This is a genomic window from Halomonas jincaotanensis (genome assembly GCF_018448785.1).
Lineage (GTDB): Bacteria > Pseudomonadota > Gammaproteobacteria > Pseudomonadales > Halomonadaceae > Halomonas > Halomonas jincaotanensis.
In genome coordinates, this window is sequence record NZ_JAHCLU010000021.1 from 1 (window position 1) to 57671 (window position 57671).

Genomic DNA, 57671 nt, shown 5'->3' on the forward strand with positions numbered 1-57671 from the left:
TGCATGGCGATCTCGGTGGCGGTGCCGGTGGGCGAGGAGACCGCCAACCGCCTGCGCGAGAAGCTGGTGGCCGAGCTCAAGCAGCTCACCGTGGGGCCCGGTCTGGTCGAGGGCCCCGACAATGACATGGGCCCACTGATCACCCGCGAGCACCTGGAGAAGGTCAAGGGCTATATCCAGGTCGGCGTGGACGAGGGCGCCGACCTGGTGGTCGATGGCCGCGACACCGCGGTCGAGGGGGCTGGCGACGGTTTCTTCCTGGGTGGCTCACTGTTCGATCACGTCACGCCGGCCATGCGTATCCACCGCGAGGAGATCTTCGGTCCGGTGCTGGCCATTGCGCGAGCGGCGAGCTTCGACGATGCCGTGGCGATGGTCAACGCCCACGAGTTCGGCAACGGCACCGCCATCTTCACCCGCGACGGTGACGCCGCGCGCCAGTACTGCGAGCAGATCCAGGTCGGCATGGTCGGCGTCAACGTGCCGATCCCGGTGCCGATGGCCTTCCACAGCTTCGGTGGCTGGAAGCGCTCGCTGTTCGGTCCGCTGCACATGCACGGCCCCGATGGCGTGCGCTTCAACACCCGCATGAAGACCATCACCCAACGCTGGCCCAGCGGCATCCGCGAGGAGACCAACCACTTCACCATGCCCACGCACTGAAGCGCTCTATACTTTCCCAACCATTGCGGCGTCGGGCCGAGAAGTCCGGCGCCGCCATGCCGTGTGAGGACAGCAAGATGACAGATCTCAAGTTTGGCCTGATCGGCACCGGCTTCATGGGCAAGGCCCACGCCATCGCTCTCAAGGCCGCTCCCACCGTCTTCTCACTCCCCGCCACACCGGTCTGTGAGCTGCTCGCCGACGTCGACGACGAGCTGGCTGCTCGCAAGGCTTGCGCACTCGGCTTCACTCGTTCCACCGGCGACTGGAAAGCCTTGGTCGAGGACCCTGACGTGGACGTGGTGGACATCTGTGCGCCCAACTTTCTGCACAAGGAAATGGCCTTGGCCGCCATCGCCGCGGGCAAGCACGTTTACACTGAGAAGCCGCTGGCGCTCTCTGCCGCGGATGCGCAGGAGATGGTCGAAGCGGCAGAAAAAGCTGGGGTGAAGACCCTGGTGGGGTTCAACTATATCCGCAACTCGGCCACCCAACTGGCCAGGGAGATTGTCCATAGTGGCGAGATCGGCGAGTTGATCCATTTCCGCGGTCGCCACAACGAGGACTACCTTGCCGACCCGGCCAAGCCTCAGGATTGGCACACGTGGCGGGCCACTGCCGGAGCAGGGGCCCTGGGCGATGTGGGCTCACATATTCTCAACATGGCGGAGTACCTGACCGGTCAGCGCATCGACGAGGTATTTGGTCAGCTTCAGACGGTGTTTCCCTCGCGCCCGCTATCTGATGGCAGTGGTGCCATGGGCGAGGTGGAGAACGACGATCAGGCGCAGGCGTTGCTGCGCTTCGATGGCGGCCTGATCGGCAATATCGAGACCTCCCGGGTAGCCAGCGGGCGCAAGATGGGCTTGGCCTACACCCTCACTGGCACCAAGGGCACGATTATTTTCGATCAAGAGCGAATGAGCGAGCTGCAGCTCTACAAGCATGAGGGGCATGAGGGGCGTCGAGGCTTCAGCACCCTGCTGATGGGACCCGAACATCCGGACTACGCGGCCTTCAGTCCTGCCCCTGGTCACGGCCTGGGCTACAACGACCAGAAGATCATCGAGATCCGCGACCTGGTGGAGGGCATCGTGTCCGACAAACCGCTCTACCCGGATTTCCGCGAGGCCTGGCGGGTCAATCGCATGATCGATGCCATCGAGACCTCGAATATCGAGGGTAGCTGGGTAGCAGTGTGATCGCCGTACAAAGCCATGAACAACGCCACGGCCTCCGATGTTTCAAGCGCAGGGCCGTGGCGTTTCCATTCAGGGGTGTTGCGGTGACTCAGCTCAGGCGCTGCTTGTAGTCCTCGTAGCCGAAGGTCTTCACCGTTCGCACCTTGCGGCTCGTCTCGTCGACCCGGCAGATCGATGGTAGGCGCATGCCATTGAAGGTGCTGGTCTTGACCATGGTGTAGTGGGCCATGTCGGTGAACATGAGTCGGTCGCCGATCTCAAGCGGGGCATCGAAGCTGTACTCGCCCACTACGTCGCCGGCAAGGCAGGTCAGGCCGCCCAGACGGTACGTGTAGGCCTTTTCGCCAGGCTTGCCCGCGCCGATGATATCGGGGCGATAAGGCATCTCCAGTACATCGGGCATATGCGCCGTGGCCGAGGTGTCGAGGATGGCGATGGTGCCGTCGTTCTCGACAATATCCAATACGCTGCAGACCAGAAAGCCGGTGTTGAGTGCGATCGCCTCGCCGGGTTCCAGATAGACCGTGAGGTGTGGATAGCGCGCCTTGAAGTTGCGGATCACTCGTAGCAGCCGTTCGACGTCGTAGTCGTCGCGGGTGATGTGATGGCCGCCACCAAAGTTCACCCATGTCATGCCGACCAGATGGTGGCCGAACTTTGCCTCGAATGCCTCCAGGGTGTGCTCCAGGGCGTCGCTGTTCTGCTCGCAGAGGGCGTGGAAATGCAGGCCCTCCAAACCCGCCAGGTCCGCTTGGGCGAGGTCAGCGGCGCGAGTGCCGAGGCGCGATCCTGGGGCGCAAGGATCATAGAGGGGCACCGCGCCGGTCGAATACTCCGGGTTGACGCGCAGGCCGCAGGAGATCGTGCGCGGCGATGCTGCGACAGCCTGACGGAAGCGCCGCCACTGGGCGGGAGAGTTGAAGCTGAGATGGTCTGCATAGCGCAGCACTACGTCCATCTCCGTTTCAGTGAAGGCCGGCGAGTAGGCGTGCACCTCGCCGCCGAAGGTCTCCGCTCCCAGGCGCGCCTCGTCCTGGCCGCTGGCGGTCGTGCCGACCAGGTACTGGCTGATCAGAGGGAAGGCGTCCCACATGGCGAAACCCTTCAGCGCCAGCAGGATGCGAGCACCGCTCAGCTCCTGGACTTGCGCGAGCAGGTCCAGGTTACGGCGCAGCAGCGCATCGTCCACGACATAGGCGGGAGAGGGGCAGGCCTGAATGTCGAAGGGGTAAGCTGAGTCGTTCATATCAGGCGATCAGGCCAGCGGGTCGGTGTCTGGGTCGAGCTCGACCATCTGCCACGGCAGGCCCATCTCGCCGATGCGCTCCATGAAGGGGTCCGGGTCGAGCTGCTCGACGTTGAACACGCCATCGCCCTTCCACAGGCCCTGAAGCATCAGCATGGCGCCGGTCACCGCCGGCACGCCGGTGGTATAGGAGATCGCCTGGGACTGCACTTCGCGGTAGCAAGCCTCGTGGTCGCAGATGTTGTAGATATGCACCTTGCGTCGCTTGCCGTCCTTGATGCCGTCGAGAATCACGCCGATGTTGGTCTTGCCCTTGGTGCGCGGGCCGAGCGTGGACGGATCGGGCAGGACGGCCTTGAGAAACTGCAGCGGGGTGATCTGGCGACCCTCGAACTCGATCGGCTCGATGCTGGTCATGCCGACGTTCTCGAGTACCTTCAAATGCGTGATGTACTTCTCGGAGAAGGTCATCCAGAAGCGGATGCGCTCGAGCCCGCGGATGTTCTGGGACAGCGACTCCATCTCTTCGTGGTAGAGCAGGTAGAGGTCCTTTTCGCCGATGCCCTCGAAGTTGAAGGTGCGCTTCTCCGCCAGCGGCGCGGTTTCCTTCCACTCGCCCTTTTCCCAGTAGCGACCGTTGGCGGTGATCTCGCGGATGTTGATCTCTGGGTTGAAGTTGGTAGCGAACGGATAGCCGTGGTCGCCGCCGTTGGCGTCCAGAATATCGATCCGGTGGATCTCGTCGAACAGGTTCTTCTGGCCCCAGGCACAGTAGATGTTGGTCATGCCGGGGTCGAAGCCGCAGCCCAGGGTGGCCATGAGGTTCGCCTTGGCATAGCGGTCCTGATAGGCCCACTGCTCCTTGTACTCGAACTTGGCCTCGTCGGGGTGCTCGTAGTTGGCGGTATCCAGGTAGGGCACGCCGGTCTGCAAACAGGCCTCCATGATGGTCAGGTCCTGATAGGGCAGGGCCACATGGATCAGCACATCCGGCTTGAAGGACTCGATCAGCTTGACCAGATCCTCGACGTTGTCGGCGTCAACCTGAGCGGTCTGGATCGGGCGATCCAGCTGGGCAGCGATCGCCTTGCATTTCGCTTCGTTGCGGCTCGCCAGGCAGATCTCCGAAAAGACTTCAGGGTGCTGGGCGCACTTGTGGGTGACTACGCCACCGACGCCACCGGCGCCGATAATCAGGACTTTGCTCATGGTGTCTCGATTCCAGATCGGGAAATGACAATAAGGATAGGGTCTTATCGAAATTTGGGCTGCCGCAGCATGCCCGGAGCCGACGCCACCCTGGTCTCGCGTGCTTCCTGGGCGCTGATGATGGCGCCCAGCGAGGCCGGTAGCAAGTGCTTTTCTTGCCAGGCTTTCGACTAAAGTGTAGGAGGAGACGCTTCAGGGGAAAGGGGTCGCGATGGCCGCACGCGTTGGCCAGCACTCGACTCCACTGCTATGGATGTTAACGACGTACCTAGACGCGAGGTAAGCACGGTGAATCCCCAAGAAAAGACTATCATGGCCTTCGATGATCAGGGCCGAGAGTACATCATCGACATGTTCGTCAGTGTCCGCGACCTCAGCGACCTGCAGCATGCCGGGGCTACCCATCATGGGCTACCGTCCTTCACGACACGGGAGGGCCATGCCGTCACGTATCTGGGCGGCGGTGAGTTCTCGATCATGGTATCGGAAGGGGATGACGCGGTGACCGTTAGGACCGACGATCCCGAGTTTGTCTAAGCCGACACCAGTCCCGCCCTTGTCCTGCCTCGCGTTACTGCTTGGGCGGCAAGGGCCACCTTGGCCTTGAAGTTGCTGTCATACTGCCGGCGTTTTCTGCTCATGAACAGATTCTCCTGTCGGAAGGATCGGAGCTTAGCGCCTGTTCCGAATTTCGGGGGCCACTTCACTTTACGTCACCTTATCCCCCAGCATGTGTTCCACCCAGAGCTTCTGTACCGCAACCATTGCCACGATCGTGAGCGGTGCGGCGAGGATCAGCCCAGCCGCCCCGAAAATGAGACCGAGAAGTACCTGCACGGTGATCAGGAGCGCTGGCGCAAGGTCGACCGCCTTGTGTTGGATCATAGGCATCAAGACGTTTCCCTCGATGTTCTGAATCACGAGGTAGCCGAACAGCACGATCAACCCCGTCTGCATACCCTCGGTAAATCCCACCGCCACGATCGGCACTGCCGCAATGAGCGGACCGATGAACGGGACGAAGGTAAGCAGCGCTGTTAGGAGTCCGAGCGCAAACCAGAGATCGATGCCGAGCAGGAAGAGCCCGAGCCCAACCGTGACCCCGAGGAACGCCATGGACACGAGTTGCCCGAGAAACCACCAGCGCAGCGCATGGGCGAGCGCGGATAGCGTGTCCTCCACCAGCAGCCGTCTGTCCGGCGGCACGAGGCGCACCGCCCCCCGCCGGTAGAGTGCCGGTTTCGCTGTAAGGAAAAGCGTGAGGACGACAAGGATGATAAGGCTCGTGACGGCGCCGACCGCCGTCATTACATGTCCCGCCATTTTGCCCACGGCTCCGGCGAGACCGCCGTTCTCGTCATTCATCTCCGCCATCATGTTTATTCCGGCTTCTTCCGTGAGCCAGGCCTGCATGCGCTCTGCGAAATAGACCAGCGTCTCGCTTACTTCCCGGAACTGCTGCACAAGGCCTGCCGCCGACATGCCCAACGAACCGACAATGATCGCCGTGATGCCGATCGTGACACCCACGAGCGCCCACCCGCGGGAGACAGGCAGCCGCCCCGCGATCGCCCGCGCGAGCCCGTCGAGCCCGACCGCAAGCAGCACGGCCGCGAACACGAGCAGGAGTAAATCCCCGAGGAGGTAGCCGATCAGCAGAAGCCCCGCCGTCAGTAGTATCGTGTCGGTCCTGATCCAGCGCTCTGATTCCATGAGACTCCTTCCCACTGTGGCAATTGCTCCGCGCCTCTACCCAAAATCCATCGACCTGTAGAGCCGCAACGACGATCGTGAAAGCGTCAGGAGCCCTCGTCGTGAACGTCAACGCCTTGTGTTGGGGGCAACGATTATTGTCCTGAAATGCCTGAATCAAGTCGAGCTATACGCCAAACTAGGATGATGCCAGCCAAGGGTAGGTGCGCTTGCGCACATACCGCGATCAGCCAACATGGACAGCCACATTTATGTTTGACACCGTACTGCTGCTAGGCTGACTTCGGCCTATTGTGGCGAACAGTCTGTCATGATAACGAGCACATCATGCAAAGAAACAAAAATTCAAAACGTCACGCTATCCATCGCCGTGCGCGCACCAGCGGGCGGCCATTCAGGGAGGCGGGAGGAAGCCGATGCGATTGAGGCTTGGATCGGCGCTTGAAGAGTCGCTCAGCAATTATTTGACCTTTGGGGTCATCATTGCCGCCATACTGACCGTACCGCTGACGATTGCTTACTGGTTAGAAGTGGAACACCCCCTGATCACAGTCGCCGACTGGCTGATCTGGGCAGTGTTCGCGGTCGAATATACTTTCTACATGGCCATCTCGCAAGACCGCTGGAAAACCACAAAAGATAACTGGCTATCGGTATTGATTATCCTGTTGTCCTTTCCGCTGCTTCACGAAATACTCAAGTCCACTCGGCTGATAAGGCTTCTTCGTCCACTGCCGCTGCTGAGACAATCGGCCCTGCTCCGACAGATTGAACTGTTCCGCCTGTCCAGCGTCCGCAACGCCGGAAGCAATGCAGCGATGACAGCGGCCAAGGACAAGCTGGGGAAGGAACACTGGGCTGTCCGCTTCATCATTCGCGTCGAGTACTATCGTTCACGCGTTGTTACGGCTCTGCTAAAACTCTTGCCATTCATAAAGACCAGTACCATTCGCAAGCGGCGTCGGGAGGAGCGCTCAAAGCGCCAAGACATGAGCGAATAGCCTGCCAACAGTCCGGTGGGTTGATACCGCGATCATCCTCATCCTGGAGTTTCTGCAATAGGCCGCCTGACTCGCCAAACAACTCCGGCTATCAGCAGCAAATAAGGGACACCCAACTACTCGAAAGGGGCGTGAGTAAGTAAGAGGCCCTACGGGTATGAGTAAGTTCATGGGTGTCCCGAACTTACGCATGATTTTGACGGTTAATTTGCGTTCTTATCCGTGGCTTGTAGTTGTAGTGCCACAAGGTAATCGATTGCGTCCTGCGCCCTGAATCCAGGGTTATACGTTTTCCGCTCGCTTCTCGATGATCTCGGTGGCATCCCAATGCGAAGGCTCGGCAACAGCTTAAACCGTTGTCCGAATATTGGAGTCCACTTTAGTCCACGTTGCGCTGCTCTTCCCTACCCAGGCTGGCTTGGAGGATCACCACTTGCGTCTCGCCGGTGGGGGGATCCTACACGGCGCCAGCACGCCCAACGCCGGCGGCGCCTGTCACCTACGCTGTGCGAACCGCAAGCCGCGCTGGACCAAGCGGCGGAGTGAGCCACTCAACGTTAAAGCCCGGTAGAAACCGGCGAGCCTGATAGAAAAAAGCCCAACCTTCACAGGTTGGGCTTTTACGTTCTCATCCTTGTCCGCTTATCGCGGCATCCTATCCGCGCATCCTTGTGTGCATCGAGCTTGCAGCTCGCTCTTCCTTATTGAGCCCTCCGTGTCTCTATACATCCAAATTAGCTGCTATCCAGCGACCAGACGTTGATGCGCGTCAAGTTAGCGTGTAGGAGATTGCCGATAGGAAGAATGGAAGCACATCCATAGCCAAGGCTCAGGCTGGATGATGCTCGGCGTACTGGGTGCCGCAACAGGTGGGCGTCGAAAAAAGCCGTCTTGGTAATTTCCGGAACAAGCGGGAATACTGTAGTCACGGTGCGTCGTCTGGCCGGAAGCCAGCTGTCTGGTCGCATTCAACACAAAAGTGCTGGGCTGGGGGACTGAACCGCAATGGCCGGGGTGCCATCCTGCCGAGCGTTTTGCGGGGGAAGGTCAACACCGCATCACGCGAGGTCTTGGAAGATAAAGGAGTGAACGAAGATGATGACACGGCGCATCTGGGGCGTTGTCGCAGTAGTGATAGCGATTGCCGCAGCTGTCGTATCATACTTTCTCGCCTCACCGCGGGGTTCCGAGCCGACCCAGTCTGCGCCGTTGCAGGAATCCGATTGGATCTCGGCTGCAGCGGACATCGCGGCAGAAGAATTCGACCGGCTGGCGGGTCCTTGGGAACTGGCGCTTCCGGCGGATCATGGCGTGCACTCCGAAGCCAGCACGGAGTTATGGCATGTGTCGGCGCACCTTGCGGATGAAGATGGCCAGCCCGTCGGGGTCCAGTTTCTGCTTTTTCGCATCGGTCTTGCCGGCCCCGAGGCGCCGCCGCCGACCTCGGCCTGGGAGGCGCGGGAACTCTTCCGCGGCCACGTCGTGCTGGTCGAGGCGGCTGACGCGACCGTCGTCGCTCAGGAGCAGTTCGCTCGCGGCATGGTGGGGCTTGCAGGATATGAGGCGAACCTCGGTGAGCTTCGTTTCGACAACTGGTTGCTGGCATTTCCGGCCCGGGCGGATCCGGACCAGTGGACCCTGAGCTCGGGTCCGGGCGATAACCGGGTCGAGCTGAACCTGACGCCTGAAAAGGCGCCCCTTCGGCTGGACGGCGAGGCGGTGCCCTTTCGCGGCTACGCTTTCAGCCGGCTGCACGCCGAAGGCACCGTCGAGACGCAATCGGGCCAGCGGTCGGTTTCCGGTACCGCCTGGTTCGAGCATCTGTGGGGCGAGCTGCCGATCCCTGGCGGCTCGCCCGTGGCATCGGACCGGCTGCAAGTGCAGCTCGACGACGGGTCGGAGCTTTCGGTCGTCCGGTCGCGCCGCCTCGACGGGGCAGGCACGCCGACGGTGGAAGCGCTCCTGATCGATACGGAAGGCAACGTCGTCGCCTTCGACGACGACGCAGCGCAGCTGGAACTGGCGCGCCGCTGGCAAGGCGCGGAGGCTGCCTGGCCCGTGCACTGGCGGCTGCGGCTTGGAGATCTGCAACTCGTCATAACCCCGGTGATGGATGCGCAGGAGCACGCCTTCATGGTCAGTGTCTGGTCGGGTCTGGTACGAGCGCAAGGGCAACATGGCGACCGTCCGGTTTCCGGGCTGGGGACGTTGCAGCTGACGGGATACGGGAACTGATGACAGGGAGAGCGCCATGAAACGGCGGATCGTGATCGGCGGCGCCGTCGTCACCCTGGCGGTCGCGGGGTTGGCGATTGCCTGGCTGGGCGGATTTCTGCCTTCCTCATCCGGTGCCAATCCGGAGCGGCACCGCTCGCCCACCGGGGAGGTCCCGGCGACCGAGCAGCGTCCGGGCGATCCGGTAGCGGGCTACCATGCGCTGGTCAACGAACCCTATGTCAGCTGCGGCATGCCGCACGAGGCCTGGCGCCGTCTGGCGCCCGAAACCGACCCGGCAGACCTGCTGCCGGGCCGTAAAGGCCATAATGCCGAGCTGCCCTATTTCCTCACCGCCCATGTTAATGCCGACGACGTCGAGATCGTCTCGAACAACTGCCTGGTCTGCCATGCGGCACGTATCGGCGACGAGGTGGTGGTCGGGCTGGGTGATGCATTCGCAGATTTCACTGTTGATCCGCGCAGCCTGGTCAATCAGGTCGGCCGCTACGTGCGCGGCCCGGCACAGACCGCCGCCTGGCAGCACTGGGCCGACCGGATCGAGGGCATCGCGGCCTATATCCAGACCGACACCATCGGCATGAATCCGGCCACCAACCTCAGCTGGGCGCTGATGGCGCACCGCGACCCCGAAACCATGGCCTGGTCAGACACCCCGCTGCTCGAGCCGCCGCCCGAGACGCCGGTGCCCCTTCGCACCCCGCCCTGGTGGTGGATGGGCAAGAAGAACGCCATGTTCTATACCACCATCGGCCGGGGCGACCATTCGCGCTACATGCTGTTTGCATCACTCCTGTGCGCCGACACGGTTGAGGAACTGCGCGAGATCGACGCATACGCTCCGGACATACGCGCCTATCTCGAAAGCCTCGCGCCACCCGTCTTTCCGGGGGAAATCGACACGGCGCTCGCCGCCGAGGGGCGGCCCGTATTCGAGGCGAATTGCGCGAGCTGCCACGGCACCTACGGCGAAGCCCCCAGCTATCCCAATCGGGTCATCCCGCTTGAGGAGATCGGGACCGACCCCCTCTATGCCGCGACCATGACCGACGGCAGCCTCGACCGCTTCTACGAATGGGTGGAGCGCTCTCCGCATGACGGCACCGTGCGGGCGGCGCCGGCGAAGGGATATATCGCCCCGCCGCTGGACGGAATCTGGGCGGTGGCGCCCTATCTGCACAACGGCTCGGTGCCGAGCCTCGCGGCCCTGCTCGACAGCCGGTTGCGACCCCGCTACTGGCGCCATGCCGAGACGCGGGAGCACGACGCGGAGGCGATGGGCTGGCGCCACGAGGTGCTGGAGGGCGGCAAGGATGCCGCCGACGACCCGGCCGAGCGGGTGCATATCTACGACACAACGCTGCCTGGCTACGACAACGGCGGCCATTACTTCGGTGATGACCTGAGCGAGGAGGAGCGCCGCGCGGTGATCGAATATCTCAAATCGCTGTAATGGCAAGCAACGCGGTGATGTCGCCGAAGGCGGATCCGCTCGCCCCATTCCTGGGACAGCTTACCGCCCGGAATTGATCAGTTCTTCAAAACGAAAAAAGCACCCGTAGGTGCTTGATTCGTATGCTTGAGTGGTGGAGGCGGCGGGAATTGAACCCGCGTCCGCCGGTACTCGCCCATTGGCTCTACATGCTTAGTTTCGTCATTTGGTTTAACGCGACTGGCGCCGACGAGCAGGCTCCAGCAACGCGATTCTTCAAAGTTTTAGCAACTGACGTGAAGACGCCGTCAGTCGCGATCCCATCAATCGTCGCTCTTATCCCCGCCGTGATGAATGGGCACATCACTTTGGGGCCGGGCTAGAAGCTAACAGCTGTTAGGCTGCCAGCGCGCCCTGAGCGTAGTTGTCGTCGTTTGCGACTATTAGTTCGTGATGTTGTATTTACGAGATACATCACGCTCTCGGCATGCACCGCAAGGGTTGTCACCGGCGTCGAAGCCATGTCGCCCCCATAACTGCCAAGTCTAACAGGGCAGGTGGCTCTGTGACACCTCACGACTTGTTTTGTTCACGCATGATCCGCCCTTTCTGACGTTGCCAGTCGCGGTTCTTTTCGGTGGCGCGCTTGTCGTGTTGCTTCTTGCCGGTCACCAGCGCCAGCTCGCACTTCACCTTGTTGCCTTTCCAGTAGAGCTTGAGGGGTACGCAGGTGTGCCCCTTGTCCTGGGTGCGCGAGAAGATCTTGGCGATCTCCTTGCGGTGCAGCAGCAGCTTGCGCGTACGGGTGGGGTCGGCCACTTCATGCGTGCTGGTGGTGTTGAGAGGCAGGACATGACTGCCCAGTAGCCAAGCCTCGGCATTCTTGATCAGAATGTAGGTATCGGTCAGCTGTGCTTTGCCAGCGCGCAGGCTCTTCACTTCCCAGCCGGCCAGCACCAGGCCCGCCTCGAAGGTTTCTTCAATGTGGTATTCGAACCGCGCCTTCTTGTTCAAGGCGATGACGTTGCTGCCGGGACCCTTGCCCTTGCCTTTCTTGTTGGCCATGAAACCTCTTTCCTGTATCTGCCGGTGGCGGCTCACCCTTCGAAGTGGAGGGAAGCGTGGTACCATTCAAGGGTCTAAACAACCGCTCATGATACGCCCTGGGCACTGTGAAGTCAGCGGAGAGCTCAATGCCAACGGTAAATCGTTCCGCCATAGTGCGGCATACCCCGCGGGAGATGTTCGACCTCGTGAATGATTTCGAGAGCTATCCGGAATTTCTTCCGGGTTGCCGCCGCTCGCGCTTGATCGAGCATGACGCGGACCACCTGATCGGTGAGATGACGTTGGGACGCGCCGGCATAGAGCAGAGCATCATGACCCGCAACGATCTTTTTGCACCCGAACGCATCGAGATGTCGCTGGTCAGCGGCCCGTTCAAGCGCCTGAATGGTCGTTGGTTGTTCACACCGATGGGCGATGCGGCCTGCAAGGCCAGCCTGGAGATGGAGTTCGAGTTCGCCAGTCGGCTGCTGGGCATGGCCTTTGGCAAGCTCTTCCAGCAGGTCGCGGGGCAGCTGGTGGATTCCTTCACCCGCCGCGCCGACGAGATTTATGGCCGCTGAGCCCATTAATATCGAAGTCGCCTATGCGTTGCCTAGCGAGCAACGCATCATCCAGCTCTCGGTCCCCGGCGGCACCACGGCGCGCGAGGCGTTAATGCTGGCCCGACTGGAGGCGCATTTCCCCGAGTGTAATGCCGCCACTTTCCGCGATGCTGACCTGGGAATCTTCGGCGCGCTGCTGAAGGCTCCGGATCAATATGTGCTCAAGGCGGGCGATCGCGTCGAGGTCTACCGGCCGCTTCAGATCGATCCCAAGGCCGCTCGGGTCGCGCGCGCGTCGCGAACCAAGCGCTGAGCCGATGGGACGCGACGCAAAACAGGCTCAGGGCTCTTGAGCCGGCTCCCCGCCCATGGGAATCCTGCCTTCGTTCTCGGGCACCGCCTCGGTGGCGGGGAAGGCGTCCATCGCCGACTCATCGGAACGAGGGCCGATGTCATCGTCTGCGCGTACTTCGATGTCGTTGTCGAGATTGCCCTGGCGCTCAACATTGACGAGCCGGTCGCCACTGAAGGTTAGCGTCACGCGGCGCTGTTCGACCCCGCCATAGGCCTCGTCGAGACGAAACACATAGTCCCACTCGTTGGCCTCGAAGGGCGCTTCGAGCAGCGGGCGTCCCATGACGTTGACCACTTGGTCGCGGCTCATGCCGGTTTGCAGCTGGCCAACCATGTTAGCGGTTACCAGGTTGCCCTGAGGCAAGTCACGCTTGTAAACACCGAAGTAACTGCAGCCGCTGCTGAGTAGCAGGACGGCAGAGAGGGTGATGATTCCAGTCAGCTTTTGCATTTGCGCCCGTTCTTCACTATCGTGGATTCGGTCGATCATACCCGACCCTACCCGATACTGCGAAGAGCGACCATGGCCGACAAGAACCATGAATTGCGCAAGGCCGGTCTCAAGGTGACCCTGCCGCGCGTCAAGATACTTCAGATTCTCGAGAACGCACCAGGACAGCATCACCTGAGTGCAGAAGACGTCTACAAGTCGCTTCTCGAAGCGGGTGAAGATGTTGGTCTGGCCACCGTCTATCGCGTGCTGACCCAGTTCGAGTCCGCAGGACTCGTGGTGCGGCACAATTTCGATGGCGGCCATGCGGTCTTCGAAATCTCCCAGGAAGAGCATCATGATCATATGGTGTGCCTGGAAAGCGGCGAGATTATCGAGTTTTTCGATGAGACCATCGAGCGACGCCAGCAGGAAATCGCCGAAGAGCACGGCTTCGAGCTGGTTGACCACGCTTTGGTGCTGTACGTGCGGCCGAGTGGCTCACGCGTTACCCGCCAGGAAGGCATTCAGAAGAAGTGACGTCAGTAAGTTTCTGCTGACTGTCAGCGGCCCCGATCATCGATCGGGGCCGCTGTCGTTGTGCGAGTGTTGTTCAAAAAGCGTCGTCGACTCAGGCCGTTGTTAGACGGCAGGTCGATGGCTCTAATGGTGGGGATGTTGACTGGCGTCCAGCATCTCCCGGGCATGGGCGAGCGTGCGATCAGAGAGATTCACGCCGCCCAGCATGCGCGCCAGCTCGCTGACCCGCCCGGCCTCGTCGAGCAGTGCCATGCGGGTAAGCGTGGTGTCTTGCTCGGCCTGCTTCTCGATATGCAGGTGCTGATGGGCCTGTGCCGCCACCTGGGGCAGGTGGGTCACGGTCAGCACTTGGCCTTGCTCGCCGAGGCGGCGCAGCAGCTGGCCGACGATCTCGGCTGTCGCACCCGACACCCCCACGTCCACCTCGTCGAAGACCAGGGTCGGAATGGTCGAATGGCGCGCCGCCACCACCAGGATGGCCAGACTGATGCGGGAGAGTTCGCCGCCGGAGGCAACCTTGGACAACGGGCGCGTTGGCTGCCCAGGGTTGGCGCTAATCAGCAGGCGTACTGTCTCGAGTCCTTCGGGCGTCGGGGTATCACGCTCCTCGACCTCGACCTCGAAGCGTGCCTTGGCCATCGCCAGAAAGGCGAGCTGCTCCTGGACGGCCTTGGCGAAGCGTGGCGCGGCCTGACGGCGTACCTCGCCAATCAGGCGGGCCTGCTCCTTCCAGGTGTCGCGCAGGGTTTCCGCCTCGGTCGCCAGGGTTTCCAGGTCGCCTTCATTGCCTTCGAGTCCTTCGAGGGATTCCCGCAACGTTTGGTGCAGCGAGGTCAATTCCTCGGGCATCACATGATGCTTGCGCGCGATACGATGCACTTCGCTTAGTCGTTCCTCGACCCATGCCAGGCGCTCGGGGTCGAGCTCCGTGACACCAGCGAGGTGGTTGAGCTCGCGTGCAGCCTCCTCGACCTGGATGCGCGCCTCGCCCAGCATGCCCAGGCAATCGGCGAGGCGGCCGCGGTCGCTCCCCGGCAGGGCCGTTAATCGACTGATCGCCTGGTTGAGCAGCGTCATGGCGCCGCCGTCGTCGTGGTCGCAGCACTCGGCGGCGAACTGCGTTTCGCGCAAACGCTCTTCGGCATGAGCGAGCTCTTCCTGCTCGTCTTCAAGCGCCTTGAGCTCTCCCTCGGCGAGTGCCAGTTGGTCGAGTTCGTCGACCTGGTAGCGCAGCAGTTGCCGCCGGGCGTTCAGTTCGTCGCCGTCCTCGGCCAGACGCTTGAGGCGCCGTCGTGTGGACTGCCAGCGGCGGAAGGTATCGCCCAGGGCGGCCACTGCCTGGCGCTGCCCGGCGAAGTCGTCGAGCAGCCGCAGGTGGGTCTCTTCGCGCAACAGCGCCTGGTGAGCATGTTGGCTGTGTATCTCGATGAGCCGCTCGCCCAGCGCCTTGAGATCGGCGATGGTCGCCGGTTGGCCGTTGATCCACGCCTTGGAGCGTCCCGACTTGGTAAGTACGCGGCGCAGCAGACAGTCGTCCGTGGGCAGTTCGCGTGCCTCGAGCCAGGTACGGGCAGCCGGTAGCTGGCTAAGGTCGAAGCGGGCGGTGAGGTCGGCGCGTTCACTACCGTGCCGTACGCTGCCGGCATCGGCGCGCTCGCCGAGGCAAAGCCCCAGCGCGCCGAGTAGGATCGACTTGCCGGCCCCGGTCTCTCCAGTGATGGCGGTCATGCCGCTGGAAAGTTCCAGCTCGAGGTGGTCGACGATGGCGAAGTCGCGAAGGGAAAGCTCTGTCAGCATGATCACTCCCGGAGGCTGCCCGGAAGGGCGGCCTGTGCATTTCGATATTGGTTTTTTATACAGTAGTCAATGGTCGCCGGCAATGCACGAGGTTAAGGCGTCGCGCGATGACGGCTTGAGATCGACGCCACCAGCCCCATATACCTCGACAGACTCATGTTCTTCGGTGGCACGTCCATCGATCGACAACGTTTATGCAGCGGCGCGATGGCCGCACTGATAATCCGACATGCGCATTTCAGGAGATGTATATGGCCAACGATCCCCAGACCCCACTGGATGAGGAACTCGCCCGCCAGGAGCGGGAAGACGAGCCTCAGGCCGACCGCAAGCCCGACGAAGTCGAGCAGGACGCGGCGATCGAAGGCGCCGATGAGGCCGAAGAGATTGCCGAGCAGGCTGCGCCGATCGAGACCCCCGAGCCTGACGAGACGGTCGACAATCCTGAGGCGGAGATGCTGGCCGCGCGGGTCGATGAGCTTGAGCAGAGCCTGGCCGAGGCCAAGGATCAGTCGCTGCGTGCCGCTGCCGAGGCGCAGAACGTCCGTCGTCGCGCCGAGCAGGAAGCCGACAAGGCGCGCAAGTTCGCGCTCGAGAAATTCGTCAAGGAATTGCTGCCGGTCGTCGACAGCCTCGAGAAGGCGCTGGAGGCCATGCAAGACGGCGCCAGCGACGTGCACCGCGAAGGGGTGTCGATGACGCTCAAGCTGCAACTCGATGTGCTGAACAAGTTCGGCGTCGAAGCCGTGGAGCCCCATGGCGAGCCCTTCGATCCGCAGTACCACGAGGCCATTGCGATGGTCCCCAATGCAGACCTCGAGCCCAATAGCGTCATGGAGGTGATGCAGAAGGGTTACCTGCTCAATGGACGCCTGGTGCGCCCGGCGATGGTCGTCGTCAGTCAGGCGGCGAGCTGAGGACAATCAACAATTGCGAGTCGCAGGCCTTGAAATGCTGCCGGCGGCCCCCAGATACACGACAACCCCGCGGTAAACGCCGCAGAACACAATTTCCGGTAACACTGAAACGATTTTGAGGAGCTCATATGGGACGCATCATCGGTATTGACCTGGGGACCACCAACTCCTGCGTGGCCGTGCTCGACGGCGACAGCGCAAAGGTGATCGAAAACGCTGAAGGCGCGCGTACCACGCCCTCCATCATCGCCTACACCGATGATGGCGAGACGCTGGTGGGACAAGCGGCCAAGCGCCAGGCGGTTACCAATCCGCACAACACGGTTTACGCCATCAAGCGTCTGATCGGCCGTCGTTTCAAAGACGATGTCGTTCAGAAGGACATCAAGATGGTGCCCTACAAGATCACCGAGGCCGACAACGGCGACGCCTGGGTGGAAGTGAAGGGCAAGAAGCTGGCACCGCCGCAGGTCAGCGCGGAAATCCTCAAGAAGATGAAGAAGACCGCGGAAGACTACCTGGGTGAAGAAGTCACCGAGGCGGTCATCACCGTGCCGGCCTACTTCAATGATTCCCAGCGCCAGGCCACCAAGGATGCCGGCCGCATCGCCGGTCTCGAGGTCAAGCGCATCATCAACGAGCCGACCGCGGCTGCGCTTGCCTACGGCATGGACAAGTCGCGCGGCGACAAGACCATCGCGGTCTATGACCTGGGCGGCGGTACCTTCGATATCTCCATCATCGAAGTGGCCGATGTCGACGGCGAGACCCAGTTCGAGGTGCTGGCCACAAACGGCGACACCTTCCTGGGTGGCGAAGACTTCGACATGCAGCTGATCAACTACCTGGTCGCTCAGTTCAAGTCCGACAGCGGCATCGACCTGTCCGGCGACAATTTGGCCATGCAGCGCCTCAAGGAAGCCGCCGAGAAGGCCAAGATCGAGCTGTCCAGCGCTCAGCAGACCGATGTCAATCTGCCCTACATCACCGCTGATAACACCGGTCCCAAGCACCTGAACGTCAAGGTGACCCGCGCCAAGCTGGAGTCGCTGGTGGAGGAGCTGGTCAAGCGCTCCATGGGGCCGTGCAAGACCGCGCTGGCCGATGCCGGCCTGTCCGCCTCCGAGATCGACGACGTGATCCTGGTCGGCGGTCAGACCCGCATGCCCATGGTGCAGAAGAGCGTGGCCGACTTCTTCGGCAAGGAAGCGCGCAAGGACGTCAACCCGGATGAGGCCGTGGCCGTGGGTGCGGCGATTCAGGGTGGTGTACTCGGCGGCGACGTCAAGGACGTGCTGCTGCTCGACGTGACCCCGCTGACCCTGGGCATCGAGACCCTGGGTGGCGTGATGACGCCGCTGATCGAGAAGAACACCACCATCCCGACCAAGAAGACTCAGACCTTCTCGACCGCGGACGACAATCAGACAGCCGTGACCATTCACGTGCTGCAGGGCGAGCGCAAGCAGTCAAGCGGCAACAAGTCGCTGGGCCGCTTCGACCTCGCCGACATTCCGCCGGCGCCGCGCGGCGTGCCGCAGATCGAGGTCGCCTTCGATCTCGACGCCAACGGCATCCTCAACGTCTCGGCCAAGGACAAGGCCACCGGCAAGGAACAGTCGATCGTCATCAAGGCTTCCAGCGGTCTTTCCGAGGACGAGATCGAGCAGATGGTCCAAGACGCCGAGGCTCACGCCGATGAGGACAAGAAGTTCGAGGAATTGGTGCAGCTGCGCAACCAGGCCGATGGCATGATCCACGCCTCGCGCAAGACCCTCGAGGAAGCCGGCGAGCATGCGGGCGACGAGGAGAAACAGGCTATCGAGACGGCCATCTCCGAGCTCGAGGAAGCGATCAAGGGCGACGACAAGGACGACATCCAGGCCAAGCTGGACAAGTTGACCGAAGCGTCCGGCAACCTGGCGCAGAAGATGTATGCGGCCCAGGCCGATGCCGCCCAGCAGTCCGAGGGTGGTGGCGATGAGGCCGGCACCAAGCAGGAAGATGACGTGGTCGACGCCGAGTACGAGGAAGTCAACGACGACCAGAAGAAGCAATAACCGCCACGGCCATGCCTTGGACGACGGTAGCGCGGGGGTCTGACTCGACTCCCGCGTTGCCGTTTCCGCGGCCAAGGCGTTAACTGCGTAGACCAGGAGGCGCATGGACCCATGTCCAAACGCGATTATTACGAGGTGCTGGGCGTCGAGCGTGGGGCCGATCAGAAAGACATCAAGAAGGCCTATCGACGCTTCGCCCAGAAATACCACCCCGACCGCAACCCCGATGACGATACGATGGCGGCAAAATTTCGTGAGGTCTCCGAAGCCTACGAGATTCTGAGCGACGAGGAGAAACGGGCCGCCTACGACCAGTTCGGACACGCCGGGGTCGAAGGTCAGGCCGGCGGTTTCGGCGGCGGTGGCGCCGGGGCCGGAGGTTTCAGCGATATTTTCGGCGACGTGTTCGGCGATATTTTTGGCGGTGGCGGCGGGCGTCGGCATCCCAATGCGCCGGCTCGCGGCAGCGATCTTCGGTATAACCTCGAGCTCGATCTCGAAAGTGCAGTAGCCGGCACGACCGTCGACATCCGCGTGCCGCGTCACGTGGAGTGCGAGCGCTGCGATGGCGGGGGCGCCGAGCCGGGCTCTTCCAAGGACACCTGTCCGACCTGCCAGGGCCACGGCCAGGTGCGCATGCAGCAGGGCTTCTTCGCCGTGCAGCAGACCTGCCCGACCTGTCACGGCAGCGGCCAGCACATCAAGGTGCCGTGCCACAAGTGTAACGGCGAAGGCCGGGTACGCGAGACACGCACCCTCTCGGTGAAGATTCCGGCTGGTGTCGATACCGGCGATCGCATACGCCTCAACGGCGAAGGCGAAGCGGGGATCAACGGTGGTCCGCCGGGGGATCTCTACGTGCAGGCCAACATCAGGCCGCACGACATCTTCCAGCGCGATGGCCGTCACCTGCAGTGCGAGGTACCGATCAACTTCGTGGATGCCGCCCTGGGCGGTGAGCTCGAAGTGCCGACGCTGGATGGCCGGGTCAAGCTGAAGATTCCGCCGGAAACCCAGACCGGCAAGGTGTTCCGGCTCAAGGCCAAGGGCATCAAGCCGGTCCGTGGAGGCCTGCCAGGCGACCTGTTGTGCAAGGTGGTCATCGAGACCCCGGTCAAGCTCAGCGAGCACCAGAAGGACCTGCTGCGCGAGTTCCAAGACAGCCTGAGTGGCAGCAACAGCCACTCGCCGAAGAAGAGCAACTTCTTCGACGGCGTGAAGCGGTTCTTCGAGGACATGAAGCCGTAAGGTGTCTTCACCGGTAAACGATAGAGCCCTGGCATCACTCGATGCCGGGGTTCTGTTGCGTTCTGAGCTTTGCCGATCAGCGCTGCAGGTGGTCGATTCGCCATGCCAGGCCATCTTCGTGGGGATGGAACCGCTCGTCCCTAGGCAGCACCAGTGGCTGTTTGTCCAGCCGCCACAGCCACTGGTTATCTTCCACTAGCGAATCGACCATGGGGCTGACGTGCCAATTCCTATCCGGTCCCGGAGCGATCAGGTGGTTGTCCATCGCCCAATGCAAGTCTGGCGTTAGCGCCAGGCCGTTGCAGGGACGATCATCACGACTTGCAGCGAAGGGAATCAGGTGGGCGGCCTCGACCAGGAAGCGAAAGTCCGGGGTGATGAAGCGTCGCCGGCTGGCTGCGCAGCAATAATCGTAGGCCTCCAGCACCAGAGAGCGGAAGGCGGCGGACCTGGCCTGGCTCTGGTCTGATTCGCGAACCTCGCCTGTCAGGCGTTCGGGGGCTTTCTCGTACTCGCCGCTAGCCAATGCCGTCTCGAGATAGGCCTGAAGTCGCGCATGGGTCTCCTTGTCAGAAGACAGGTACCGGTTGGCCATTAGCGCACAGGCCTCCCGGGCAATGGCAGGATCCTGCAGGGTCAAAAACAGGGCCGGATCAAGTTGGGCAGCGCCGAAGCGTTGTTCGAGCTGATTCATGGATTTCGGTTGCCCCATCTGATCGGCTACCCCCTGCACGGCCTGGACATACTCGGGGCGCCAAAGCTTGCCGGTGGGGCCTTCCCGGTTTCTCAACGCCCATATCGGCATCCATGGTCGGGCTCGGTGTCGATCTCCCGTCACCGTCTCGAAAATGTCGTGGTAGCGAGCGATCAGACGAGTATCGATCTGGATTCGCGGAGAGACGATATGACCCGCCTGAATCTCGCAGATGATCGCCAACAGAAGACATGGCTGGTGTGGCGCGGGCCTCCCGGTACTCTGGTCGACCTTGAGCCTTGCCAGGCAGTCAAGCCGCATATCCATCTGCACTCCTTCTTGCGCTCCCGGTTTCCGCTGCCCCCGGGGCACACTCTAGTCTGCGACGCCATGCTGCTCAGGCAAATGAGTATCTTATATCACTCATGTATTGGCGTGCATGCCGACGGCCCTTGCTACAGCCAGCCAGCACGTCGAAAGCGCAGATACAATCCACCGCAAGCCAGGCCCATCATCAGCAGGGCCAGGGGGTAGCCGAGTCGCCAGTCAAGCTCGGGCATGTGCGCGAAGTTCATGCCCCAAATGCCGGCCAGAACCGTGGCCACCGCGAAGATGGCGGCCCAGGCGGCCAAGCGTTTGTGGACCTCACCCTCGTCGATGGCCACCATCGAGAGGTTGACCTGGATCGCGGTGATGGTCATCTCGCGAATGGTGTCCACCGATGACTCGATGCGGTGCAGGTGATCGTAGACATCACGGAAGTATTCCCGTGTCTTGCGGCAGAGTGCCGGCACCCGGCCGCCGAACAGGTGAGCCGCGGCCTCGCCAAGGGGCATGGCGGCATGCTTGAGTTTCATGGTCTGGCGCTTGAGCTTGTAGAGGCGCTCCAGGCTCCGGCGGGCCGTGCCCCTGACAAAAATCTCGTCCTCGATGCTCTCGAGCTCGGCCTGCAACGCCTCGACAACCGGGAAGTAGCGGTCGACGATGGTGTCCATGAGTGCATAGAGCACGAAAGCTGGCCCATGCCGCAGCAGCTTTGGCTCGTGCTCACAGCGCTGACGTACCTCGGAGAACCCCCGGCCCGGGTGAAGGCGCACCGACAGCACATAGCCCGGGCCTGCGAACACGGCCACCTGGCCGGCCTCCAGCTGGTCGTCGCGCATCGTGATCATGTGCATGATCATGAACAGCGCTTCGCCGTACTCCTCGATCTTGGGACGCTGGTGCCCGTTCAGGGCATCCTCAACGGCCAGCTCATGCAGGCCGAACACCCGCTGGAAGCTGGCCATCTCCTCCTTGTCGGGGTTGTGCAGCGCCACCCACACGAAGCGGTCCGGTGTCCCCAGGTAGTCGCCGATCTCGTGGGTCTGGATATCCCGCAAGCGGCGTCCTTTCTCGTAGGCCACGCAGTTGACGATCATTGCTGTGTCCTCTAGCTGGGTGATAGAGCCGTGTGGAAGAGCATAGACCCTGAGGCCCCCCGCCTGCTGTCTCCCTTCGCAGCGGGCGGCATGCGGAGTGAGGGGATGACGTGCGTCGGCAGGGCTGGCGCTTCGGGGTGGCGTCGTCCTACTCTGAGCATTCACTCAAACTGAGCGGAGACTACCATGCCGATTTCACGAGCCGAAATTCCTGCCGAGGATGCCCAGGGACTGGTCGATCGTCTGTGTCGGGATTGGGCGAGTGCCCAACCGGTCGATCGCGACGAGACGCAGGCGCGCATTACCTTCGACGAGGGCAGCTGTCTGCTGCAGGCCGAGCCGGATCGGTTGATCGTGGCGGTCGAGTCGTTGGATGACGAGACCCTGGATCGGCTCGAGGGTAGGGTGAATGCGACCCTGGAGGGGCTGTCGGGGGTGTCGCTGGATATCGTCTGGGAGGCGTGAGGGCAAGCGCTTCGCCGCATGCCGCCCACCTGGGTATGCTGCTATGGGCGGTGTTGGTGGGGCTGTCATTCCCGGCCGTGGGCCTGATGAGCGAGTTGCCGCCGCTGCAACTCACCGCGCTGCGTTTCGCCATCGCCTGTGGCGGGCTCTGGTACCTGGCGCGTCGCTCGTCGGGCTTTGTTCCGCCCAGGCGTGTCGTGCCGCTGTACGGCTTGATGGGTTTATGCCTGGCAGGTTTTTTCGGCGCCATGTTCTGGGCCGCGCATCACGCCACTGCCGTTTCCATGTCCACTCTCTTCGTGACCGTGCCCTTGCTGAGCTATGCCCTGGGGCTGGGCTTCGGGGTCGAGCCGTTGGCCTGGCGCCTGCCGGCGATCCTGTTGCTGGGCGCGGCGGGGGCGCTGGGTCTGGCGGTCGCCGAGTCGCTGGAGCAGGGTGGCGAGCTGCGCTTCGGCATCGGTGAGGGCGTGTTCTTTCTCGGCTGTGTGTCCACGGCCCTGTATCCCGTATTGAGCAAGTGGGGACTGGTGACCGGCCGACTGCCCGACTCGGCGGCAGTACGCACCTTCTGGAGCCTGGGACTCGGCGGCCTGTTGATCGGGCTGCTGGGACTGGTCCTCGAGCCGGTCGGGTCGTTGGCGACGATGCGCGGGCAGGACCTGCTGCTGTTGGTATATCTGGGGCTCTTCTCCACCGCCCTGACATTCTGGCTGCTGCAGCGGGCGACCTCGGTCCTCTCGCCGGGAACGGTCACCGCCTACGGCTATCTGGTGCCCTTCGTCTCCATGCTGCTGTTGTTCATTCAGACGCCGGCGCGCATCGGCTGGGCGTGGCTGCCGGGGAGTCTGCTGGTGCTTGTGGCCATGGCGCTGCTGTTCCAGCGCGAGGCCGACTGAGCGGCCGCGCTGAACCCTCTGCTATACTCTTGGCTTTGTGATTTCCTCTCTCGATACACCCGCTTCACAGGAGCCCGCATGACTCGTATCGCCATCGTCGGTGTCGCCGGCCGCATGGGCCGCACTCTGGTCAATGCCGTAGAACAGGATGCCGGCACGACGCTGGCCGGCGGCGTCGTCGAGCCTGGCAGCTCGCTTGTCGGCGCCGACCTCGGCGAACTGGCCGGCCTTGGCAAGCTGGGCGTCGGCGCCGTGGAGACGCTGGCCGAGATCGTCGACGACTTCGATGTGTTGATCGATTTCACTATGCCGCAGGTGACCCTTGCCAACCTGGCGTTCTGCGCCGAGCACGGCAAGCGCATCGTCATCGGCACGACCGGTCTCAGCGATGCCGAGCTCGGTGAGCTCGATGGCTACCGCGACAGGTTGCCGATGATGTTTGCGCCCAACATGAGCGTCGGCGTCAATCTGACGCTGAAACTGCTGGAAACCGCGGCGAAGGCGCTGGGCGACGAGGGCTACGACATCGAGGTGATCGAGGCGCACCATCGCCATAAGGTCGACGCGCCCTCCGGCACGGCGTTGAAGATGGGCGAGGTGGTGGCCGATTCATTGGGACGCAGCCTCAAGACGCATGGCGTCTTCGAGCGGGTGGGGCAGTGCGGGCCGCGCCGCGCGGACGAGATCGGTTTTTCGACCGTGCGTGCCGGCGATATCGTCGGCGAGCACACCGTGATGTTCGCGACCGAGGGCGAGCGCATCGAGATCACTCACAAGGCCAGCAGCCGCATGACCTTTGCCAAGGGCGCGGTACGCGCCGCACGCTGGTTGGCCGACCGGGGCAATGGTCGTTATGACATGCTGGATGTGCTGGACCTGAGGTGACAGTCATTGCCCCCGGGGTTTGCAGGCCGTGGAAGACAGCCCTGTCCGACATGGCGTAGTTGAGAGGCCTGGGACTGAATGGCTACTCGGGACGTGATGTTGGTGGCTGAGAGGGTAGCCGCGGGGTGGCGAATCCTGTAACATTTCAAAAATTTTGGCCGGGCGCGCGGGTGAAAGCCCCTCTCGAGCGCTTGTTGCTTCGGCCCAGGCATTCCGAGCGAATGACAACAAGCGGGATGAAACCGGTCTTAATCGGGTTCGTCCCGCTTTTTTGCGGGTGGGCCACCGCTGTGTCGAGCCCCGGCCAACGCCGCATTCCGAGATGAACATGGGAGGACCTTGCGTTGAACAGACCCGCGATACTGGCCCTGGAAGATGGCAGCATTTTTCACGGCACGGCCATTGGCGCCGATGGGCAAACGAGCGGTGAGGTAGTGTTCAATACGGCCATGACCGGCTACCAAGAAATCCTCACTGACCCCTCCTATACCCGACAGATCGTCACCCTGACCTACCCGCATATCGGCAATACCGGCGTCAATGCCGAGGACGTCGAGTCCGACGGCATCGCCGCCGCCGGCTTGGTGATTCGCGACCTGCCGCTTACCGCCAGCAATTTTCGCTCCGAACAATCGCTTACCGATTACCTCAAGAGTCAGAACGTGCTGGGCATCGCCGATATCGACACGCGCCGCCTGACGCGCATCCTGCGTGACAAGGGCGCCCAAAACGGGGCGATCCTGGCCGGCATCGACGCCGAAGGGGATGACGCTGCCGAGCGTGCCCTGGGCGCAGCACGGGCCTTCCCGGGTCTCAAGGGCATGGATCTCGCTAAGGTGGTGTCCTGCCAGACCCCCTATGAGTGGCGCGAAGGCGAATGGGCGCTGGGCGAGGGCTATGCCGATGCGGCCGGCCCTGATGGAAAGGCCGAGCGGTCCTACCACGTAGTGGCCTACGACTACGGCACCAAGCGCAATATCCTGCGCATGCTCGCCTCCCGCGGCTGCCGGCTTACCGTGGTGCCGGCCCAGACACCGGCCAGTGAAGTGCTGGCGATGCAGCCCGACGGCGTTTTCCTGGCCAACGGCCCTGGCGACCCCGAGCCCTGCGATTATGCCATCAAGGCAATCCGGGAAATCCTCGAGACCGAGATTCCGGTATTCGGCATCTGCCTGGGTCATCAGCTGCTGGCGCTGGCCAGTGGGGCCAGGTCGGTGAAGATGAGCCACGGCCATCACGGCGCCAACCACCCGGTACAGGATCTCGACACCGGCCGCGTGATGATCACCAGCCAGAACCACGGCTTCGCCGCCGACGAGGCGAGCTTACCGGCCAACCTGCGGGCCACGCACCGTTCGCTGTTCGACGGCACCCTGCAGGGCATCGAACGCACCGACCGCCCGGCCTTCAGCTTCCAGGGACACCCCGAGGCGAGCCCCGGCCCGCGCGATGTGGCGCCGCTGTTCGATCGCTTTATCGACATGATGAAGGCCCGTCGCTAGGCGTCGCCCCGAGAACCATCGTCGTTCGTCACCCTTATTTTGCGGAAAGCCCCATGCCCAAGCGTACCGACATCCAGAGCATCCTGATCATCGGCGCCGGTCCGATCGTCATCGGCCAGGCGTGCGAATTCGACTACTCCGGCGCCCAGGCCTGCAAGGCGCTGCGCGAGGAGGGATACCGAGTCATCCTGGTCAACTCCAACCCGGCGACCATCATGACCGACCCGGCCATGGCCGATGCGACCTATATTGAACCAATCACCTGGCAGACGGTGGAAAAGATCATTGCCGCCGAACGCCCCGATGCGGTGCTGCCGACCATGGGCGGCCAGACGGCGCTTAACTGCGCGCTCGAGCTGGAAAAGCATGGCGTGCTGGCAAAGTACGGGGTGGAGATGATTGGTGCCAATGCCGATGCGATTAACATGGCCGAAGACCGCGATCTGTTCGATCAGGCCATGAAGCGTATTGGTCTTGAGTGCCCGAAGGCGAAAGTCGCACACTCCATGGACGAGGCGTGGGAGATTCAGGCGGAACTCGGCTTTCCCGCCATTATTCGCCCCTCCTACACCATGGGCGGCTCCGGCGGTGGCGTGGCGTATAACAAAGAAGAGTTTGAAGAGATCTGTACGCGCGGTTTTGATCTCTCCAACAACCACGAGTTGCTGATCGATGAGTCGCTGCTGGGGTGGAAAGAGTACGAGATGGAGGTTGTTCGCGATAAAAACGACAACTGCATCATCGTCTGCGCGATTGAAAACTTCGATCCTATGGGTGTGCACACTGGCGACTCCATTACCGTGGCACCGGCGCAAACGCTGACAGATAAAGAGTATCAAATCATGCGCGACGCCAGCCTCGCGGTACTGCGCGAGATTGGTGTGGAAACCGGCGGCTCCAACGTGCAGTTTGGTATGGATCCCAAGACAGGCCGGTTGGTCGTCATTGAAATGAATCCGCGGGTGTCGCGCTCGTCGGCCCTGGCTTCCAAGGCCACTGGCTTTCCGATCGCCAAGATCGCCGCCAAGCTGGCGGTGGGCTACACCCTGGATGAGCTGTCAAACGACATCACCGGCGGGCGCACTCCAGCCTCGTTCGAGCCGTCGATCGACTACGTCGTCACCAAGATTCCGCGCTTCACCTTCGAGAAGTTCCCCCAGGCCAACGACCGTCTGACCACTCAGATGAAGTCGGTGGGCGAGGGCATGGCGATTGGTCGCACGTTTCAGGAATCGCTGCAGAAAGCGCTGCGCAGCATGGAAACCGGCAACGACGGCCTCGATCCCATGCTTCCTGAGTACACGTTCGGCGAGTTCAACGACGAGGCGATGGCACGCATCAAGGGCGAGCTCCAGGCTGCCGGTGCCGAGCGTATCTTCTTCATTGCCGATGCCCTGCGCGCTGGCATGAGCGTCGACGAGGTCTTCACGCTGACCAATATCGATCCCTGGTACCTGGTGCAGATCGAGGACCTGGTGCTCACCGAGCAGGCAGTGGCCAAGCGTTCACTGTCCGACTTCAGTGCAACGGAGCTTTATCGCTTGAAGCGCAAGGGCTTCAGCGATGCGCGTCTGGCCAGCCTGCTGGGAGTGGCGGAGAAAGAGTTTCGCAAGACGCGCCAGCAGTTTGGCATCCGCCCGGTCTACAAGCGCGTCGATACCTGTGCCGCCGAGTTTGCATCAAACACCGCCTACATGTATTCCACCTACGAGGAAGAGTGCGAGGCTGGGGTATCAGATCGCCAGAAGATCATGGTGCTGGGCGGCGGGCCTAACCGTATCGGTCAGGGCATCGAGTTCGACTATTGCTGCGTGCACGCGGCGCTGGCGATGCGCGATGACGGCTATGAAACCATCATGGTCAACTGCAACCCGGAAACCGTCTCCACCGATTACGACATCTCCGACCGTCTCTACTTCGAGCCGGTGACCCTGGAGGACGTGCTTGAGATCGCCGACAAGGAGAAGCCGGTTGGAGTGATCGTGCAGTTTGGCGGCCAGACGCCGCTCAAGCTGGCTCGCGAGCTCGAGGCCGCCGGGGTGCCGATCATCGGCACCACGCCGGATGCTATCGATCGCGCTGAGGACCGCGAGCGCTTCCAGCAGATGATTGAAAAGCTGGGGCTCAAGCAGCCGCCCAATGCCACCGCGCGCAGCTTCGATGAGGCCTTCGCCAAGGCCGAGGCAATCGGCTACCCGCTTGTGGTGCGCCCCAGCTACGTCTTGGGCGGCCGTGCCATGGAGATCGTCTACGACGCCTCCGAGCTCGAGAATTATATGATCCACGCGGTCAAGGTCTCCAACGACTCGCCGGTACTGCTCGACCATTTCCTCAATGCGGCCATCGAGATCGACATCGACGCGGTCAGCGACGGGGCGCAGGTGGTGATCGGCGGCATCATGCAGCACATCGAGCAGGCCGGCGTTCACTCTGGCGATTCCGCCTGTTCGCTGCCGCCCTACTCCCTGCCGGCGCATGTGCAGGACGAGATGCGCGAGCAGGTCAAGAAAATGGCCGTGGAACTCGGCGTCAAGGGCCTGATGAATGTGCAACTCGCCTGGCAGGATGGCGAGGTCTACATCATCGAGGTCAATCCGCGCGCCTCACGCACCGTGCCCTTCGTCTCCAAGTGCATCGGCACCTCGCTGGCGCAGGTCGCCGCCCGCTGCATGGCCGGTAAGAGCTTGGCCGAACAGGGTTTCGAACGTGAGATCGTGCCGCATTTCTTCAGCGTCAAGGAGGCGGTGTTCCCGTTCAACAAGTTCCCGGGTGTTGACCCGATTCTCTCACCGGAGATGAAGTCGACCGGTGAGGTGATGGGCAGTGGCGAGACCTTCGCCGAGGCGTTCTACAAGGCGCAACTGGGCGCCGGTGAGGCGATTCCGCCGCTGACAGGCGCACGCAAGGCGTTTCTCTCGGTACGCGATCCCGACAAGGAGGGAGTTCTCGAGGTGGCCCGTTCTCTGCTAACATTGGGGTTCACACTTTGCGCGACCCGCGGCACGGTAGCGGCACTCGAAGCGGCCGATCTGCCGGTCGAGGTCGTCAACAAGGTTTACGAAGGCCGTCCGCATATCGTCGATCTGCTCAAGAACGACGAGGTTGCCTATATCGTCAACACGACCGAGGGCCGCCAGGCCATCAACGACTCCTCGGTGATCCGCCGCACTGCACTCGCCCGTAAGGTTCCCTATGCCACGACGCTGGCAGGGGCCAATGCCGTTTGCATGGCGCTCGAGTATGGCAATGCCATTACCGTGCGGCGGTTACAGGAACTGCATGCAGGAGCAACGCAATGAACAAGGTCCCGATGACCGTCGCCGGCGAGAAGCGTCTGCGAGACGAGCTGGAGCATCTCAAGGGGGAGGCCCGGCCCAAGGTGATCGCTGCCATCGCCGAGGCTCGCGAGCATGGCGACTTGAAGGAAAATGCCGAATATCATGCCGCCCGCGAACAGCAAGGCTTCATCGAGGGGCGCATCCAGGAGATCGAGGGCAAGCTTTCTAGTGCCCAGGTCATCGATGTCACCAAGCTGCCCAAGACCGGGAAGGTGATCTTTGGCGTCACCGTAGAACTGATCAACCTGGAGTCCGATGACGAGGTGACCTACCGCATCGTCGGCGAGGACGAGGCTGATATCAAATCAGGCCGTATCTCGGTGACGTCCCCGATTGCCCGTGCCTTGATCGGCAAGGAGGAAGGCGACGTGGTGGTGGTCAGAACACCGGGCGGGGAAGTCGAATACGAGGTCGGCAGCGTCGAGCATCTGTAGCCCGTCGGGCAGCTGTAAGCTCCAAGCCGTAAGCGGTGAGTCAAGACCCAAAACACCCCCAAGGCAGGACCTTGGGGGTGTTTTCTTAGTGCTTAAAGCTTACCGCCGCCCATGATGCTCCTCGAACCGCTTGATGTTGGAGAGCTTCGGATTGGCCTGCGGATTGCGCCGGTAGAGAAGTGCCATCTTGCCGATGGTTTGAATCTTCTCGGCGCCACTGGTCTTGACCAGCTCATCGAGCATGGCGCTGCGATCATCGCGCTCCGGCAGGGCAAGCTTGATCTTGATGAGCTCGTGATCGTTAAGCGCCCGCTCGAGTTCGGCTAGTACGCCCTCGGACGCGCCGTTCTCGGAAACCGTGACCACGGGGTCGAGATGATGCCCGATGCTGCGAAATGCTTTCTTTTGTGCCTGTGACAAGCTCATGATATCTTGCGTCTTCCCGGTTGCGCTCAACCGCCCATGGTAAGGCGAAACCCCGTCGGACGAAAGGCGAGATGCATCGATGCCCTGCCGCTAGCGGGTCTGCTGGTCGTCCTCCTTTCACTGTCTTCGCCCACTGCCCGACCACCCGTACGTTCTCTTTTTCGTCTTCTCGCAGGTAACGACGTGGCCACACCCCCTTCTTCTCGTCAGGACGCAGGCCGTCGCGCCGACAAGCGCGCTGATCGCAAGGCGGTGAGCAAGACCAGTGCTGCCTGGTTGAAGGAGCACTTCGACGATCGTTTCGTGCAGCAGCGCTGGCAGGATGGCTATCGCAGCCGTGCCAGCTATAAACTGCTCGCGCTGGACGAAAAGGATCGGCTTTTCCGGCCTGGCATGACGGTGATCGACCTGGGCGCTGCGCCCGGCGGGTGGAGTCAGGTGGCAGCAGACAAGGTGGGCGACCACGGCCTGGTCGTCGCCTCGGATATCCTGGAGATGGATGCCCTCGCGGGTGTCGAGTTCGTCCAGGGGGACTTTACCGAAGACGCGGCGCTGGAAGCGATCCTTACAATTCTCGGTGATCGCCCGGTAGACCTTGTGATGTCCGACATGGCCCCCAATATAAGTGGCATGGCCGCAATCGATCAGCCCCGGGCGATGCACCTTGCCGAACTGGCACTGGATCTGGCGCAACAGACCCTCTCTCCAAGGGGGCGCTTTCTGACCAAGGTCTTTCAGGGTGAGGGGTTCGATGCCTTCTTCAAGGCGCTTCGAGGTAGCTTTACACGGGTGGTGACCCGCAAACCCGATGCGTCTAGAGCGCGCTCCAGAGAGGTGTATCTGCTGGCGGAAGATTTTCGCGGCTGAGCGTAAACGTCTCGTGGCCGAGAGGCGAGGGTGGGGTAGGCGAGTGTCAAAGCCAACCACAAGCTCTTGCAGGAGCAGTTCGCCGATAGATAGCAACGATGGCTGGCATTGTCGAACCTTTTGTCTCGACTATGGCAGAGTGAAGTACTCTCCAAGTGGCATTGAACGCTGGCTACTCAATCCAATGTCGGCGGTGGCTGAACGCGACCGGCTCATGTAGTGTCGAAACCATGAGGCACATCGGCCGACAGATTACAGAAGTGAGGGTGGTCCCTTGAACGACATGGCGAAGAACTTGATTCTGTGGTTGGTCATCGCGGCGGTCCTGCTGACGGTGTTCAACAACTTCAGTGTCGACACTGCACCGCAGACGATGAACTACTCCCAGTTCGTCGAGCAGGTACAGAACCAGCAGGTCCGCAGTGTCACCATCGATGGCTACACTATCAGTGGTGAACGCACGGATGGCTCGCAGTTCCAGACGATCCGCCCTGCGGCGGACGATCCCAAGCTCATGGACGACCTGCTCGCCAATGACGTGACCGTCGTTGGCAAGGAGCCCGAGCAACAGAGCTTATGGACACGGTTGCTGATTGCCAGCTTCCCGATCCTGCTTATTCTCGGCATCTTCATGTTCTTCATGCGCCAGATGCAGGGCGGTGGGGCCGGCAAGGGCGGGCCGATGAGTTTCGGCAAGTCCAAGGCAAAGCTGCTCTCACAGGATCAGATCAAGACGACCTTCGCCGACGTGGCCGGCTGTGACGAGGCCAAGGAAGAAGTCGAAGAGCTGGTCGATTTCCTGCGTGACCCGACCAAGTTCCAGCGCCTCGGCGGTACTATCCCTCGTGGTGTGTTGATGGTGGGGCCGCCCGGCACCGGCAAGACGCTGCTGGCCAAGTCCATCGCCGGCGAGGCCAAGGTACCCTTCTTCTCGATCTCGGGCTCCGATTTCGTCGAGATGTTCGTCGGTGTCGGTGCCTCGCGTGTGCGCGACATGTTCGAGCAGGCCAAGAAGCAGGCACCCTGCATCATCTTCATCGATGAGATCGATGCGGTGGGCCGTTCGCGTGGCGCCGGCATGGGGGGTGGTAACGATGAGCGCGAGCAAACGCTGAACCAGCTGCTCGTAGAGATGGATGGCTTCGAGGCTAATGAAGGCGTCATCGTTATCGCCGCCACTAACCGTCCCGACGTACTTGACCCGGCGTTGATGCGCCCTGGGCGTTTCGACCGTCAGGTAGTAGTCGGCCTGCCCGATATCCGTGGCCGTGAGCATATCCTCAATGTGCACCTGCGCAAGGTGCCGTTGGCCGATGACGTCAAGCCCTCGCTGATTGCCCGCGGAACCCCGGGGTTTTCGGGTGCCGATCTGGCCAATTTGGTTAACGAGAGCGCCCTGTTTGCCGCGCGTCGCAACAAGCGACTGGTGAGCATGGAGGAGCTCGAGCTGGCCAAGGACAAGATCATGATGGGCGCCGAGCGCAAGTCCATGGTCATGACCGAAAAGGAAAAGCTCAACACTGCCTATCACGAATCGGGGCACGCCATCATCGGCTTGGTACTGCCGGAGCACGACCCGGTCTACAAGGTAACGATCATCCCACGTGGGCGCGCCCTGGGGGTGACCATGTTCCTGCCCGAGGAAGATCGTTACAGCCTGTCGCGGCGGCAGATCATCGGCCAGATCTGTTCGTTGTTCGGGGGTCGTATCGCCGAGGAAATGACCCTCGGGCCCAACGGCGTGACCACCGGGGCGTCCAACGACATCAAGCGTGCCACTGAGCTTGCGCACAACATGGTCGCCAAATGGGGGCTCTCCGATGAGATGGGCCCGATCATGTACGACGAGGACGAGTCACACCAGTTCCTTGGTGGGCCTGGCCAGGGCGGCAAACTCAAGTCAGGGGAAACTACCACCCGTCTCGACAAGGAAGTGCGCAAGATCATCGACGGCTGCTATGCCCAGGCGAAACAGATCCTCGAGGACAACCGTGACAAGCTGGATGCCATGGCCGAGGCACTGATGAAGTACGAGACCATCGACGCTACCCAGCTCAAGGACATCATGGAAGGGCGTGATCCGCGTCCTCCCGAGGGTTGGGATGACCCCGGCAGTGGCGCGCCTTCGGCCGGTGATTCCGGCTCGCAGGCCGCGCCTGAGGCGCCGGGAAAGGCCGACGGCGACGAGAATGACGACGGCCCTCGCCGCCGGCCTTCCGACCCGTTGGGTGGGCCGGCCGGTAGCTGAGATATCAGATAGCGTGTACCAGGCAGGCGCCCCGCGGGGCGCCTTCTCACGTTTGGTCTATATTCACTTCTTGATTCAGGCAGCATGATGGCCAGTACCACTTCGATACACCTGCCGTGTGGGCGGCATCGCCTCGATATTTCCTACCCTCGCGTCATGGGGGTGCTCAATGTGACGCCCGATTCGTTCTCCGACGGTGGACAGCATTTGGTCCTCGACGACGCCTTGCGTCATGCCGAGCGGATGCTCGCCGAGGGGGCTGCGATCATTGATGTGGGCGGCGAATCGACCCGCCCCGGTGCCGTCTCGGTCGACCCCCAGCAGGAGCTTGACCGGGTGGCGCCGGTTGTCGAGGCGCTGGTTCGCGAGCTCGACGCCTTGGTGTCAGTTGATACCAGCTCCCCTGAGGTGATGCGCGAGAGCGCCTCGTTGGGCGCTGGAATGATCAACGATGTCCGCGCGCTGGAGCGCAAGGGGGCGCTGGAAAGCGCCGTGGGCACGGGGTTGCCGGTCTGTCTGATGCACCGTCAAGGCGAGCCCCACGACATGCAGCAAGCGCCCCGCTATGATGGACCCGTGGAGGAGGAGGTCGCCGACTATCTCGAAGCGCGTGTCGCGGTCTGTGAGGCGGCGGGACTGCGTCGAGAGCGCCTGCTGATTGACCCTGGCTTCGGCTTCGGCAAGACCGTTGAGCACAACCTGCGCCTGCTGAACCGCATGGATCGTCTCGGGCGTCTCGGCTTGCCGGTGTTGGTCGGCATGTCGCGCAAGAGCATGATCGGCAAGGTGCTGGCACGTCCGGTCGAAGAGCGACTCCCCGGTGGCCTGGCGCTGTCTGCTCTGGCCGTCGAGCGGGGAGCGAGAATCCTGCGCGTCCACGAAGTTGGGCCCACGGTGGACGCAGTGAACATGACTTGGGCGGTACTCAAGGAAGGTTTTGAACATGACTAGACGTTATTTTGGCACAGACGGTATACGCGGCACCGTTGGCGAAGCACCCATCACGGCGGATTTCATGCTCAAGCTGGGCTGGGCCACGGGCCGAGTGCTGGCGCGGGAGAACGGGCGCGCTCGGGTGCTGATCGGCAAGGACACGCGCATCTCCGGCTACATGTTCGAATCGGCTCTGGAGGCCGGGCTCTCGGCGGCGGGCGTCGACGTGATGCTGCTCGGCCCCATGCCCACGCCGGGTATCGCCTATTTGACGCGGACCTTTCGCGCCGATGCCGGCATCGTCATCTCGGCTTCGCATAACCCGTTCGCCGACAACGGCATCAAGTTCTTCTCTGCCGAGGGCGTCAAGCTCGACGATGCCGTCGAGACCCGCATCGAGGCCATGATCGAAGAACCGCTGACTACCGTGCCCGCTGACCGCCTGGGCAAGGCGGTGCGCGTCAATGACGCTGCGGGCCGATACATCGAATTCTGTAAGTCCACCATCCCCGACCGGCTCAGCCTGCATGGCCTGCGTATGGTAATCGACTGCGCCAACGGCGCGACCTATCACATCGCGCCCAGCGTCTTTCGCGAACTGGGCGCGGAGGTCACCCTGATCGGCGCCACTCCCGATGGTTTCAATATCAATCAGGAGGTGGGCTCCACCCATCCGGCCCGATTGCGGGCCGAGGTGATCCAGCAAGGGGCCGATCTTGGAGTGGCCTTCGATGGCGACGGCGATCGGGTGTTGATGGTGGATGCCGACGGCCGCGAGATCGATGGCGACGATATTCTTTACCTGATCGCCTGCGACCGCCATTCCCGCGGCCAGTTGGGTGGCGGCGTGGTCGGTACCTTGATGAGCAACTTTGGGCTGGCGGCAGCCTTCGAGACCCTGCAGGTGCCTTTCGAACGCGCCCGTGTGGGCGACCGCTATGTCATGGAACGTCTGGCCTCGAACGGTTGGCAGCTCGGAGGGGAGTCGTCAGGTCATATCGTCTGCGGGCATGTCCAGACCACCGGCGATGGCATCGTCGCTGCACTTCAGGTGCTGGCGATCATGGTGCGCGAGGCAAAACCGCTGAGCCGCCTGCTCTCGGGCTTGGAGAAGGCGCCGCAAGTGCTTGTCAACGTTCGCCTGACACCAGGCAGTGATGCCAAGGCGATGCTGGAAAAGGACGCGCTCAAGCAAGCGGTAAGCGTCGTGGAGTCAGAACTCGGTGATCAGGGTCGGGTGCTGCTGCGCGCGTCCGGCACCGAGCCGCTGATTCGTGTCATGGTCGAGGGACGCGCTCATCTGGACGTGGATGGACTGGCGCGCCGCCTCGCCGGTGATGTCGAGGCATTGCTGAGCTAGCTGACGGGTAAGGCGTTGGCGCGCTGTCTGTGGTTGTCTTGACAAGGCCACTCCTATACCATTTCGCACCACCTTGAAAGAGGACACACGATGCGTACCCCATTCATCGCCGGTAACTGGAAGATGAACGGTTCTCGGGAGCTGGTCGAACGCTTCGGCCGCCAGGTCACCAGCGCAGCATTACCGGAAGGGGTCAGCGCGGCGCTCATGGTGCCTTTCCCCTATCTCGAGGCGGCAGTCAAGACGTTCGAGCAGGGCCCGCTGGTAGTGGGCGCCCAGACCCTCAATGACCAGCCCTCGGGGGCCTTCACCGGTGAGGTAAGCGGGGGCATGCTCGCCGAGCTTGGGGTGCGTTATGTCTTGGTGGGGCATTCGGAGCGGCGTGCGCTGTTCCATGAGGATGAAGCCGCCGTGCTGTCGCGCGTCAGGGCTGCGCTTGCCACAGGCCTGGTCCCGGTGCTGTGCCTGGGCGAGACTCTTGAGGAGCGGGAGGCTGAGCGTACCGAGGCGGTCGTGCTCGGTCAGCTCGAGGCGGTACTGGACGGTCTCGAAGCGGATCAGCGTCAGCGCCTGGTAGTGGCCTACGAGCCGGTGTGGGCCATCGGTACCGGACGCACGGCCTCGCCGGAGCAAGCGCAGGCGGTACACGAAGTCATTCGCGCGCGCCTGGGTCGCTACTCGGCTTCACTGGCCGCGGAGATGCAGTTGCTCTATGGCGGCAGCATGAAGGCCAGCAATGCCGCCGAGCTGCTTGCCCAGCCGGACATCGACGGCGGCCTGGTGGGCGGTGCTTCGCTCCAGGTCGACGATTTTCTAGCCATCTGTCAGTCAGCAGGTTGAATCCATGCAAGTTGCTATTCTCATGATCCACGTGGCGATCGCCATCGCCCTGGTCGCGCTTATCCTGCTGCAGCAGGGTAAGGGTGCCGAAGCCGGTGCCGCCTTTGGTGGCGGTGCCTCCCAGACTGTATTTGGTTCGCGTGGTAGCGGCGGCTTTCTGGCGAAGTTCACCGGCGTGCTTGCTGTAGCATTCTTCGTGACCTCCCTGACCTTGGCCTGGTTCGCCAGCCAGGCACGCGATGCGCCCCAGACAGGCATTCCCGATGCTGAGCTGATCGAACGTCAGCAGGGCGTGCCTACCCTTGACGGTGACGCCAACGACGTGGATAATACCGCGCCAGTGCTAGAGGAAAGCAGCGACTGAGGTCTTGCCGAAATCCAGCCTCCCCGATGCCGAAGTGGTGGAATTGGTAGACACGCTATCTTGAGGGGGTAGTGACCTTACGGTCGTGCGGGTTCAAGTCCCGCCTTCGGCACCACTAGATACAACGATGGAGGCAACGCCAGTCTCGAAGCGTCCATCGCATTGTCAGCAACAGGATTGGCAATAAGGCAATACAGGGTACGATACGTCTTGACGCGATACACCGGCAGGCGTAAAGTCCTCGACCTAGATTGATGCGGGGTGGAGCAGTCTGGTAGCTCGTCGGGCTCATAACCCGAAGGTCATCGGTTCAAATCCGGTCCCCGCTACCATCTTCCTGGCAGGCGTGCTTCAAGTTTCATTGAAGCCTAGCGTAGCCGCCAATGGGGAAGTGGTATGACAGGTTTCTTGTAAAAGCCCCTTCCTGTGAAGGGGCTTTTTGTTAGCAGACAACCCGGCGATGCAGGGCATGACGGGTGTTGATCCGTACCATGTCAATCAGCCACCTGACTCTCCTGTTCACTCCCGGCCAGGTGCCTGATGCAACGGCTGTAGGAGTTTTTTTCCGTGGCAATCAAGGATGCAGCACTGCAAGCGCTGATCGAGCCCGTGGTGGCTTCCATGGGCCTCGAGCTGTGGGGTATTGATTACCTGTCCCATGGCAAGCACACGCGCCTAGTAATTTACATTGAGCACGAAAATGGCGTGACGGTTGACGATTGCGCGGATGTGAGTCGTCAGGTAAGTGCGGTGCTCGATGTCGAGGATCCCATTCATGGCGAATATCGCCTTGAGGTGTCATCGCCCGGTATGGACCGGCCACTTTTTACGCTCGATCACTTCATGCGTTATCGGGGTCACCAGGTGAATATCAAGTTGCGCTCTCCCTTCGATGGGCGACGCAAATACCAGGGATTGCTGGCCGGCGTTGAGGACGATGATGTTCTGCTGCAGCTAGACGGTGAAGAGTATTGCTTCCCCATCGACACCATCGATCAGGCGCGTCTGGTGCCACGCTTCGATGGTTGAGCTCAGCACCCGGGACGGCATATGAACAGGGTGGTCAAGGACAGGTTTTCTGGCGAGGCAAAGGCATGAGTAGAGAAATACTGACGGTCGTTGATGCGATCTCCAACGAGAAGGGCGTGCCCCGCGAGGTGATTTTCGAGGCGGTCGAGGCAGCACTGGCCAGCGCATCACGCAAGCGCTTCGAGAATCAGGAAGCCAGCGTGAGGGTACACATCGACCGCAGCACGGGCGATTACGAGACATTTCGCCGCTGGGAAGTCATCGAGGACGATGACTTCGATGGCCCCGATGCCCAGATCAAGCTCTCCTTTGCCCAGCGTCGCGACCCGCCTCTAGGCTTGGGTGACGTCGTCGAGGAACGCATCGAGAATGCCTCCTTCGGCCGTATCGCCGCCCAGACCGCCAAGCAGGTTATCGTGCAGAAGGTCCGCGAGGCAGAGCGAGCCGAAGTCGTACGCATTTACGCCGAGCGTGAGGGCGAGCTGGTCGCCGGTATCGTCAAGAAGACGACACGCGACGGACTGATCATTGACCTGGGCGACAACGCCGAGGCGTTCCTGCCGCGCAGCGAGATGATCCCGGGCGAACGCTATCGGATGAATGAGCGGGTACGTGCCCTGCTGGTCAAGGTCGACCCCGAGGCACGCGGCGCACAGTTGATCCTGTCGCGCACCTGTCCGGAGCTGATCATCGAGCTGTTCATGATCGAGGTGCCGGAGATCGCCGAGCAGCTTATCGAGATCAAGGGCGCGGCGCGCGACCCCGGTTCGCGGGCGAAGATCGCCGTCAAGACCAATGACCGGCGCATCGATCCCGTCGGTGCCTGTGTCGGCATGCGTGGCTCGCGCGTTCAGGCGGTTTCCTCGGAGTTGCAGAACGAGCGGGTGGATATCGTGCTGTGGGACGATAATCCCGCCCAGCTGGTGATCAATGCCATGGCACCGGCAGAGGTCGCCTCAATCCTTGTCGACGAAGACGCCCATGCGATGGACGTTGCCGTCGCCGAGGACAACCTGGCCCAGGCCATCGGCCGCAGTGGTCAGAATGTTCGCCTGGCCTCCGAGCTCACCGGTTGGCGTCTCAACGTCATGACCGAAGACGAGGCGGATGACAAGCGCGACCAGGAGATCGATAGCCTGGTCGAACACTTCATCCAGCATCTGGAGGTCGACGAGGATGTGGCGCGCCTGCTCGTCGAGGAAGGCTTTACCTCCATCGAGGAAGTCGCCTATGTGCCGGTGGAAGAAATGCTAGAGATCGAAGAGTTTGACGAAGAAACGGTCGAAGAGCTGCGCGCCCGCGCCAAGGATGAATTGTTGAACCTGGCCATCGCCTCCGAGGAGGAGCTCGATGGCGCCCAGCCGGCCGACGACCTGCTGGAAATGGAGGGCATGGAGCGTCACCTGGCTTTCATCCTGGCCAGCCGCAAGATCGTCACCATGGAGGATCTTGCCGAACAATCTGTCGATGATCTGCTGGACATCGAGGGGATGGACGAGGAGCGCGCCGCGGCACTGATCATGACTGCCCGTGCGCCGTGGTTCGAAGGCGAATAATTCAAGAGCATTTAGCTCGATGTCGAATCATTCGAATCATGAATCATTCGATTGCGAACAGTATTAGGTCACGGGCTGAGGAGGGTCGTAATGTCAGAAATGACCGTTAAGGATTTTGCAGCGAAGGTGGGGCGAGATGTGCCTCGCCTGCTCGAACAAATGAAAGATGCCGGACTTGAACATAAGTCGGAAGGCGACGCGGTGTCCGAGGAGGATAAGCGTCAACTGCTTGACCATCTCACCAAGAGCCATGGTGGCGGTCCGGGTGCCAGGAATCGCGTCACGTTGACACGCAAGACCAAGAGCCGCATCAAGACCGGTGAGCGTGGCAAGTCCATTGAGGTACAGGTGCGCAAGAAGCGCACCTACGTCAAGCGTGCCGAAGAGGAGGCGCCTGCGCCCGAGCCAGAGCAGGATACTGGCCCCCGCCAGTTGGTGGGTGACATGGCCGATTCACGCCAGGCCCAGGTAGAGCGCGATTCTCGCGAGGCCGAGGAAGCTCGGGCACGCGAGGCCGAGGAAATCCGGGCACGCGAGGCCGAGGAATCGGCTCGCGAGGCCGCCGCCAAGCTCGAGGCCGAGAAGGCGGTCACCCAACCGGATATTCTGGTCCCGGATCTGGACGATAACTCACCCTCTCCCGTCGAACCCCCGGCACCACCCAAGGAAGGTCGTGGTGACGTTCGTCGTGCTGCGGTCAAGAAAGCGACCACCAAGGCCGGCACCGGCAAGAAGGGGCGCAGCGATCGGGAAGACGAGCGTGGCGATCGTGACGAGCGCCGCCGGGGTGGTGGCAAGAAGGTCAAGCGTGCCGAGCGCCGTGGCAGCCGTCGTGGTGGCGGTGGCCAGAGCGGTGGCAAGCATGGCTTTCAGAAACCGACCCAGCCGATCGTGCGCGAGGTGTCGATCCCCGAGTCGATCAGTGTCGCCGATCTGGCCGACAAGATGTCGATCAAGGCCAATGAGGTCATCAAGGCCATGTTCACCATGGGCGCTGCGGTGACCATCAATCAGACCATTGATCAGGACACTGCGGCCATCGTGGTCGAGGAGATGGGCCACAAGCCCAAGCTGGTCAAGGATGATGCGCTGGAGACCGAGGTGCTTGAAGGCATCTCCTACGAGGGCGAGGAGATCACCCGCTCGCCGGTCGTCACGGTCATGGGTCACGTCGACCACGGCAAGACGTCACTGCTCGACCATATCCGCAAGGCCAAGGTGGCGACCGGGGAAGCCGGCGGCATTACCCAGCACATCGGCGCCTATCACGTGGAAGATGATCACGGTGGCGTGACCTTCCTGGATACTCCGGGTCACGCGGCGTTCACCGCCATGCGTGCTCGCGGTGCCAAGGCGACCGACGTGGTCGTGCTGGTGGTGGCCGCCGACGACGGCGTTATGCCCCAGACCATCGAGGCCATCGAACACTCGCGGGCGGCGGAAGTGCCCATGGTGGTCGCGATCAACAAGATCGACAAGCCTGGCATCGACCTGGACCGGATCAAGAACGAGCTGTCACAGCACGGCGTGATCTCCGAGGAGTGGGGCGGCGACACCCAGTTCGTGCACGTCTCAGCGCACACTGGCGAGGGCATCGATAACCTTCTGGAATCCATTCTGCTGGTCTCAGAGGTGCTCGAGCTCAAGGCCGTCCCGGAAGCGCCTGGCAAGGGCGTGGTGGTCGAGTCGCGCCTCGACAAGGGTCGCGGTCCGGTGGCCACCGTGCTGGTCCAGAACGGTACCCTGCGCAAGGGCGACATCGTGCTCGCCGGTCTCCATTATGGCCGCGTGCGTGCTCTGACCAACGAACTTGGCAAGCAGGTCGACGCGGTCGGTCCGTCCATGCCGGTGGAGATTCAGGGACTCGACGGTACACCCGAGGCGGGTGACGACTTCATGGTGCTGGCCGACGAGAAGAAGGCCCGCGAGGTCGCCAACTTCCGTCAGGGCAAGTACCGCGAGGTGCGCCTGGCGCGTCAGCAGAAGGCCAAGCTGGAGAACATGTTCAGCCAGATGGGCCAGGACGTTGCCGCCAAGGTCAACATCGTGCTCAAGGCCGACGTGCAAGGCTCTCTGGAAGCCATCAAGGGTGCGCTGGAAGAACTCTCCACCGATGAGGTTCAGGTCGCCGTGGTGTCTTCCGGGGTGGGCGGTATCACCGGTACCGACGCCAACCTGGCGCTGGCCAGTGACGCCATCGTGGTCGGCTTCAACGTGCGTGCCGACGCCGCTGCCCGTGAGATCATCGAGCGTGAAGGCCTGGATCTGCGCTATTACAGCGTCATCTACCAGCTGATCGACGAGGTCAAGCAGGCCATGAGCGGCATGCTGGCACCGGAGTGGAAAGAAGAGATCGTCGGCATTGCCGAGGTTCGCGACGTCTTCCGTGCGCCGAAGATCGGTGCCATCGCCGGCTGCATGGTGGTCGAGGGCACGGTGCATCGCCACAAGAAGATCCGCGTGCTGCGCGAGGATGTGGTGATCTACGAAGGCGAACTCGAATCGCTGCGCCGCTTCAAGGACGATGTCCAGGAAGTGCGCAACGGCATGGAATGTGGCATCGGGGTGAAGAACTACAACGATGTGCAGGTCGGCGACAAGATCGAGGTCTTCGATCAGATCAAGGTCGAGCGCACGCTCTAATCGCTCGAGGAGGCCTAAATGCGCGAGTTCAAGCGTACCGACCGAGTCGCTGATCAGCTCCAGAAGGAGCTGGCAGTGCTCATCCAGCGCGAGGTCAAGGACCCGCGCCTGGGCATGGTCACCGTCAGTGGCGTCGAGGTGAGTCGAGATCTCGGCTATGCCGATGTTCACGTGACGCTGCTGGGGGAGGAGGATGCCGCGCGGGTCAAGGAGAACCTCAAGGTTCTCAAGCAAGCCGCCGGTTTCCTGCGCAGCCAGATTGCCCGGCGCGTCAAGCTGCGCCATGTGCCCGAACTGCGCTTTCATTACGATGAGAGCGTGGTGCGTGGCCAGCGGTTGTCCTCGCTGATTGACGAGGCGGTGCAGACCGATCGCCTGCGTCAGGACGCCGAGGATGACGCGAGGGCCGAGCCGGGCAAGACGCCGGACGACCGGGAAGGCCGTAATTGATGGCGCGTCGTCGCCGGGGTCTGCCCGTGAATGGTGTGCTGCTGCTCGACAAGCCCAAGGGACTGTCGAGCAACCATGCCCTGCAGCAGGCGCGACGCCTGTTCCAGGCGCAGAAAGCCGGTCATACCGGGACGCTGGATCCCATGGCGACGGGACTGTTGCCGGTCTGCTTCGGCGAAGCGACCAAGTTCTCGGCGCACCTGCTGGAGGCCGACAAGGTCTACCGCACCCGCGTCGAACTGGGGGCAATCACCGACACCGGCGATGCCGAGGGTGAGCGGGTCGAGCGCTTCGCGGTACCACGGCTCGAAGAGGCCGATATCGAGGCGGCGCTCGCGGGCTTTCGCGGCGACATCGATCAGGTGCCGCCCATGGTCTCGGCGCTCAAGCATCAGGGGCGCAAGCTCTACGAGTTGGCGCGGGAGGGCAAGACGGTAGCGCGTGCAGCGCGTCGCGTGACGGTGTATGATGCGCGCCTTCTCGCTTTCGAAGGCGAGGCCTTCGAGATGGAAGTGCGTTGCAGCAAGGGCACCTATATCCGTACTCTGGCCGAGGATATCGGCCGTACCCTGGGCTGTGGTGGCTACATCAGTGCGCTGCGCCGCCTGGCAACGGGGCCCTTCGAGGCGTCGGACATGTTGAGCCTCGAGGCGTTGGAGAAACTGTCCAACCAGAGCGAACGCGAGACGGCTCTGCTGCCCGTGGATGCGCTGGTCGCTCACCTGCCCGAGCTCAAGGTGAATGCCGAGGCGGACCGACGACTCAACCACGGCCAATCAGCCGGCGTCGGCACCGATGGACTGGCGACGGGCGAGATCGCGAGACTCTACCATGACGAGGCTTTTCTGGGCCTCGGCACGGTAACGGGGCCACAGGAGGTGGCACCGAAACGACTGCTCAGCACGGCAGTCGATTAAAGGAGAAACGTTCGAGACTGCAAATATGCGTGGTCTCACTCTTTTCACCACTCAGGCATATTGCTTACTGGAGAGACAGATGGCACTGACCGCTGAACAGAAAGCCGAAATCGTCAACGAATTTAGTCGTGGCGACAATGATACCGGTTCCCCTGAAGTCCAGGTGGCCTTGCTGAGCGCCAACATCAACGGCCTGCAGGATCACTTCAAGACCAACAAGCAGGACCACCACTCGCGTCGTGGCCTGATCCGCATGGTCAACCAGCGCCGCAAGCTGCTGGATTACCTGAAGCGCAAGGATCTCGAGCGCTACCAGGCCCTGATCCAGCGTCTCAGCCTGCGCCGCTAAGCGGAAAAGGGGGTCACTTCTGCACCTGTGCTACGTGGCCCCGGCCTTTTCGGCAATGACGACGATGAAAACGGGTAGCCCTGCGGGGCTACCCGTTTCTCGTTCAGGGAGCGAAAGGTGGCGCCCCATCGATATGGTAGCCCTCCCGCGCATCACCCCCTAAAATGGTCGCCAAGCCGAAATGATCAAAACATCGAAAAGTTGAAGGAAGTCGCCGTGAATCTGGTCAAGAAAACGTTTGAGTACGGGCGTAGCACTGTCACCCTGGAAACAGGGCGCATCGCCCGCCAGGCCACAGGTGCCGTGATGGTCACCATGGACGATACCGTGGTGCTGTGCACCGTGGTCGCGAAGAAGGAGGCGAATCCCGCTCAACCCTTCTTCCCGTTGGGGGTGTTTTACCAGGAGAAGACCTACGCGGTCGGCAAGATTCCCGGCGGCTTCTTCAAACGCGAAGGACGTCCCACCGAGAAGGAAACCCTTACCTCGCGGCTGATCGATCGTCCGATCCGCCCGCTGTTCCCGAAGGGGTTCATGAACGAGGTGCAGGTCGTGTGTACGGTGCTTTCCACCGACCGCAATCATGATCCGGATATCGCCGCGATGCTCGGCACCTCTGCCGCCCTTATGATATCCGGCGTGCCTTTCAATGGTCCCATTGCAGGGGCGCGCGTTGGCTTCAATGACGACAAGGGCTATTTCCTCAATCCCTCGGTAGACGAGCTGATTGGCTCCGAACTGGACATGGTGGTCGCGGGTACCGAGAAGGCCGTGCTGATGGTCGAGTCGGAGGCCAAGGAACTGCTCGAGGATGAAATGCTGGGCGGGGTGCTCTTTGCCCATCAGGAGATGCAGGTCGCCATCTCGGCGATCAAGGAGCTGGCCGCCGAGGCTGGCAAGCCGAAGTGGGACTGGCAGCCTGCCGTCGAGAACACCGCTCTCAAGACGGCGGTAGCGGAAGCCTTCGAGGACAAGGTCGGTGACGCTTACCGCCTTACCGACAAGATGATTCGCCAGGACACCCTCTCGGCGCTCAAGGCCGAGGCTGTCGAGCAGCTGGCCGGTGGTGAAGGCCAGTTCGAGGCCGATGAGGTTAAGGGCGCTTTCGCGGGCCTCGAAAAGCGCATCGTGCGCCACCGGGTGGTCAAGGGCGAGCCGCGTATCGATGGGCGCGATCTTAAGACCGTACGTCCGCTGAATATGGAAGTCGGCAGCCTGCCCAAGACCCATGGCTCGGCGATCTTTACACGCGGCGAGACCCAGGCGATCGTGATCGCTACCCTGGGCACACTTCGTGATTCGCAGCTGATCGAGTCGCTGGAAGGCGAGCGCAAGGACCGCTTCATGCTGCACTATAATTTCCCGCCATATTGCGTTGGCGAGGCCGGTTTCATGGGGGGGCCCAAGCGTCGCGAGATTGGCCACGGCCGCTTGGCGCGCCGCGGTGTGCAGGCGATGCTTCCCGATGAAGCCGACTTCCCCTACACCATTCGCGTGGTGTCGGAGATCACCGAGTCCAATGGCTCGAGCTCAATGGCGTCGGTATGCGGCTCGTCACTGGCACTGATGGACGCCGGCGTGCCGATGAAGGCACCGGTGGCCGGCATCGCCATGGGGCTGGTCAAGGACGACGACGGTTTCGCCGTGCTCACCGACATCCTCGGCGACGAGGACCACCTCGGCGACATGGACTTCAAGGTGGCCGGTAGTGTCGAGGGTGTCACCGCACTGCAGATGGACATCAAGATCGAGGGCATCAACGAGGAGATCATGGAAGTCGCTCTCCAGCAGGCGAATGAGGCGCGCCTGCACATCCTCGATCAGATGAACACGGTGATTGCCCAAAGCCGTGCCGAGGTTTCCGAGAACGCCCCGTCCATGGCCACCATCAAGATCGATCCGGAGAAGATCCGCGACGTCATCGGCAAGGGCGGCGCCACCATCCGCAAGATCTGCGAGGACACCGGCGCCTCGATCGATCTGGACGACAATGGCACCGTACGCATTTACGCCGAGGACAAGGCGGCCGCCAAGCGTGCCATCGACACCGTCCTGGCAATCACTGCCGAGGCGGAAATCGGCAAGCTCTATCGCGGCAAGGTGGTGCGCATCGCCGATTTCGGCGCCTTCGTCAACATCATGCCGGGTACCGATGGCCTGGTGCACATCTCCCAGATCGTCCCCGAGCGGGTCAACGATGTGCGCGATTTTCTCAATGAGGGCGACGAAGTCGTGGTCAAGGTGCTCGACATCGACAACCGCAACCGCGTGAAGCTCACCATCAAGGAGATGACCCCGGAAGAGAAAGCCGCTTTCGAGGCCGACGAGGCAGCGGAGCCCCAGCTGTAAGATGTAAGAAGGCAACGCTTCACGGCAAGAAAAACACCGCCCCCGCAGCCAAGCTGCGGGGGCGGTGTCGTTTCAGGCGGTACGGCTAGCGTGCGATCAAGGTCGGGTTACTTAGCGCTCGATGGCGAGCGCAACACCCTGGCCACCACCGATACACAGTGTCGCCAGGCCCTTCTTGGCATCCCGAGCGATCATCTCATGCAGCAGGGTGACGAAGATACGACAGCCTGAGGCCCCGATGGGGTGGCCAAGTGCGATGGCGCCGCCGTTGACGTTGATCTTGGAGGTGTCCCAGCCGAGCTCCTTGTTGACGGAAATCGCCTGGGCGGCGAAGGCCTCGTTGGCCTCGATCAGGTCCAGGTCGTCCAGGCTCCAGCCAGCCTTCTTGAGGCACAGGCGAGTGGCCGGCGCCGGGCCGATACCCATGATGGCGGGGTCGACGCCGGCGTTGCTGTAGGCGGCAATACGCGCCAGCGGCTCGAGTCCCAGGGCCTTGGCTTTCTCGGCCGAGCAGACCATCACCACGGCGGCGCCGTCGTTGAGGGCAGAGGCATTGCCGGCGGTCACGCTGCCGTCCTTCTTGAAGGCCGGACGCATGCCGGAAAGCTTCTCGGCCGTCACTTCACGCGGGTTCTCGTCGGTGTCGAAGACCACCGGGTCACCCTTGCGCTGGGGAATCTCCACCGGCACGATCTGGCCCTTGAACTTGCCTTCCTTGATGGCCGAGGCAGCTTTCTGCTGCGACGCGGCGGCGAACTCGTCCATCTCCTCGCGGCTGATACCATATTTCTCGCCCAGGTTCTCGGCGGTGATGCCCATGTGGTAATGATTGAAGGCGTCCCACAGGCCGTCATGGACCATGGTGTCGATGGCCTTCCAGTCACCCATGCGCTGGCCATAGCGCGAATTGGGCAGCACATGGGGAGAGGCGGACATGTTTTCCTGGCCGCCGGCCAGGATGATCTCGGCATCTCCGCAGCGAATGGCCTGGGTCGCTAGATGGATTGCCTTGAGGCCCGACCCGCAGACCTTGTTGATGGTCATGGCGGGAACGGTGTCCGGCAGCCCACCCTTGATGGCGGCCTGGCGAGCCGGGTTCTGGCCGACGCCGGCGGTCAGGACCTGACCGAGCAGCACCTCATCGATCTGATCTCCCGACACGCCTGTGCCGGACAGGATATCCTTGATGACATGAGCACCCAGGTCACTGGCGGGAATGCCGGTGAGAGAACCACCGAAGGCACCGACGGCGGTGCGGCGTGCGGCAACGATCACCACTTCTTGCATGGGAAAATCTCCTGAACGTGGATAACGGGCTTGCGTCACCCAAGCATAGGGGACCCCGGCTCGCCGCGGCAATGCCCAAGAGGGTTAATACGCGCAAAGAACGAGATTTTCTCGCCGCTTCGCCGTCTGCCTTGAAGGTAAATGGTGCTCAGCGAGGCAATAACAGGGGCTGGTTATCGATCAGGCGCGTCGTGCCAAGCCGGACGGCGGCGAGCAGGATGGCGTCGCGAGTGGTCGCCGTCACTGGCCCCAGGTCCTCGGCGCGCAGTTCCAGGTAATCGGGCACGAAGCCGGCCTCCCCGAGGCGCGCCAGCCCCCCCGCAAGTGTCGTATCGACACCAGCGCCTTCCTCCAGGTGCTGGCGTAGCTCACGCAGAATCGAATAGAACCGCGGGGCGATAGCTCGCTGATGTGTGTCGAGATAGGCGTTGCGTGAGGAGAGTGCCAGGCCGTCCTCGTCGCGTACGATGGGCACCCCCTGGATCTCGATCGGGAAGTGCAGGTCGTCGACCAGGCGTTGGATGACCGCCAGTTGCTGATAGTCCTTTTGGCCGAAGCAGGCCACGTCGGGCTGCACCAGATTGAAGAGCATGGCGACAATGGTGGCGACGCCATCGAAATGCCCCGGCCGCGAGCCGCCACAGAGCCCTTCGCTGACCTCAGGGACACGGACGCGCGTCTGACTTTCGAGAGGGCGAGGATAGACGATGTCAACCGCGGGGGCGAAGAGCAGGTCGCAGCCCGCGGCCTCAAGTTGGGCCTGGTCATCGGACAGGGTACGCGGATAGGCCGCCAGGTCCTCACCAGCCCCGAACTGCATCGGGTTGACGAAGATGGTCGCCACCACCACATCGCAGCGCTCGCGGGCGGCCGCGACCAGTGCCAGATGACCCGCGTGGAGGTTGCCCATGGTGGGTACCAGTCCGATGCGTTGGCCACGCCGGCGATGGTGATTTAGTGTCGTGCGTAGATCGGGGATCTCTCGCAGGGTATGCATCCTGGCGGATCTCCTGGGAATCCGGTGGTCAGAAACTGTGCTCTTCGGCGGGGAAGCGGCGTGCCTTGACGTCTTCATGGTAGTGGCGAAACGCTCCCTGGATATCGGCGGCCTCGGTCATGAAGTTCTTGACGAAGCGTGGCATGCGGCCGTGGGTCACGCCCAGCACGTCGTGCATGACGAGAATCTGGCCGTCGGTACCGCTGCCTGCGCCGATGCCGATCACCGGCACGTCCAGCGCCTCGGTCACGGCGCGTCCCAGGCTTGCCGGCACGCACTCAAGGAGAATCACCGAGGCGCCGGCTTCCACCAAGGTACGAGCATCCTCGAGAATCTGGGTTGCTCGGTCTGGCTCGCGTCCCTGCACCTTGTACCCCCCCAGCTGATAGACCGACTGGGGCGTCAGGCCCAGGTGGGCGCAGACCGGTACGCCACGCCGGGTCAGTTCGCGGATGCCCTCGGCCATCCAGGCCTCACCCTCGACCTTGACCAACTCGGCGCCAGCACGCATCAATGCACCGGCATCCTCGAGCAGACGCTCGAGACTGGCATTGCTCATGAATGGTAAGTCGACCATCAACAGGCTGGCGGTCTTGCCGCGGACGACGCATCGCGTGTGGTAGCAAATGTCGTCGACGGTCACCGGGAGCGTGCTGGCGTGTCCCTGCAGGACCATGCCCAGGGAATCGCCTACCAGCAGGACTTCGATGCCCGCCTCGCCGGCAACGCGGGCGAATGAGGCATCGTAGGCCGTCAGGCAGCTAAAGGGCTCTCCGGCGTGCTTCAAGCTTTTTAGCGTGCTCAGGGAGACGGTTTTCATGGCGTGCTCTCGTCGTTGTCGGCGGTCGGTGTCGATTGCCGCCCGAGTGGTGCCCATGATTGTTACCCAAACCGCCCCGAAGAGTCGATAGGTAACACGTTCTACACTTTTCAGGCGCCAGGTAACATCGGCGATACGTCGTGATCCCCAAGCGCGGCGGCCAGCCGAGACACCGAACGGCCGTCGGGAAGCCGCAGCTCTGGGGCGACCTCCGCCAGCGGCAGCAGCACGAAGGCTCGGTGAGCAAGCTCGGGGTGGGGCAGGGTCAGACGAGGCCATGCCAGACGATAGTCAGCGAATAGTAGCAGGTCGAGATCGAGGGTGCGGGGACCCCAGTGGCGCTGGCGTACGCGGCCATGACGCTGTTCCAGGGCCTGAAGTTGGTCGAGCAGCGCCAAGGGCGACAGACGCGTGGCAACCGTGGCCACGGCGTTGACGAAGTCGGGCTGATCGGCGGGACCGATCGGTCGACTCACATAACAGGTCGAGGCAGCGAGTCGGCGCGTCAAGGGCAGGTGTTCGAGTTCCTCGAGGGCACGTTTGACATGCCCGCCGGGATCGTCGAGGTTGCTGCCCAGGCCGATCCAGGCACGCTGATCCATCATGTTTCGCTCGAGGGGCTCCGCGGTTTACGACGGCGACGGCGGCGCTTGCGGGACGCGCCGCTGCCTGCCGGATCGGCACCGACCTTGCCCAGCAGGCGGCGTTGCTCGTGCTCATCGGCTTCCTGGAAGGCGGTCCACCAGTCGCCAAGACCCGGTGCGAGTTCACCCGCGGCTTCGCGAAGCAACAGCAGATCATAGGCGGCGCGGAAACGAGGATGCTCGCGAGTCTGGAAGACGCGGCGCCCTCGGCGCAATGGCAGGCGATGCTGTAGGTCCCAGATATCGCGCATCGGCATGCTGAAACGCTTGGGAATCGAGATATGCTGCAACTGGCGCGAGATGACCTGCTGGGAGGCTGCCTGCAAGGCCGGAACCGGCGGCATGCCATCGCCCTCCAGGATGGCCTGGCGCTGTTGCACCGGTCCCCAGAGCAGGGCGGCGAACAGGAATGCCGGGGTCACCGGACGCTCTTCGCGTATGCGTCGATCGGTGCTTTCCAGCGCCAGCTCGACCAACCTCTCGGTCCAGGGCAGCTCGTTCATGGCCTCGTCGGCTTCGGGGAACAGCATTGCGAACAGGCCGAAGTCACACAGCAAGTGGAACGAGGCGACCCCATGGCCAGTCATGAACAGTTTCAGGATCTCATCAAACAGTCGCGCTGGCGGAATCTGCAGCAACAGCGGCGCCTGTTCGAGAATGGGGGCTTCTGTCGCCACGTCGAGATCGAAGTCGAGCTTGGCCGCGAAGCGAACCGCCCGCAGCATGCGCACGGGGTCCTCGCGATAGCGGGTGGCCGGGTCACCGATAAGGCGCAAGGTGCGAGCCTCGATGTCTTCTATTCCCTCGGCAAAGTCGTGGATCGAGTAATCGGCAATGTTGTAGTAGAGAGCATTGATGGTGAAGTCCCGCCGCAACGCGTCTTCCTCGAGATTGCCCCAGACATTGTCGCGCAGCAGCAGGCCAGCATCGGACTGCTGGGCGATGTGATCGGAATGGTCATCGCCCGGTTTGCCACGAAAGGTGGTGACCTCGATGACTTCACGGCCGAAGCGCACGTGCACGATGCGAAAGCGTCGTCCAATGATCCGTGAATTGCGAAACAACTCGCGGATCTGTTCCGGCGTGGCGTCGGTGGCCACGTCGAAATCCTTGGGCATGCGTCCGAGCAGAGAGTCGCGGATGCAGCCGCCGACCAGAAACGCCTGGTGACCGGCGTTGTGCAGGCGATAGAGCACCTTGAGCGCGGCGTCACTAAAATGCTGTCGCGATACCGGATGATCTTCGCGAGAAATGAGGCGCGGCCCCGAGCTGACGACGGGAACAGCCTGTGGGTCGAACAGAGACTTCAGGCGTTCGCCTGGACCCTGCAGAAAGCGGGTAAATCCTTTGAACATGCGGCGATATCGACTCGCGGGTCACGGAAAAGCGTTGAGTGTAGCCGACCCCCGACACCTTGCAAAGCGTCGTACGGGTGGGGTGTCGGGGTAGAGAGGGCAAAACACAGAAAGGGGGAGACCCTACGGCCTCCCCCTAAGCAAGTCTGCAGCATCCTTACCGCTGATTCTTCTTCGTGATGGCGCATCGCCTTGAATACGTACCGCAGTCACCAAGGGCCTTGTAGGCAAGCAAATTGTTATCCTTGTTGATGCTCCCGAGGGCGACCGCCTCGTATTCAAAACAATAATCCAACCACGACGGCATACAGGTCATGCCTTTCCCCGGGTTATTGGTGTTGTTGCCGGGAATGCACGTTGACGGCGATTGTTTTTCTTGATGGCCGTGGAAAGTGCGTCGCGTCCTGATGGCTCCGGCGCTTCGGGATGTTGTTTTGATTGGACCCAAAGAGGGCGAAACGGTCGTTGTTGTTGTTGCACCCCGGTGGTGGGGTCGACCGGCCTTCGCCTCCGCAGCATCACTGTCCGATGTCATTCTTGTTGTTGTTTCTGAGTCGGACCTCGTCCACAGCTGCCTGGTTGTTGTTGTCGTCAGGCGGGGACAAGTGGATTTGTTTTTCTTGACTAGTAAGTAGCAGGGGGTGTGCCAGATGATCGTTAAGTCTTGTAAATCATGTTGTTGAGGTTTTCTGCCGGTAGGCTGTCCTTCACCGACACGCTGTGTGTTACCCCCGTGGGGCCAGAAGGGGGCGGCTGGTGGGTGAGAAGGTAACAATTGGTGCAAATTCGCTCTACGCCTCGTGGCCAACTTATCAGAATGACGGCCGCTGGCCTTGACCCTTGGTCGAAGCCGATGATCGGCTCAGCCGGTGGTGCGTCGTGACGTTTTCTTGCGGGGGATGCCGAGCCGCTGGCGGCGCTCCCAGAGACACTTGCGGCTGATCCCGAGCTTCTGTGCCAGCTCGGTTTCACTCATCTGATCCTGATGCTCCAGCACGAAATGCTGGAAATAGTCCTCCAGCGACAGATCCTCCTCATCCTCGCCTGCCGGCTCGGCGCTTTCCATAAGGTCAGGACCGCCAGCCGGTGGTTTGCTCAAGGGCCGCGTGGGGGGCACGAGGCCCAGGTCGTCGGGGTGAATCAGGTGACCTTCGGCGAGGATGACGCCGCGTTCCAGAGCATTTTCCAGTTCGCGCACATTGCCCGGCCAAGGGTAGTCACGTATGGTGCGGCGCGCAGCCTGAGAGAGTCTGAGTCCTGGATGATCGTGACGATGGCAGGCCTTGCCCAATAGCACGTCAGCGATCTCGAGGATGTCGTCATTGCGCTCACGGAGTGGCGGGAGGTCGATCTCCATGACATTGAGGCGGTAGTACAGATCGAGGCGAAACTCGCCGGTCTTCGACAGCGCACGTAGGTCACGATGGGTGGCGGCGATCAGCCGCACGTCGACATGCCGCGTCTCCACCGAGCCGACCCGGCGGATCTCGCCTTCCTGGAGCACGCGAAGCAAGCGGGCCTGGGCATCCAGCGGCAGTTCGCCGATCTCGTCGAGAAACAGTGTGCCGCTGCCGGCGGCCTCGACCAGGCCGGTTCTGGCGGCGCTGGCGCCGGTGAAGGCGCCCTTTTCGTGGCCGAACAGTTCGGATTCGATCAGCGTCTCCGGTATGGCCGCACAGTTCACGCAGATCAACGGCGCCCTGGCGCGCTTGCTCTGCTGGTGGATGGCGCGGGCCACCAACTCCTTGCCGGTGCCGGACTCGCCCTGGATCAGTACGGTCACGTCAGCGGGTGCGGTCTTGCGAATACGGGTATAGACCACCTGCATGGCCGCGCAATTGCCGATCATCGGCTGGGCGCTCCCGCTCGCCCCGGTGACATCGGGTGGGGCGATGTGCCGATCGGCTTGCTGGTGCAGTATCCTGGCCACCGTTTCGAGGAGTTCGTCATGATCGAAGGGCTTGGCGACATAATCCACGGCCCCGAGTTTCAGGGCCTCCACGGCCGAGCGCATGCTGGCGTAGCTGGTCATGATCAACACCGGCACTGGGTCGGCATGCCGGATGAGGTCGGTGCCGGGTTCTTCGGGCAGGCGCAGGTCACTGATCACCAGGTCGAAGCCCTGGGGGGCGAGCTCGAGGGCTTCGACGACCGAACCGGCTTCGCTGACCTGGTGAGCGTGGCGCTCAAGCAGTCGTCTCAGGGCACTGCGAATGATGGCTTCGTCTTCAACGATCAGAATCCGGCTCATTGGCGTGTGCAACCTCCTGTCGGTTGAGGGGCAGCCAGAGGCGGACTCGCGTGCCCTTTGCCTGGCCTGGCGGCGGGGAGTCGATGTCGATCTTCCCGTCGTGTTCGGCGATGATGCTGTAGACCAGCGCCATGCCGAGCCCGGTGCCCTCGCCGGGGGGCTTGGTGGTCGTGAAGGGCTCGAAGAGATGGTCACGAACGCTGTCATCGATACCCTCGCCCTCGTCAACGACGCTGACCCACAGCCCATCTCCCGTTGGCTCGGTCTCGATAGTGACCCGGTCGCCCGCGCCACTGGCGTCACGGGCGTTACCGAGCAGGTTGACCATCACCTGCAGCAACCGCTGAGCATCGCCCTGGACCTTCGGTTCGGCAAGGCAGCGGTTCTCGAACGCCACATCCTCTCCCGAGCGGGCAAGATGGATCAAGTGCAGCGCTTCGTCGGTGATGTCGGCCATCGAGACCGCACTGAGCGTATGCCCCGATACGTGTCGTCCGCCATGGGCGAAGCCCACCAGCGAGGCGACGATGCGCGAGACCCGCTGGGTCAGTTGCTGGATCTGGCTGGCGGTTTCCAGGATACGGGGATCGTCGGTGTCGTAGCGAAGGTTCTGGGCCAGTGAGGAGATGCCGGTGACGGGATTGCCGATCTCGTGGGCGACGCCAGCGGCCAGCTGGCCGATCGAGGCCAGCCGTGCGGCATGCACCAGCTCGTCCTCGAGCCACTTCATCTCGCTGTGATCCTCGATCAGGACCACCTTGCCTCCGTGCCCGTCCTCGCCGGCATCGAGCTCGGCCTTGTGCAATGTCAGGTGACGCAACTCGCCCGCGAGCTCGATGGGTTGCTTGTAGAGGCGGCTATGGGGGGCGGTGAGTATTCGGCCCAGCAGTTCTGCCCAGGGTGCTGGTAGATTGTCGCGGCGAGCGCCGATCACGCTGTCGCCGTCAATGCCGGTGAGAGCCGCAAGGGCATCGTTCCACATCAGGAGTTCACCGTCATCGCCGAAGGCACAGAGGCCGACCGGCAAACGCGCCAGGGTGCGGCGATGATAGCGACGCAGCCCGTCGAGCTCGCGGGCCAGGCCGGTAAGCCGGGTGCGATAGGCCTCCAGTCGGCTTTCGACAAAGTGGATATCCTCGGTGGCCGCCATCCCGTCGCCTCGGCGGTAGGGCAGGAATCGATCGACGATGTCCTGGGCCACCGACGGGCCCATCCGCCCGGAGAGGTTGGCCTGGATGCGGTCGCGTAGACGCCGCAGCGCGTAGGGCCGACTCTCCCGTGGCGAAAGGCTCAGATCCATGAGCGCGCAATCAACCTCGCGTTCAGCGATGTTCTCGCCGAGGGCTCGGGCCAGCTGCTGTTTGAATTCCTCACTGTTGGCGGCGATCAACGGTAAGCGTTTGGGGCGAATGACGGCGTCGACCGAACAGGCCTCGGCGGCGGCGCGCTCACCGGCCGAGGTGTGGGTCGCCAGCGACACCAGGATCAGGGTAAGGATATTGGCGGTGAGCGACACCAGGGTGACGAGATACCAGGGCGCCTGGCCGTCGATCCCCTCGAGACCCGGCGGCAGCAGGATCAGCCCGGGAAACGCGGCGAGAAGGGGTGGCCACAGGCCCAGCAGCCAGATCAGGCTACCGACAATCAGGCCGCTGACCATGCCCTTGCGGTTGGCGCCCGGCCAGTAGAGCAACGCCAGCATTCCCGGCAGACACTGGGCCATGCCGACGAAGGCCACCAGGCCAAGAGTGGTTAGGTCGTGCTTGACCCCCACCAGGCGATAGAAGAGCCAGCCGCCGAGAACCACCGCAGCGATCAGACCCTGCCGTAGCCACCGCAACCAGCGGTACAGGTCGAGCTTCTTGCCCGGCGGGAGGGCCACTAGCACCAAGTGATTGAGTATCATGCCCGAGAGCGCCAGGGAGATGATGATCATGGTGCCACTGGCCGCGGCCAGGCCGGCAATAAAGGCCGTGCCCTGGAGCCATGCGGCGTCTGACAGCGCGAAAGCATAATAGGCTTCACCGATGCCGGTGCCATCTTCCCCGAGCCGTTGGGCGCCCCACAGGATCAAGGGGATTGGTATCGCCATCAGCAGCAGGAACAGCGGCAATGCCCAGGCCGCCTGGAGCAAGGTGCGTCGTGACAGGGTTTCGGCGAAGGCCACATGAAACATGTGCGGCATCAGAAACGCTGCGGCGAAGAACAGCAGCAGCAGGGTGCGCCATCGCGTCGGGTCGAGTTGCTCGATCCCGGCCTGAGCACTGCGTCCAGGACCATCGAGCCAGGCCTGCAGGTCCACGGGACCGTCGAAGACCACGAACAGGGCATAGGCCCCCAGCACCAGCATAGCGGCAAGCTTGACCAGCGACTCGACGGCGATAGTCGCCAGCAGGGTGTCATGGCGGGCATGTAGGCGTGCATGGCGGGCACCGAAGGCGATCGCAAACAGGGCGATCATCACGCAGAAGGCGAGCGCAAACAGCGAGGGAGTGCCAGTGCCGGTCATCAGGAAGATAGTGTCACCCAGGGTCTGGACCTGCAGGGCCAGCAGCGGCAGGACTGCCAGCAGGCTGATGAGGGTCACTAGGCTGCCGACCCAGCGTGAACGAAATCGAAAGGCGAAAAGGTCGGCCAGCGAGGCCAGTTGGTAGGCGCGCGACAGGCGCTGAATCGGTACCAGCAAGACCGGCGCGAGCAGAAAGGCGCCGGCCACACCCAGGTAATAAGCCAGATATCCGAAGCCCACGCGACCCGCCAGTTCCAGACTGCCGTAGGTCGCCCAGGCGCTGGCGTAGACGCCAAGCGCGAGGATGTAGACTGCTGGGTGGCGGGAAAGACGCACGGGAACCCAGCCGCGCTCCACCGCCAGGGCGCCCACAAATAGCAGCCCCAGGTAGCCGAGGCCGAGCAGCATGACGGCACTTAGGCTGAGGGTCATCGGGGGCCTCTCATCGGCCGTTCGCGTTGGTTGCGGCGTCGCTTGCGCTAACGTTCATCGAGCCTTCGCTTCTGTTCCAGCCAAAGTGTCAGGGCGATCAGTACGCCCCAGATCGCGAAGGGGCGATACCAGGCCACCCCGGGGCTGGCCCAGCCGCTCATCAGCAGCGGGGAGAGCAAGTAGCCACCGAACACCAGCAGTAGCATGATGCGATAGACGTACAAGGCGCTCTCCTTTTATGACGACTCTATTATGGCGTTTCATGAGTCGACGCTTTCACCGCGTCGAAATGGCGTCGCCCTCCGTCACCGTGCGTTTCCGCTCGGGCCGGATACGTCCGACATCCCAGTCGGCAATGGCTTGGTCGAGTTGCTCGCTGACCGGGGCCGCGGCAAGGCCAGGCTGAGGGGCTTGATCCAAGGCCAGAAGCGCACGGTGTAGCAGAGGGCGTACCGAGGCATCCTCGAGCGGCAGCGGCGCGGCCAGGTTCTGTTTGGAGAGTTTCTGGCCACTGGCGTCCATGATCAACGGTAGATGCAGATAGCGCGGTTCGGGCAGGCCCAGTGCCTGCTGCAGCTGGCGCTGCCAGGGGGTGTTGTCGAGAAGATCGGCGCCGCGCGCCACATCGGTGATGCCTTGGTCGGCATCGTCCACCACCACGGCGAGCTGGTAGGCCCATAGGGCGTCCTTGCGCTTGAGTACCACGTCGCCCATCGCCGCCGGGTCAAGGCACTGCTCACCGAGCAGACGGTCCTGCCAGATCACGGGGCGCTGGCCAAGATCGCTGCGCAGCCGCCAGGCGACCGGCTTGTCCGGCTCGCGAACGCCACTGCGACACCAGCCAGGGTAAATCGGATACTGGCGCCATTGCCGGCGCGAGCAGCTGCAAGGGTAGGCGAGCCCCAGTGCCTCGAGACGCGCGAGGGCGCGGGCATAGTGAGCCTCGCGCCCCTGTTGCCAGAGCACCCGGCCGTCCCAATGCAAGCCGAAGGCCTCGAGCTGGGCAATGATGATCTCTGCCGCCCCGGCCGGGCAGCGGGGCGGATCGATGTCCTCGATGCGCAGCAGCCACTCTCCTCCGGCCCGGCGGGCATCGAGGAAACTCGCCAGCGCGGCGATCAGGGAGCCGAAATGTAGCGGTCCGGAAGGGGTCGGAGCGAAACGTCCGCGGTAGTCGGTCACAGGCTCCTCCCAAGGCGGGGGGTGAGCATGCAAACGGGCACCTTGAGGTGCCCGCAACGGTTCCATGAGGGCGCCGTCGACATCGACGGATCAGCCGCCCAGCTGTTTTTCCTTGAGTTCGGCCAGGGTCTTGCAATCGACGCAAAGGGTCGCCGTGGGGCGCGCTTCCAGTCGGCGAATACCGATCTCAACGCCGCAGGCCTCGCAGAAGCCGTAATCTTCCTCATCGATCATGTCGAGAGTCTCGTTGATCTTCTTGAGGAGCTTGCGTTCACGGTCGCGAGTGCGCAACTCAAGGCTGAAGCCTTCTTCCTGCGTGGCACGATCCGCCGGGTCGGCGTAATTGTTCGCCTCTTCCTGAAGGTGGCGCACGGTGCGGTCCACTTCTTCCATGAGCTCCTGCTTCCAGCCCAGAAGAATCTGTCGAAAGTGCTCAAGCTGCTGCTCGTTCATGTATTCTTCACCCTGCGCCGGCTCGTACGGGGTGAATTTCTTGGGCGCTTCCACTTTCTTGTCGGCTACTGGCATGGGACTGCCTCGTTACTGGGTGACTGCTGATCAATACCTGCCG

50 protein-coding genes, 2 tRNA genes and 1 other RNA gene are annotated in these 57671 nt (G+C 62.4%); 33 read left to right on the forward strand and 20 right to left on the reverse strand.

Going from position 1 to position 57671, the window contains the following annotated elements; genetic code table 11:
- A partial coding sequence (locus KG088_RS16145) for an aldehyde dehydrogenase family protein (protein WP_213827119.1) occupies positions 1–663 on the forward strand: 663 nt, incomplete at its 5' end.
- A 77-nt stretch (positions 664–740) separates the two neighbouring features.
- Positions 741–1865, forward strand: a complete 1125-nt coding sequence (locus KG088_RS16150; RefSeq protein WP_213827120.1) for a Gfo/Idh/MocA family protein — start codon at positions 741–743, stop codon at positions 1863–1865.
- Between the two features lie 88 nt (positions 1866–1953).
- Here KG088_RS16150 and nspC read toward each other — a convergent pair whose 3' ends face one another.
- Complete coding sequence (nspC, locus tag KG088_RS16155; RefSeq protein ID WP_213827121.1) at positions 1954–3111, reverse strand: carboxynorspermidine decarboxylase; 1158 nt, start codon at positions 3109–3111, stop codon at positions 1954–1956.
- A 9-nt stretch (positions 3112–3120) separates the two neighbouring features.
- Positions 3121–4320, reverse strand: a complete 1200-nt coding sequence (locus KG088_RS16160; RefSeq protein ID WP_213827123.1) for a saccharopine dehydrogenase family protein — start codon at positions 4318–4320, stop codon at positions 3121–3123.
- A 312-nt stretch (positions 4321–4632) separates the two neighbouring features.
- Here KG088_RS16160 and KG088_RS16165 point away from each other — a divergent pair, with 312 nt between their 5' ends.
- The gene (locus KG088_RS16165) at positions 4633–4857 is read left to right on the forward strand and encodes a hypothetical protein (protein ID WP_213827125.1); all 225 of its coding nucleotides are present in this window, start codon (positions 4633–4635) and stop codon (positions 4855–4857) included.
- A 171-nt stretch (positions 4858–5028) separates the two neighbouring features.
- Here the strand turns inward: KG088_RS16165 and KG088_RS16170 are convergent, their stop codons facing one another.
- A complete protein-coding gene (locus KG088_RS16170) occupies positions 5029–6033 on the reverse strand; it encodes an AI-2E family transporter (RefSeq protein WP_213827126.1) in 1005 nt (334 codons plus the stop codon).
- A 416-nt stretch (positions 6034–6449) separates the two neighbouring features.
- Here KG088_RS16170 and KG088_RS16175 point away from each other — a divergent pair, with 416 nt between their 5' ends.
- From KG088_RS16175 to KG088_RS16185, 3 genes are all read left to right on the forward strand, one after another.
- The gene (locus KG088_RS16175; RefSeq protein WP_213827128.1) at positions 6450–7034 is read left to right on the forward strand and encodes an ion transporter; all 585 of its coding nucleotides are present in this window, start codon (positions 6450–6452) and stop codon (positions 7032–7034) included.
- A 1095-nt stretch (positions 7035–8129) separates the two neighbouring features.
- Positions 8130–9269 carry a lipocalin-like domain-containing protein gene (locus KG088_RS16180; RefSeq protein WP_213827130.1) on the forward strand — a complete coding sequence of 380 codons (1140 nt, stop codon included), beginning with the start codon at positions 8130–8132 and terminating at the stop codon, positions 9267–9269.
- 16 nt (positions 9270–9285) lie between these two features.
- Entirely contained in the window at positions 9286–10722 is a 1437-nt protein-coding gene (locus KG088_RS16185) for a c-type cytochrome (protein ID WP_213827132.1), read from the forward strand.
- Between the two features lie 131 nt (positions 10723–10853).
- On the opposite strand, the gene ssrA is transcribed toward KG088_RS16185, so the two are convergent.
- Positions 10854–11233: a transfer-messenger RNA gene (ssrA, locus tag KG088_RS16190) on the reverse strand.
- 41 nt (positions 11234–11274) lie between these two features.
- On the reverse strand, positions 11275–11766 hold the full coding sequence (gene smpB, locus KG088_RS16195) for an SsrA-binding protein SmpB (RefSeq protein ID WP_213827134.1): 492 nt from the start codon (positions 11764–11766) through the stop codon (positions 11275–11277).
- Positions 11767–11894: 128 nt separating this feature from the next.
- Between smpB and KG088_RS16200 the strand changes: the two genes are divergently transcribed.
- Together KG088_RS16200 and KG088_RS16205 are read left to right on the forward strand one after the other, a co-directional pair.
- The gene (locus tag KG088_RS16200) at positions 11895–12329 is read left to right on the forward strand and encodes a type II toxin-antitoxin system RatA family toxin (RefSeq protein ID WP_213827136.1); all 435 of its coding nucleotides are present in this window, start codon (positions 11895–11897) and stop codon (positions 12327–12329) included.
- On the forward strand, positions 12319–12624 hold the full coding sequence (locus KG088_RS16205) for an RnfH family protein (RefSeq protein WP_213827137.1): 306 nt from the start codon (positions 12319–12321) through the stop codon (positions 12622–12624). Before KG088_RS16200 ends, KG088_RS16205 begins: the two co-directional genes overlap by 11 nt.
- A gap of 27 nt (positions 12625–12651) precedes the next feature.
- Here KG088_RS16205 and KG088_RS16210 read toward each other — a convergent pair whose 3' ends face one another.
- Positions 12652–13116 (reverse strand): outer membrane protein assembly factor BamE, encoded by a 465-nt coding sequence (locus KG088_RS16210; RefSeq protein WP_213827139.1) that lies wholly within the window; start codon positions 13114–13116, stop codon positions 12652–12654.
- A gap of 72 nt (positions 13117–13188) precedes the next feature.
- Between KG088_RS16210 and fur the strand changes: the two genes are divergently transcribed.
- Entirely contained in the window at positions 13189–13635 is a 447-nt protein-coding gene (fur, locus tag KG088_RS16215; RefSeq protein ID WP_213827141.1) for a ferric iron uptake transcriptional regulator, read from the forward strand.
- 123 nt (positions 13636–13758) lie between these two features.
- On the opposite strand, the gene recN is transcribed toward fur, so the two are convergent.
- A complete protein-coding gene (gene recN, locus KG088_RS16220; protein WP_213827143.1) occupies positions 13759–15432 on the reverse strand; it encodes a DNA repair protein RecN in 1674 nt (557 codons plus the stop codon).
- Positions 15433–15683: 251 nt separating this feature from the next.
- On the opposite strand from recN, the gene grpE reads away from it, so the two are divergent.
- From grpE to dnaJ, 3 genes are all read left to right on the forward strand, one after another.
- Positions 15684–16349, forward strand: a complete 666-nt coding sequence (gene grpE / locus KG088_RS16225; protein WP_213827145.1) for a nucleotide exchange factor GrpE — start codon at positions 15684–15686, stop codon at positions 16347–16349.
- Between the two features lie 128 nt (positions 16350–16477).
- On the forward strand, positions 16478–18409 hold the full coding sequence (dnaK, locus tag KG088_RS16230; RefSeq protein WP_213827147.1) for a molecular chaperone DnaK: 1932 nt from the start codon (positions 16478–16480) through the stop codon (positions 18407–18409).
- 111 nt (positions 18410–18520) lie between these two features.
- On the forward strand, positions 18521–19657 hold the full coding sequence (gene dnaJ, locus KG088_RS16235; protein WP_213827149.1) for a molecular chaperone DnaJ: 1137 nt from the start codon (positions 18521–18523) through the stop codon (positions 19655–19657).
- A gap of 76 nt (positions 19658–19733) precedes the next feature.
- Here dnaJ and KG088_RS16240 read toward each other — a convergent pair whose 3' ends face one another.
- On the reverse strand, positions 19734–20678 hold the full coding sequence (locus tag KG088_RS16240) for an HNH endonuclease (RefSeq protein ID WP_213827151.1): 945 nt from the start codon (positions 20676–20678) through the stop codon (positions 19734–19736).
- 128 nt (positions 20679–20806) lie between these two features.
- A complete protein-coding gene (gene corA / locus KG088_RS16245) occupies positions 20807–21772 on the reverse strand; it encodes a magnesium/cobalt transporter CorA (protein ID WP_213827154.1) in 966 nt (321 codons plus the stop codon).
- Between the two features lie 186 nt (positions 21773–21958).
- Between corA and KG088_RS16250 the strand changes: the two genes are divergently transcribed.
- From KG088_RS16250 to greA, 6 genes are all read left to right on the forward strand, one after another.
- A complete protein-coding gene (locus KG088_RS16250) occupies positions 21959–22237 on the forward strand; it encodes a DUF2218 domain-containing protein (RefSeq protein ID WP_213827162.1) in 279 nt (92 codons plus the stop codon).
- Positions 22234–23133 (forward strand): EamA family transporter, encoded by a 900-nt coding sequence (locus KG088_RS16255; protein WP_319941461.1) that lies wholly within the window; start codon positions 22234–22236, stop codon positions 23131–23133. The genes KG088_RS16250 and KG088_RS16255 overlap by 4 nt, the downstream gene beginning before the upstream one ends.
- 78 nt (positions 23134–23211) lie before the next feature.
- Positions 23212–24018, forward strand: coding sequence for a 4-hydroxy-tetrahydrodipicolinate reductase (gene dapB / locus KG088_RS16260; protein WP_213827164.1), 807 nt, complete (start codon positions 23212–23214; stop codon positions 24016–24018).
- Positions 24019–24362: 344 nt separating this feature from the next.
- Positions 24363–25520, forward strand: coding sequence for a glutamine-hydrolyzing carbamoyl-phosphate synthase small subunit (carA, locus tag KG088_RS16265; RefSeq protein ID WP_213827165.1), 1158 nt, complete (start codon positions 24363–24365; stop codon positions 25518–25520).
- Positions 25521–25573: 53 nt separating this feature from the next.
- Positions 25574–28819, forward strand: a complete 3246-nt coding sequence (gene carB, locus KG088_RS16270; protein ID WP_213827167.1) for a carbamoyl-phosphate synthase large subunit — start codon at positions 25574–25576, stop codon at positions 28817–28819.
- Complete coding sequence (greA, locus tag KG088_RS16275) at positions 28816–29292, forward strand: transcription elongation factor GreA (RefSeq protein ID WP_213827169.1); 477 nt, start codon at positions 28816–28818, stop codon at positions 29290–29292. Before carB ends, greA begins: the two co-directional genes overlap by 4 nt.
- Positions 29293–29391: 99 nt before the next feature.
- Here greA and yhbY read toward each other — a convergent pair whose 3' ends face one another.
- A complete protein-coding gene (gene yhbY / locus KG088_RS16280) occupies positions 29392–29718 on the reverse strand; it encodes a ribosome assembly RNA-binding protein YhbY (RefSeq protein ID WP_213827171.1) in 327 nt (108 codons plus the stop codon).
- Positions 29719–29970: 252 nt separating this feature from the next.
- On the opposite strand from yhbY, the gene rlmE reads away from it, so the two are divergent.
- The 15 genes from rlmE to pnp all read left to right on the forward strand — a co-directional run bounded on the left by rlmE (position 29971) and on the right by pnp (position 45623).
- Positions 29971–30585: a 23S rRNA (uridine(2552)-2'-O)-methyltransferase RlmE gene (gene rlmE / locus KG088_RS16285; protein ID WP_319941464.1), complete on the forward strand. Its 615-nt coding sequence runs from the start codon at positions 29971–29973 to the stop codon at positions 30583–30585.
- Positions 30586–30859: 274 nt separating this feature from the next.
- Positions 30860–32833: an ATP-dependent zinc metalloprotease FtsH gene (ftsH, locus tag KG088_RS16290; RefSeq protein ID WP_213827175.1), complete on the forward strand. Its 1974-nt coding sequence runs from the start codon at positions 30860–30862 to the stop codon at positions 32831–32833.
- An 84-nt stretch (positions 32834–32917) separates the two neighbouring features.
- Positions 32918–33784 carry a dihydropteroate synthase gene (gene folP, locus KG088_RS16295; RefSeq protein WP_213827177.1) on the forward strand — a complete coding sequence of 289 codons (867 nt, stop codon included), beginning with the start codon at positions 32918–32920 and terminating at the stop codon, positions 33782–33784.
- Positions 33777–35126 carry a phosphoglucosamine mutase gene (glmM, locus tag KG088_RS16300; protein ID WP_213827179.1) on the forward strand — a complete coding sequence of 450 codons (1350 nt, stop codon included), beginning with the start codon at positions 33777–33779 and terminating at the stop codon, positions 35124–35126. Before folP ends, glmM begins: the two co-directional genes overlap by 8 nt.
- A gap of 90 nt (positions 35127–35216) precedes the next feature.
- The gene (gene tpiA, locus KG088_RS16305; RefSeq protein ID WP_213827181.1) at positions 35217–35966 is read left to right on the forward strand and encodes a triose-phosphate isomerase; all 750 of its coding nucleotides are present in this window, start codon (positions 35217–35219) and stop codon (positions 35964–35966) included.
- A gap of 4 nt (positions 35967–35970) precedes the next feature.
- Entirely contained in the window at positions 35971–36330 is a 360-nt protein-coding gene (gene secG / locus KG088_RS16310) for a preprotein translocase subunit SecG (protein ID WP_213827183.1), read from the forward strand.
- 28 nt (positions 36331–36358) lie between these two features.
- A tRNA-Leu gene (locus KG088_RS16315) sits at positions 36359–36445 on the forward strand.
- Between the two features lie 140 nt (positions 36446–36585).
- Positions 36586–36662, forward strand: a tRNA-Met gene (locus tag KG088_RS16320).
- A 235-nt stretch (positions 36663–36897) separates the two neighbouring features.
- Positions 36898–37359, forward strand: a complete 462-nt coding sequence (gene rimP, locus KG088_RS16325) for a ribosome maturation factor RimP (RefSeq protein WP_213827185.1) — start codon at positions 36898–36900, stop codon at positions 37357–37359.
- Positions 37360–37424: 65 nt separating this feature from the next.
- Positions 37425–38915: a transcription termination factor NusA gene (nusA, locus tag KG088_RS16330; RefSeq protein ID WP_213827187.1), complete on the forward strand. Its 1491-nt coding sequence runs from the start codon at positions 37425–37427 to the stop codon at positions 38913–38915.
- 90 nt (positions 38916–39005) lie between these two features.
- Positions 39006–41558: a translation initiation factor IF-2 gene (infB, locus tag KG088_RS16335; RefSeq protein ID WP_213827189.1), complete on the forward strand. Its 2553-nt coding sequence runs from the start codon at positions 39006–39008 to the stop codon at positions 41556–41558.
- A gap of 18 nt (positions 41559–41576) precedes the next feature.
- Positions 41577–42008, forward strand: coding sequence for a 30S ribosome-binding factor RbfA (rbfA, locus tag KG088_RS16340; RefSeq protein ID WP_213827191.1), 432 nt, complete (start codon positions 41577–41579; stop codon positions 42006–42008).
- Positions 42008–42925, forward strand: coding sequence for a tRNA pseudouridine(55) synthase TruB (truB, locus tag KG088_RS16345; protein ID WP_213827193.1), 918 nt, complete (start codon positions 42008–42010; stop codon positions 42923–42925). Before rbfA ends, truB begins: the two co-directional genes overlap by 1 nt.
- Positions 42926–43004: 79 nt before the next feature.
- Positions 43005–43274: a 30S ribosomal protein S15 gene (gene rpsO / locus KG088_RS16350; protein WP_213827195.1), complete on the forward strand. Its 270-nt coding sequence runs from the start codon at positions 43005–43007 to the stop codon at positions 43272–43274.
- Positions 43275–43490: 216 nt separating this feature from the next.
- On the forward strand, positions 43491–45623 hold the full coding sequence (gene pnp / locus KG088_RS16355; protein ID WP_213827197.1) for a polyribonucleotide nucleotidyltransferase: 2133 nt from the start codon (positions 43491–43493) through the stop codon (positions 45621–45623).
- 111 nt (positions 45624–45734) lie between these two features.
- Here pnp and KG088_RS16360 read toward each other — a convergent pair whose 3' ends face one another.
- The 10 genes from KG088_RS16360 to dksA form a co-directional block, all read right to left on the reverse strand.
- Positions 45735–46910, reverse strand: a complete 1176-nt coding sequence (locus KG088_RS16360) for an acetyl-CoA C-acetyltransferase (protein ID WP_213827199.1) — start codon at positions 46908–46910, stop codon at positions 45735–45737.
- A gap of 148 nt (positions 46911–47058) precedes the next feature.
- Entirely contained in the window at positions 47059–47907 is an 849-nt protein-coding gene (gene panC, locus KG088_RS16365) for a pantoate--beta-alanine ligase (protein WP_213827201.1), read from the reverse strand.
- Between the two features lie 28 nt (positions 47908–47935).
- Complete coding sequence (gene panB, locus KG088_RS16370) at positions 47936–48727, reverse strand: 3-methyl-2-oxobutanoate hydroxymethyltransferase (protein WP_213827204.1); 792 nt, start codon at positions 48725–48727, stop codon at positions 47936–47938.
- A gap of 110 nt (positions 48728–48837) precedes the next feature.
- Positions 48838–49332 carry a 2-amino-4-hydroxy-6-hydroxymethyldihydropteridine diphosphokinase gene (gene folK / locus KG088_RS16375; RefSeq protein WP_250148316.1) on the reverse strand — a complete coding sequence of 165 codons (495 nt, stop codon included), beginning with the start codon at positions 49330–49332 and terminating at the stop codon, positions 48838–48840.
- Positions 49329–50726, reverse strand: coding sequence for a polynucleotide adenylyltransferase PcnB (gene pcnB, locus KG088_RS16380; RefSeq protein ID WP_213827206.1), 1398 nt, complete (start codon positions 50724–50726; stop codon positions 49329–49331). Before pcnB ends, folK begins: the two co-directional genes overlap by 4 nt.
- A gap of 862 nt (positions 50727–51588) precedes the next feature.
- Positions 51589–52977, reverse strand: coding sequence for a sigma-54-dependent transcriptional regulator (locus KG088_RS16385; protein ID WP_213827208.1), 1389 nt, complete (start codon positions 52975–52977; stop codon positions 51589–51591).
- Positions 52955–55918 carry an ATP-binding protein gene (locus KG088_RS16390; RefSeq protein ID WP_213827210.1) on the reverse strand — a complete coding sequence of 988 codons (2964 nt, stop codon included), beginning with the start codon at positions 55916–55918 and terminating at the stop codon, positions 52955–52957. Before KG088_RS16390 ends, KG088_RS16385 begins: the two co-directional genes overlap by 23 nt.
- A 47-nt stretch (positions 55919–55965) precedes the next feature.
- Positions 55966–56142 (reverse strand): hypothetical protein, encoded by a 177-nt coding sequence (locus KG088_RS16395; RefSeq protein WP_213827212.1) that lies wholly within the window; start codon positions 56140–56142, stop codon positions 55966–55968.
- A gap of 52 nt (positions 56143–56194) precedes the next feature.
- On the reverse strand, positions 56195–57100 hold the full coding sequence (gene gluQRS, locus KG088_RS16400) for a tRNA glutamyl-Q(34) synthetase GluQRS (protein WP_319941463.1): 906 nt from the start codon (positions 57098–57100) through the stop codon (positions 56195–56197).
- Positions 57101–57190: 90 nt separating this feature from the next.
- Positions 57191–57628, reverse strand: coding sequence for an RNA polymerase-binding protein DksA (gene dksA, locus KG088_RS16405; RefSeq protein WP_213827216.1), 438 nt, complete (start codon positions 57626–57628; stop codon positions 57191–57193).
- Between the last annotated feature and the right edge of the window lie 43 nt (positions 57629–57671).

Excerpts from the sequence above, each read along its gene's own strand:
- KG088_RS16150 (WP_213827120.1), top strand. The coding sequence starts at position 741 with ATGACAGATCTCAAGTTTGGCCTGATCGGCACCGGCTTCATGGGCAAG.
- nspC (WP_213827121.1), bottom strand. The coding sequence starts at position 3,111 with ATGAACGACTCAGCTTACCCCTTCGACATTCAGGCCTGCCCCTCTCCC.
- KG088_RS16160 (WP_213827123.1), bottom strand. The coding sequence starts at position 4,320 with ATGAGCAAAGTCCTGATTATCGGCGCCGGTGGCGTCGGTGGCGTAGTC.
- KG088_RS16165 (WP_213827125.1), top strand. The coding sequence starts at position 4,633 with ATGGCCTTCGATGATCAGGGCCGAGAGTACATCATCGACATGTTCGTC.
- KG088_RS16170 (WP_213827126.1), bottom strand. The coding sequence starts at position 6,033 with ATGGAATCAGAGCGCTGGATCAGGACCGACACGATACTACTGACGGCG.
- KG088_RS16175 (WP_213827128.1), top strand. The coding sequence starts at position 6,450 with ATGCGATTGAGGCTTGGATCGGCGCTTGAAGAGTCGCTCAGCAATTAT.
- KG088_RS16180 (WP_213827130.1), top strand. The coding sequence starts at position 8,130 with ATGATGACACGGCGCATCTGGGGCGTTGTCGCAGTAGTGATAGCGATT.
- KG088_RS16185 (WP_213827132.1), top strand. The coding sequence starts at position 9,286 with ATGAAACGGCGGATCGTGATCGGCGGCGCCGTCGTCACCCTGGCGGTC.
- smpB (WP_213827134.1), bottom strand. The coding sequence starts at position 11,766 with ATGGCCAACAAGAAAGGCAAGGGCAAGGGTCCCGGCAGCAACGTCATC.
- KG088_RS16200 (WP_213827136.1), top strand. The coding sequence starts at position 11,895 with ATGCCAACGGTAAATCGTTCCGCCATAGTGCGGCATACCCCGCGGGAG.
- KG088_RS16205 (WP_213827137.1), top strand. The coding sequence starts at position 12,319 with ATGGCCGCTGAGCCCATTAATATCGAAGTCGCCTATGCGTTGCCTAGC.
- KG088_RS16210 (WP_213827139.1), bottom strand. The coding sequence starts at position 13,116 with ATGCAAAAGCTGACTGGAATCATCACCCTCTCTGCCGTCCTGCTACTC.
- fur (WP_213827141.1), top strand. The coding sequence starts at position 13,189 with ATGGCCGACAAGAACCATGAATTGCGCAAGGCCGGTCTCAAGGTGACC.
- recN (WP_213827143.1), bottom strand. The coding sequence starts at position 15,432 with ATGCTGACAGAGCTTTCCCTTCGCGACTTCGCCATCGTCGACCACCTC.
- grpE (WP_213827145.1), top strand. The coding sequence starts at position 15,684 with ATGGCCAACGATCCCCAGACCCCACTGGATGAGGAACTCGCCCGCCAG.
- dnaK (WP_213827147.1), top strand. The coding sequence starts at position 16,478 with ATGGGACGCATCATCGGTATTGACCTGGGGACCACCAACTCCTGCGTG.
- dnaJ (WP_213827149.1), top strand. The coding sequence starts at position 18,521 with ATGTCCAAACGCGATTATTACGAGGTGCTGGGCGTCGAGCGTGGGGCC.
- KG088_RS16240 (WP_213827151.1), bottom strand. The coding sequence starts at position 20,678 with ATGGATATGCGGCTTGACTGCCTGGCAAGGCTCAAGGTCGACCAGAGT.
- corA (WP_213827154.1), bottom strand. The coding sequence starts at position 21,772 with ATGATCGTCAACTGCGTGGCCTACGAGAAAGGACGCCGCTTGCGGGAT.
- KG088_RS16250 (WP_213827162.1), top strand. The coding sequence starts at position 21,959 with ATGCCGATTTCACGAGCCGAAATTCCTGCCGAGGATGCCCAGGGACTG.
- dapB (WP_213827164.1), top strand. The coding sequence starts at position 23,212 with ATGACTCGTATCGCCATCGTCGGTGTCGCCGGCCGCATGGGCCGCACT.
- carB (WP_213827167.1), top strand. The coding sequence starts at position 25,574 with ATGCCCAAGCGTACCGACATCCAGAGCATCCTGATCATCGGCGCCGGT.
- greA (WP_213827169.1), top strand. The coding sequence starts at position 28,816 with ATGAACAAGGTCCCGATGACCGTCGCCGGCGAGAAGCGTCTGCGAGAC.
- yhbY (WP_213827171.1), bottom strand. The coding sequence starts at position 29,718 with ATGAGCTTGTCACAGGCACAAAAGAAAGCATTTCGCAGCATCGGGCAT.
- folP (WP_213827177.1), top strand. The coding sequence starts at position 32,918 with ATGATGGCCAGTACCACTTCGATACACCTGCCGTGTGGGCGGCATCGC.
- glmM (WP_213827179.1), top strand. The coding sequence starts at position 33,777 with ATGACTAGACGTTATTTTGGCACAGACGGTATACGCGGCACCGTTGGC.
- tpiA (WP_213827181.1), top strand. The coding sequence starts at position 35,217 with ATGCGTACCCCATTCATCGCCGGTAACTGGAAGATGAACGGTTCTCGG.
- secG (WP_213827183.1), top strand. The coding sequence starts at position 35,971 with ATGCAAGTTGCTATTCTCATGATCCACGTGGCGATCGCCATCGCCCTG.
- nusA (WP_213827187.1), top strand. The coding sequence starts at position 37,425 with ATGAGTAGAGAAATACTGACGGTCGTTGATGCGATCTCCAACGAGAAG.
- infB (WP_213827189.1), top strand. The coding sequence starts at position 39,006 with ATGTCAGAAATGACCGTTAAGGATTTTGCAGCGAAGGTGGGGCGAGAT.
- rbfA (WP_213827191.1), top strand. The coding sequence starts at position 41,577 with ATGCGCGAGTTCAAGCGTACCGACCGAGTCGCTGATCAGCTCCAGAAG.
- truB (WP_213827193.1), top strand. The coding sequence starts at position 42,008 with ATGGCGCGTCGTCGCCGGGGTCTGCCCGTGAATGGTGTGCTGCTGCTC.
- rpsO (WP_213827195.1), top strand. The coding sequence starts at position 43,005 with ATGGCACTGACCGCTGAACAGAAAGCCGAAATCGTCAACGAATTTAGT.
- KG088_RS16360 (WP_213827199.1), bottom strand. The coding sequence starts at position 46,910 with ATGCAAGAAGTGGTGATCGTTGCCGCACGCCGCACCGCCGTCGGTGCC.
- panC (WP_213827201.1), bottom strand. The coding sequence starts at position 47,907 with ATGCATACCCTGCGAGAGATCCCCGATCTACGCACGACACTAAATCAC.
- panB (WP_213827204.1), bottom strand. The coding sequence starts at position 48,727 with ATGAAAACCGTCTCCCTGAGCACGCTAAAAAGCTTGAAGCACGCCGGA.
- folK (WP_250148316.1), bottom strand. The coding sequence starts at position 49,332 with ATGATGGATCAGCGTGCCTGGATCGGCCTGGGCAGCAACCTCGACGAT.
- pcnB (WP_213827206.1), bottom strand. The coding sequence starts at position 50,726 with ATGTTCAAAGGATTTACCCGCTTTCTGCAGGGTCCAGGCGAACGCCTG.
- KG088_RS16385 (WP_213827208.1), bottom strand. The coding sequence starts at position 52,977 with ATGAGCCGGATTCTGATCGTTGAAGACGAAGCCATCATTCGCAGTGCC.
- KG088_RS16390 (WP_213827210.1), bottom strand. The coding sequence starts at position 55,918 with ATGACCCTCAGCCTAAGTGCCGTCATGCTGCTCGGCCTCGGCTACCTG.
- dksA (WP_213827216.1), bottom strand. The coding sequence starts at position 57,628 with ATGCCAGTAGCCGACAAGAAAGTGGAAGCGCCCAAGAAATTCACCCCG.